Source organism: Amycolatopsis cynarae (genome assembly GCF_026802195.1).
GTDB lineage: Bacteria > Actinomycetota > Actinomycetes > Mycobacteriales > Pseudonocardiaceae > Amycolatopsis_E > Amycolatopsis_E rhizosphaerae.
Genome location: NZ_CP113836.1, coordinates 7,164,779 through 7,220,893 on the forward strand (window position 1 = coordinate 7,164,779; position 56,115 = coordinate 7,220,893).

General features: G+C 69.8%; 55 protein-coding genes and 1 other RNA gene (2 of these 56 only partly in view). 41 read left to right on the forward strand and 15 right to left on the reverse strand.

The window, feature by feature from the left end; genetic code table 11:
* Both ORV05_RS34840 and ORV05_RS34845 read right to left on the reverse strand, forming a co-directional pair.
* Positions 1-176 carry the 5' portion of a sensor histidine kinase gene (locus ORV05_RS34840; protein ID WP_268756118.1) on the reverse strand. Its footprint begins 973 nt before the window's first position, so the window shows 176 of its 1,149 coding nt (coding positions 1-176); it begins with the start codon at positions 174-176; its stop codon lies beyond the left edge, outside the window.
* Between the two features lie 256 nt (positions 177-432).
* Positions 433-3,693 carry a BTAD domain-containing putative transcriptional regulator gene (locus ORV05_RS34845; protein ID WP_268756119.1) on the reverse strand — a complete coding sequence of 1,087 codons (3,261 nt, stop codon included), beginning with the start codon at positions 3,691-3,693 and terminating at the stop codon, positions 433-435.
* Between the two features lie 114 nt (positions 3,694-3,807).
* Between ORV05_RS34845 and ORV05_RS34850 the strand changes: the two genes are divergently transcribed.
* From ORV05_RS34850 to ORV05_RS34865, 4 genes are all read left to right on the forward strand, one after another.
* The gene (locus ORV05_RS34850; protein ID WP_268756120.1) at positions 3,808-4,449 is read left to right on the forward strand and encodes a hemerythrin domain-containing protein; all 642 of its coding nucleotides are present in this window, start codon (positions 3,808-3,810) and stop codon (positions 4,447-4,449) included.
* 43 nt (positions 4,450-4,492) lie between these two features.
* Entirely contained in the window at positions 4,493-4,909 is a 417-nt protein-coding gene (locus ORV05_RS34855; RefSeq protein ID WP_268756121.1) for a DUF4267 domain-containing protein, read from the forward strand.
* Between the two features lie 60 nt (positions 4,910-4,969).
* Positions 4,970-5,326, forward strand: a complete 357-nt coding sequence (locus ORV05_RS34860; protein ID WP_268756122.1) for a DUF5959 family protein — start codon at positions 4,970-4,972, stop codon at positions 5,324-5,326.
* 76 nt (positions 5,327-5,402) lie between these two features.
* The gene (locus ORV05_RS34865) at positions 5,403-5,843 is read left to right on the forward strand and encodes a macro domain-containing protein (RefSeq protein ID WP_268756123.1); all 441 of its coding nucleotides are present in this window, start codon (positions 5,403-5,405) and stop codon (positions 5,841-5,843) included.
* A gap of 12 nt (positions 5,844-5,855) precedes the next feature.
* Here the strand turns inward: ORV05_RS34865 and ORV05_RS34870 are convergent, their stop codons facing one another.
* Positions 5,856-6,806: a GlxA family transcriptional regulator gene (locus tag ORV05_RS34870; RefSeq protein ID WP_268756124.1), complete on the reverse strand. Its 951-nt coding sequence runs from the start codon at positions 6,804-6,806 to the stop codon at positions 5,856-5,858.
* A 121-nt stretch (positions 6,807-6,927) separates the two neighbouring features.
* Here ORV05_RS34870 and ORV05_RS34875 point away from each other — a divergent pair, with 121 nt between their 5' ends.
* The 8 genes from ORV05_RS34875 to ORV05_RS34910 all read left to right on the forward strand — a co-directional run bounded on the left by ORV05_RS34875 (position 6,928) and on the right by ORV05_RS34910 (position 13,089).
* On the forward strand, positions 6,928-7,848 hold the full coding sequence (locus ORV05_RS34875) for an NAD-dependent epimerase/dehydratase family protein (protein WP_268756125.1): 921 nt from the start codon (positions 6,928-6,930) through the stop codon (positions 7,846-7,848).
* Between the two features lie 90 nt (positions 7,849-7,938).
* On the forward strand, positions 7,939-8,466 hold the full coding sequence (locus ORV05_RS34880; protein WP_268756126.1) for a dihydrofolate reductase family protein: 528 nt from the start codon (positions 7,939-7,941) through the stop codon (positions 8,464-8,466).
* 66 nt (positions 8,467-8,532) lie between these two features.
* Positions 8,533-9,045: an endonuclease V gene (locus ORV05_RS34885; RefSeq protein WP_268756127.1), complete on the forward strand. Its 513-nt coding sequence runs from the start codon at positions 8,533-8,535 to the stop codon at positions 9,043-9,045.
* A gap of 318 nt (positions 9,046-9,363) precedes the next feature.
* Positions 9,364-11,118 carry a sensor histidine kinase gene (locus ORV05_RS34890; RefSeq protein WP_268756128.1) on the forward strand — a complete coding sequence of 585 codons (1,755 nt, stop codon included), beginning with the start codon at positions 9,364-9,366 and terminating at the stop codon, positions 11,116-11,118.
* Positions 11,108-11,518, forward strand: coding sequence for a roadblock/LC7 domain-containing protein (locus ORV05_RS34895; RefSeq protein WP_268756129.1), 411 nt, complete (start codon positions 11,108-11,110; stop codon positions 11,516-11,518). The genes ORV05_RS34890 and ORV05_RS34895 overlap by 11 nt, the downstream gene beginning before the upstream one ends.
* A 2-nt stretch (positions 11,519-11,520) precedes the next feature.
* Entirely contained in the window at positions 11,521-11,889 is a 369-nt protein-coding gene (locus ORV05_RS34900; RefSeq protein ID WP_268760034.1) for a DUF742 domain-containing protein, read from the forward strand.
* Positions 11,870-12,484: a GTP-binding protein gene (locus ORV05_RS34905; protein WP_268756130.1), complete on the forward strand. Its 615-nt coding sequence runs from the start codon at positions 11,870-11,872 to the stop codon at positions 12,482-12,484. The genes ORV05_RS34900 and ORV05_RS34905 overlap by 20 nt, the downstream gene beginning before the upstream one ends.
* A 2-nt stretch (positions 12,485-12,486) precedes the next feature.
* Complete coding sequence (locus ORV05_RS34910; protein ID WP_268756131.1) at positions 12,487-13,089, forward strand: GAF domain-containing protein; 603 nt, start codon at positions 12,487-12,489, stop codon at positions 13,087-13,089.
* Here ORV05_RS34910 and ORV05_RS34915 read toward each other — a convergent pair.
* Positions 13,010-14,215, reverse strand: a complete 1,206-nt coding sequence (locus tag ORV05_RS34915; protein WP_268756132.1) for an acyl-CoA dehydrogenase family protein — start codon at positions 14,213-14,215, stop codon at positions 13,010-13,012. The genes ORV05_RS34910 and ORV05_RS34915 overlap by 80 nt on opposite strands.
* 403 nt (positions 14,216-14,618) lie before the next feature.
* Between ORV05_RS34915 and ORV05_RS34920 the strand changes: the two genes are divergently transcribed.
* Both ORV05_RS34920 and ORV05_RS34925 read left to right on the forward strand, forming a co-directional pair.
* Positions 14,619-15,590, forward strand: coding sequence for a zinc-binding dehydrogenase (locus tag ORV05_RS34920; protein ID WP_268756133.1), 972 nt, complete (start codon positions 14,619-14,621; stop codon positions 15,588-15,590).
* A 6-nt stretch (positions 15,591-15,596) separates the two neighbouring features.
* Positions 15,597-16,049, forward strand: a complete 453-nt coding sequence (locus tag ORV05_RS34925) for a MarR family winged helix-turn-helix transcriptional regulator (protein ID WP_268756134.1) — start codon at positions 15,597-15,599, stop codon at positions 16,047-16,049.
* 85 nt (positions 16,050-16,134) lie between these two features.
* Here ORV05_RS34925 and ORV05_RS34930 read toward each other — a convergent pair whose 3' ends face one another.
* Positions 16,135-18,867, reverse strand: coding sequence for a sensor domain-containing protein (locus ORV05_RS34930; protein WP_268760035.1), 2,733 nt, complete (start codon positions 18,865-18,867; stop codon positions 16,135-16,137).
* Between the two features lie 192 nt (positions 18,868-19,059).
* On the opposite strand from ORV05_RS34930, the gene ORV05_RS34935 reads away from it, so the two are divergent.
* Both ORV05_RS34935 and ORV05_RS34940 read left to right on the forward strand, forming a co-directional pair.
* Positions 19,060-20,220, forward strand: coding sequence for a beta-ketoacyl synthase N-terminal-like domain-containing protein (locus ORV05_RS34935; protein ID WP_268756135.1), 1,161 nt, complete (start codon positions 19,060-19,062; stop codon positions 20,218-20,220).
* A 110-nt stretch (positions 20,221-20,330) separates the two neighbouring features.
* Positions 20,331-22,265 (forward strand): APC family permease, encoded by a 1,935-nt coding sequence (locus ORV05_RS34940; RefSeq protein ID WP_268756136.1) that lies wholly within the window; start codon positions 20,331-20,333, stop codon positions 22,263-22,265.
* On the opposite strand, the gene ORV05_RS34945 is transcribed toward ORV05_RS34940, so the two are convergent.
* The 3 genes from ORV05_RS34945 to ORV05_RS34955 are packed head-to-tail and all read right to left on the reverse strand — an operon-like array spanning position 22,240 to position 25,519.
* Positions 22,240-23,241: an asparaginase gene (locus tag ORV05_RS34945; RefSeq protein ID WP_268756137.1), complete on the reverse strand. Its 1,002-nt coding sequence runs from the start codon at positions 23,239-23,241 to the stop codon at positions 22,240-22,242. The two genes, ORV05_RS34940 and ORV05_RS34945, sit on opposite strands and share 26 nt — an antisense overlap.
* Positions 23,238-24,107, reverse strand: coding sequence for a polysaccharide deacetylase family protein (locus tag ORV05_RS34950; RefSeq protein WP_268756138.1), 870 nt, complete (start codon positions 24,105-24,107; stop codon positions 23,238-23,240). The genes ORV05_RS34945 and ORV05_RS34950 overlap by 4 nt, the downstream gene beginning before the upstream one ends.
* Positions 24,104-25,519 carry a purine-cytosine permease family protein gene (locus ORV05_RS34955; RefSeq protein ID WP_268756139.1) on the reverse strand — a complete coding sequence of 472 codons (1,416 nt, stop codon included), beginning with the start codon at positions 25,517-25,519 and terminating at the stop codon, positions 24,104-24,106. The genes ORV05_RS34950 and ORV05_RS34955 overlap by 4 nt, the downstream gene beginning before the upstream one ends.
* Before the next feature lie 104 nt (positions 25,520-25,623).
* Here ORV05_RS34955 and ORV05_RS34960 point away from each other — a divergent pair, with 104 nt between their 5' ends.
* The 7 genes from ORV05_RS34960 (at position 25,624) to ORV05_RS34990 (ending at position 32,008) form a co-directional block, all read left to right on the forward strand.
* A complete protein-coding gene (locus ORV05_RS34960; RefSeq protein WP_268756140.1) occupies positions 25,624-26,736 on the forward strand; it encodes an NADH:flavin oxidoreductase in 1,113 nt (370 codons plus the stop codon).
* Positions 26,733-27,347 (forward strand): urea carboxylase-associated family protein, encoded by a 615-nt coding sequence (locus ORV05_RS34965; protein ID WP_268756141.1) that lies wholly within the window; start codon positions 26,733-26,735, stop codon positions 27,345-27,347. The genes ORV05_RS34960 and ORV05_RS34965 overlap by 4 nt, the downstream gene beginning before the upstream one ends.
* A gap of 18 nt (positions 27,348-27,365) precedes the next feature.
* Positions 27,366-27,926 carry a helix-turn-helix domain-containing protein gene (locus ORV05_RS34970; protein ID WP_268756142.1) on the forward strand — a complete coding sequence of 187 codons (561 nt, stop codon included), beginning with the start codon at positions 27,366-27,368 and terminating at the stop codon, positions 27,924-27,926.
* Between the two features lie 72 nt (positions 27,927-27,998).
* Entirely contained in the window at positions 27,999-29,120 is a 1,122-nt protein-coding gene (locus tag ORV05_RS34975) for a 5-methyltetrahydropteroyltriglutamate--homocysteine S-methyltransferase (protein ID WP_268756143.1), read from the forward strand.
* A gap of 55 nt (positions 29,121-29,175) precedes the next feature.
* On the forward strand, positions 29,176-29,955 hold the full coding sequence (locus ORV05_RS34980; protein ID WP_268756144.1) for an IclR family transcriptional regulator: 780 nt from the start codon (positions 29,176-29,178) through the stop codon (positions 29,953-29,955).
* 101 nt (positions 29,956-30,056) lie between these two features.
* A complete protein-coding gene (locus ORV05_RS34985) occupies positions 30,057-31,238 on the forward strand; it encodes a 4-hydroxybenzoate 3-monooxygenase (protein ID WP_268756145.1) in 1,182 nt (393 codons plus the stop codon).
* A 53-nt stretch (positions 31,239-31,291) separates the two neighbouring features.
* Positions 31,292-32,008, forward strand: coding sequence for a Clp protease N-terminal domain-containing protein (locus ORV05_RS34990; protein WP_268756146.1), 717 nt, complete (start codon positions 31,292-31,294; stop codon positions 32,006-32,008).
* A 283-nt stretch (positions 32,009-32,291) separates the two neighbouring features.
* Here ORV05_RS34990 and gndA read toward each other — a convergent pair whose 3' ends face one another.
* Positions 32,292-33,731 (reverse strand): NADP-dependent phosphogluconate dehydrogenase, encoded by a 1,440-nt coding sequence (gndA, locus tag ORV05_RS34995; RefSeq protein ID WP_268756147.1) that lies wholly within the window; start codon positions 33,729-33,731, stop codon positions 32,292-32,294.
* Positions 33,732-33,939: 208 nt separating this feature from the next.
* Between gndA and ORV05_RS35000 the strand changes: the two genes are divergently transcribed.
* Positions 33,940-34,797: a helix-turn-helix domain-containing protein gene (locus ORV05_RS35000; RefSeq protein ID WP_268756148.1), complete on the forward strand. Its 858-nt coding sequence runs from the start codon at positions 33,940-33,942 to the stop codon at positions 34,795-34,797.
* Between the two features lie 14 nt (positions 34,798-34,811).
* Here ORV05_RS35000 and ORV05_RS35005 read toward each other — a convergent pair whose 3' ends face one another.
* Both ORV05_RS35005 and ORV05_RS35010 read right to left on the reverse strand, forming a co-directional pair.
* The gene (locus tag ORV05_RS35005) at positions 34,812-34,979 is read right to left on the reverse strand and encodes a hypothetical protein (protein WP_268756149.1); all 168 of its coding nucleotides are present in this window, start codon (positions 34,977-34,979) and stop codon (positions 34,812-34,814) included.
* A 13-nt stretch (positions 34,980-34,992) separates the two neighbouring features.
* Complete coding sequence (locus ORV05_RS35010) at positions 34,993-35,448, reverse strand: hypothetical protein (protein ID WP_268756150.1); 456 nt, start codon at positions 35,446-35,448, stop codon at positions 34,993-34,995.
* A gap of 216 nt (positions 35,449-35,664) precedes the next feature.
* On the opposite strand from ORV05_RS35010, the gene ORV05_RS35015 reads away from it, so the two are divergent.
* Positions 35,665-35,919: a DUF397 domain-containing protein gene (locus ORV05_RS35015; protein WP_268756151.1), complete on the forward strand. Its 255-nt coding sequence runs from the start codon at positions 35,665-35,667 to the stop codon at positions 35,917-35,919.
* A 122-nt stretch (positions 35,920-36,041) separates the two neighbouring features.
* On the opposite strand, the gene ORV05_RS35020 is transcribed toward ORV05_RS35015, so the two are convergent.
* The gene (locus ORV05_RS35020) at positions 36,042-36,623 is read right to left on the reverse strand and encodes a hypothetical protein (RefSeq protein ID WP_268756152.1); all 582 of its coding nucleotides are present in this window, start codon (positions 36,621-36,623) and stop codon (positions 36,042-36,044) included.
* A 164-nt stretch (positions 36,624-36,787) separates the two neighbouring features.
* On the opposite strand from ORV05_RS35020, the gene ORV05_RS35025 reads away from it, so the two are divergent.
* The 6 genes from ORV05_RS35025 (at position 36,788) to ORV05_RS35050 (ending at position 44,736) form a co-directional block, all read left to right on the forward strand.
* Entirely contained in the window at positions 36,788-37,528 is a 741-nt protein-coding gene (locus ORV05_RS35025; protein ID WP_268756153.1) for a response regulator transcription factor, read from the forward strand.
* Positions 37,506-39,062 carry a sensor histidine kinase gene (locus ORV05_RS35030; protein WP_268756154.1) on the forward strand — a complete coding sequence of 519 codons (1,557 nt, stop codon included), beginning with the start codon at positions 37,506-37,508 and terminating at the stop codon, positions 39,060-39,062. Before ORV05_RS35025 ends, ORV05_RS35030 begins: the two co-directional genes overlap by 23 nt.
* Before the next feature lie 129 nt (positions 39,063-39,191).
* Positions 39,192-40,427 carry a bifunctional glycosyltransferase family 2/GtrA family protein gene (locus ORV05_RS35035; RefSeq protein ID WP_268756155.1) on the forward strand — a complete coding sequence of 412 codons (1,236 nt, stop codon included), beginning with the start codon at positions 39,192-39,194 and terminating at the stop codon, positions 40,425-40,427.
* Positions 40,428-40,440: 13 nt separating this feature from the next.
* A complete protein-coding gene (locus ORV05_RS35040; protein WP_268756156.1) occupies positions 40,441-42,339 on the forward strand; it encodes an ArnT family glycosyltransferase in 1,899 nt (632 codons plus the stop codon).
* A gap of 19 nt (positions 42,340-42,358) precedes the next feature.
* Positions 42,359-42,457, forward strand: an RNA gene (gene ffs / locus ORV05_RS35045) — signal recognition particle sRNA small type.
* 221 nt (positions 42,458-42,678) lie between these two features.
* Positions 42,679-44,736 (forward strand): DNA polymerase III subunit gamma and tau, encoded by a 2,058-nt coding sequence (locus tag ORV05_RS35050; protein ID WP_268756157.1) that lies wholly within the window; start codon positions 42,679-42,681, stop codon positions 44,734-44,736.
* Positions 44,737-44,780: 44 nt separating this feature from the next.
* On the opposite strand, the gene ORV05_RS35055 is transcribed toward ORV05_RS35050, so the two are convergent.
* Positions 44,781-45,581 carry an N-acetylmuramoyl-L-alanine amidase gene (locus ORV05_RS35055; RefSeq protein WP_407652816.1) on the reverse strand — a complete coding sequence of 267 codons (801 nt, stop codon included), beginning with the start codon at positions 45,579-45,581 and terminating at the stop codon, positions 44,781-44,783.
* 100 nt (positions 45,582-45,681) lie between these two features.
* Here ORV05_RS35055 and ORV05_RS35060 point away from each other — a divergent pair, with 100 nt between their 5' ends.
* The 9 genes from ORV05_RS35060 to ORV05_RS35100 all read left to right on the forward strand — a co-directional run bounded on the left by ORV05_RS35060 (position 45,682) and on the right by ORV05_RS35100 (position 54,038).
* The gene (locus ORV05_RS35060) at positions 45,682-46,035 is read left to right on the forward strand and encodes a YbaB/EbfC family nucleoid-associated protein (RefSeq protein ID WP_268756158.1); all 354 of its coding nucleotides are present in this window, start codon (positions 45,682-45,684) and stop codon (positions 46,033-46,035) included.
* A gap of 137 nt (positions 46,036-46,172) precedes the next feature.
* Complete coding sequence (recR, locus tag ORV05_RS35065) at positions 46,173-46,769, forward strand: recombination mediator RecR (protein ID WP_268756159.1); 597 nt, start codon at positions 46,173-46,175, stop codon at positions 46,767-46,769.
* A 46-nt stretch (positions 46,770-46,815) separates the two neighbouring features.
* A complete protein-coding gene (locus tag ORV05_RS35070; protein ID WP_268756160.1) occupies positions 46,816-47,406 on the forward strand; it encodes a uridine kinase family protein in 591 nt (196 codons plus the stop codon).
* A gap of 128 nt (positions 47,407-47,534) precedes the next feature.
* A complete protein-coding gene (locus tag ORV05_RS35075; protein ID WP_268756161.1) occupies positions 47,535-49,202 on the forward strand; it encodes an ABC transporter substrate-binding protein in 1,668 nt (555 codons plus the stop codon).
* Between the two features lie 97 nt (positions 49,203-49,299).
* A complete protein-coding gene (locus ORV05_RS35080; protein ID WP_268756162.1) occupies positions 49,300-50,304 on the forward strand; it encodes an ABC transporter permease in 1,005 nt (334 codons plus the stop codon).
* Positions 50,301-51,233, forward strand: a complete 933-nt coding sequence (locus tag ORV05_RS35085) for an ABC transporter permease (RefSeq protein ID WP_268756163.1) — start codon at positions 50,301-50,303, stop codon at positions 51,231-51,233. The genes ORV05_RS35080 and ORV05_RS35085 overlap by 4 nt, the downstream gene beginning before the upstream one ends.
* Before the next feature lie 6 nt (positions 51,234-51,239).
* Positions 51,240-52,241 carry an ABC transporter ATP-binding protein gene (locus tag ORV05_RS35090; protein ID WP_268756164.1) on the forward strand — a complete coding sequence of 334 codons (1,002 nt, stop codon included), beginning with the start codon at positions 51,240-51,242 and terminating at the stop codon, positions 52,239-52,241.
* Positions 52,241-53,347, forward strand: coding sequence for an ABC transporter ATP-binding protein (locus ORV05_RS35095; protein WP_268756165.1), 1,107 nt, complete (start codon positions 52,241-52,243; stop codon positions 53,345-53,347). Before ORV05_RS35090 ends, ORV05_RS35095 begins: the two co-directional genes overlap by 1 nt.
* Before the next feature lie 46 nt (positions 53,348-53,393).
* Positions 53,394-54,038, forward strand: coding sequence for a DedA family protein (locus ORV05_RS35100; protein WP_268760037.1), 645 nt, complete (start codon positions 53,394-53,396; stop codon positions 54,036-54,038).
* 4 nt (positions 54,039-54,042) lie between these two features.
* Here ORV05_RS35100 and ORV05_RS35105 read toward each other — a convergent pair whose 3' ends face one another.
* Complete coding sequence (locus ORV05_RS35105; protein ID WP_268756166.1) at positions 54,043-54,954, reverse strand: EamA family transporter; 912 nt, start codon at positions 54,952-54,954, stop codon at positions 54,043-54,045.
* A 77-nt stretch (positions 54,955-55,031) separates the two neighbouring features.
* Between ORV05_RS35105 and ORV05_RS35110 the strand changes: the two genes are divergently transcribed.
* Positions 55,032-55,946 carry a LysR family transcriptional regulator gene (locus ORV05_RS35110; protein ID WP_268756167.1) on the forward strand — a complete coding sequence of 305 codons (915 nt, stop codon included), beginning with the start codon at positions 55,032-55,034 and terminating at the stop codon, positions 55,944-55,946.
* A 44-nt stretch (positions 55,947-55,990) separates the two neighbouring features.
* On the opposite strand, the gene leuA is transcribed toward ORV05_RS35110, so the two are convergent.
* A protein-coding gene (leuA, locus tag ORV05_RS35115) for a 2-isopropylmalate synthase (protein ID WP_268756168.1) crosses the window boundary here: on the reverse strand, positions 55,991-56,115 show its end. The gene runs 1,654 nt beyond the window's last position; only the last 125 of its 1,779 coding nucleotides appear in the window; its start codon lies off the right edge, out of view — the gene reads right to left on this strand; the stop codon is at positions 55,991-55,993.

Below are 56,115 nucleotides of genomic sequence, written 5' to 3' on the forward strand. Positions count from 1 at the left end.
AGGGTCATGCCCAGCGTGAGGATCACCGCGAACACATCGGCCGGTCGTTTCGGCAGATCACCGAAGGTCGCACTAAGAATCGCCGTGAACGGCAGGAAACCGAGGACGGTGAACACGAGGGCGAGGACGGGACCGGACGCCAGCCTGGTGAACCAGCGCGCCGGACGCGTCGACATGAGGGCAGTCTAGACCAATCGATCGCCGACCAGGCCACTTCGCCCTCAAGGGCAGCGCCGTGAGGGCGAAGGTCGGCTTCGCCGAGGGGTTCAGTTCGGGTCTCATTGGGAGGTCGCCGGTTCGACCCGGCCCTGGCCACGTTCGGATGAGCCGCTCTGACAAAGGTCAGGGCGGTTTTTTCGTGTCCCGCGCGGCGGCCACTGCCGCGGCGCGCTCCCGGCTGGTCGACTTCCCGGCATAGCGCGACAAAGCGCCTCACAGAGGTCGCGGAGCGTTCCGGCTGAGACGCCCGTGTGTCCGGACTTCGGCGGCCCAGTGGGGGGCCTTCCACTGGTCGGCGATGGCGGCGGCTCGGGCGAAGTGGGCGACGGCCTCGTCGGCGCGGCCGAGGAGGAGGGCGAGTTCGCCGAGCGTGTGGGCGACCGGCCGCAGGGCCAGCGACAGGCTCACCGCCCCGGCCGGGGGACCGTCGCGGTGGGGGAGCAGGTCCGCGTAGATCTTCTCGGCGGCGCCGCGGTCGTTCAGCGCGACGATCGCCATCGCGCGCAGGCTTGTCAGGAAGGTGAAGAAGAAGTCGGGCCGGATCGGGCTCGGTGACGTGCGGGCCCGGCGTGCCTCGTCGCTGCGGCCGGTGGCGTGGAGGGCGAGCGCGAGCAGGTCGGCGACCATCGGGCCTAACGTTTCGTGAAGGGCGCGCACGTCGTCCAGATGGTCGCCGAGCGTGCCGTCGTTCAGCCAGATCGCCGCCAGCGCGAGGCGGAGGAAGCCGACGTGCACCGATCCGGCGCGTTCCATGCGTTCGGTGGCCTCGACGTAGAGGCGCTCGGCGTCGGCGAACCGGCCCTCGATGAGCACCAGGGTCGCCAGCGCGATCTCGGCGACGGCGATCGCCTCCGGCATCCGGTAGGCGCGGGCGAGCTCGAGCGCCTCCTCGGTCACGCGGCGCATGGTCGCCGGGTCGTTGGCCGCGGCGGCGTTCGTGGCCTGGTTGAGCAGCCCGGTCACACGGTAGACGGGCAGGTCGTGCTCGACGCCGATCTCCACCAGCTCGCGGGAGTACTCCTCCCGCCCGGGGTCGCGGCCGAGGACCAGGAGCGCCGCGGCCCGGAGGCGGGGATCGGTGGCGAGGTCGAGTGCTTCCCGCGCCGCCGCCATGACCGTCGGATCGTCCTCGCCCACCAGTTCATCGGCGTAGGCGGTGAGGAGGCGGGACCGCACGTCGGGGGCGAGGCCGGTCCGCTTGAGCAGGCGGCTGAGGCGGTCGACGATGGGACGGTCGACCGTGCCGTAGGTGCGGGCCTGCCAAGCGGTGGGTTCGGTCCAGGCGGTGAACGCGGCGATCATCAGGTCGTCGCGGCCGATCGACTCGGCGTACTCCACGGCCTGTTCGCGCGTGTCCCTCGCGCCAGCGACGGCCCCGGCCCTGATCTGCGCGCGCATCAGCCTGCCGAGCAGGCCGACGCGCTCGTCCGGTTCGCTGGAGTTGGTGACGGCGTCGGTGAGGAGCGCGACCGCCACGTCGTGGGCGTAGCGCGCCTCGGCCAGCTCGGCGGCCCGCACGCAATAGCGGACGGCCTTCGGTGATCCCGCCCGCGCATAGTGGTGGGCAAGGGCGGCGACGTCACCGGTGCCCTCCAGAGCGGCGGCGATCCGGGCGTGCATCCTGGTGGCCCGCAACCTGCTGACGTCGGCGACCAGGGTGTCCCTGACCAGCGCGTGAACGAACCGGACGCGCCCGGGCCCGGGCTCGTCGAGCAACCCGGCGATGACGCCCGCGTCCAGCGCGTCCAGCACGCCGTCCTCGTCGGAGTCGGCTGCCTGCATGAGCACGTCCACCGAGCTTTCCCTGCCGGCCACCGCCGCCAGCCGCAGGATGGACACGCTGCTCTCGGGGAGCCTTGCCAGCCGGCGCCGCAACACGTCCCGTACGCCCTCGGGGACCTCGGAAAGCGCGACCAGCGCGCCCTCGCCGCTCAGCAGCCGCGCACTCTCCCGCACATAGAACGGGTTGCCGCCGGTCCGTTCGGCGATCCCGGCCACGGTCGCGTCGTCGGCCTCGCACTCGGCGCGTACGAGCTCCCCGACGGCGTCGCCTTTCAGCCCGGGCAGGTCCAGCCGGAGGGGCGCGGTGCGGGCGAGGGACCCGAGCGCCTCGGTGAGGCGCTCGCTCTCGTCCGCGCGGTACGCCGCGACGACCAGGATCGGGGCCCGCGCGCCGACGCCGCCGCCGAGCAGTTCCAGTGTGGCGGCGTCCGCCCAGTGGAGGTCGTCGAGGACGATGGCGACCGGTCGGCGGGCGGCGGCCGCCGCGAGCCAGTTCCACATGGCCTGCCGCAGCCGGAACCGTCCGGCCACCGCGTCACCGTCCACCGGTGCGAAGTCGGAGAGCAGCGGCGCCAGGTCGTCCGCGAACTCACCCGGAGGAACGCTCACGGCCACCTTGCGCAGCGCCTCGACCCACGCCCACGCGGGCGGCGCGCTGTCCACCTCGGGACAGCGCCCGGTGGCCACGAGCCATCCTTCCTGTTCGAGTCGCGCGCAGAGGTGCTCCAGCAGCGTCGACTTGCCGAGCCCCGCCTCCCCGGTGACGAGCGCGACGCGCACCCCATCCGTGGCGGCCTCCCCGGCGGCTGCCACCAGCGCCGCAAGCTCGCCCTCCCGCCCCACGAACCTGGTCGCGCCGGGCCCGTTTTTCGGAGGCGCCGGCGCGGTTGCCTGGGGCCGGGGCGCGACTGCGGGGGGCGGAGGGGCTGCCGCACGGAGGACGTCCGTGCGCTGGGTGAGGATCGCCTCTTCCAGGGCCACCAGGTCCGGGCCGGGGTCGAGGCCCAGTTCGTCGGCGAGGGTGGTGCGGGCGCGGCGGAGCGCGGCCAGGGCGTCGGCCTGGCGGCCGCTGCTCCACAGCGCGAGGGCGTGCAGGCGCCAACCCTCCTCGCGCAGGGGATCGTCGCGGGTGAGGCCCTCCGCCTCGGGCACCACCGCCGCGGGGTCGCCGAGCCGCAGTCCCGCCGCGATGCGCAGTTCGCGGGCGGCCAGGCGCAACTCGTCCAGCCGGGCGATCTCGGCGGCGGCCCACGGCTCGTCGACGACCTCGGCGAACGCGGGTCCCCGCCACAGCGCCAACGCCTCGTCCAACCGGGCGCGGGCATCACGGGGATCAACGAGCGTACGGGCCTCGTCGAGCAGCTCCTCGAAGCGCCATGCGTCCACCGCCCCCGGTGGCAGCCGCAGCGCGTAGCCGGGCGATGCGCTTACCAGCAGGCGTGCCGGGGTTCGCGGCGGGCGGCCGGGTTCCAGCAGGCGGCGCAGGTTGGACACGTACGCCTGCAACGACGCCAGAGCGCGCGACGGCGGTTCGCCGCGCCACAGGTCCTCGACCATCCGGTCGACCGAGACGACCTGCCCGCGCGCAGCAACCAGCAGTGCCAGCACGCCGCGCTGCCGCGGCCCGCCGAGGGGAACGGGCTCACCGCCCGCCTCGGCCGCGAACGAGCCCAACACCCGGATCAAGACCATGACGTGGCACATCGTATGCGCGGCCGCTTCAAACGGTTCCAAGTCGACTCCAAGTGCCTTCCAAACCCCCGGAAGCAGTCTTGATCACGTCGAACTGATGAAGGGCAGGAACAGATGACCGTCAACACCCAGGACATGGAGATCGTCCACCGCGCCTTCCGCCGCGAGTCGCGACTGCTGATGGAACTCGTCGAGGCGGTCGCCCCGGGCGACACCGCTCGCGCCAAGGTGATCGCCGACCACTTCCGCGACTACCGGCTGGGACTGAAGAACCACCACGAGGGCGAGGACGAGCTGCTGTGGCCGCCGCTCCTCTCCCGGGTCGATCTGGAGGCGGACATCGTCCTGCGCATGGAGGCCCAGCACGAGCGCATCTCGGCCACCATGACCAGGCTGGACACCGTGGTCCCCGTGTGGGAGGCCACCGCCGGAGCCGCCGAGCGCGACACCCTCGTGGCGGTCCTCGCCGATCACCGGGCGGTTCTGCTCGAACACCTCGACGACGAGGAGACCACTCTTCTTCCGCTCGCGGCCAAGCACGTCACCGAAAAGGAATGGGCCTCCCTGGGCGAGCACCTGGTGGCCAACACGCCCAAGCTCACCCTGCTGACGCTCTTCGGCCTCGTCCTGGAGGACGCGAACCCGGCCGAGCGCGCCACGCTCCTGTCCGTCCTCCCCGCACCGGTACGCGGCATCTGGCACGTCATCGGCCGTCCCCGCCACACCCGCCACATGCGCCGCGTCCGCGCGGCCTGACCCTGCCCTCCCTCACACGAACGCGCCTCGCAAGGAGACGACAATGTCGCTGAAGAAGATCAACACCGTCCTGGCCGCCGCCGGCATCCTCTTCATCCTCTACATCGGGATGTCCTACGTCCTGACCCCCGAGACCACCGCTCCGGGCTTCGGCCTGCCGAGCTGGCCCTCCGGCGACGGTGGCGGTTTCCTGATCCTGAAGGGCATCCGCGACATCGTGTCCGGCCTGGTCCTGAGCGTCCTGCTGCTGACCGGTCACCGCCGCGCCCTGGGCTGGGTCCTGCTGGTCGAGGCCCTCACCCCGTTCGGCGACATGACCAACGTGCTCGCCCACGGCGGCTCCGCGACCGTCGCGTTCAGCGTCCACGGTCTGACCGCGGCGCTGGTCGTCGTCACCGGTCTACTGACCCTGCGCGAGACTCGCAGGGTCACCGCCGCCCCGGTCCCCGCCCTGCGTTAGCAGGGTCGCTACACCCGCGAGTGCCTCCAACTCCACGACCACCTCGTCGCCGAGGTGATCGTGGCGACCGAGTTCGTGGGCGGGAAGCTTGAGCTCGTGCTTATGCCATCGGATCTGCAGGACTGGGAGTCCTCTTTGGATTCGCTGTCCGCGGGGCGGAACATTCGGTGGCTGGACGATGGTCGTTCGCCGGAGATCGATGTGTCCGCGCCGGACTCGGACGGCTCCGTGAAGGTGACCGTCATCGACCGGCCTTCCTCGGGTGCGTCGGTCACCCTTGAGTTGCCTGTTCCTGACGGGTGGATCGACGACCACAGGGACCGGCTCAGGTCGGTTCGGGAGGCCTGGCCGAGTGAAGTGCTGGAGCCCTCGCCTGGCGTCTACGAATGGCGAGCCGGGTCCCCGCCTGCGCACTGATGCCGCACCGGAATTGTCGGTGGTGCCTGCGACGATGCGCCAAGCGTCGAACGGAGGTGGTGCGGTGGTTGTTCGTATGACGAGCGGTGACCTGCTCGAGTCGAAGGCGGATGCCCTGGTCAACGCGGTCAACACGGTGGGCGTCATGGGCAAGGGGATCGCACTGCAGTTCAAGCGGGCTTTCCCGGAGAATTTCCGGGAGTACGCGGTGGCGTGCGAGCAGGGGCAGGTAAGGCTCGGTGAGATGTTCGTGCACGCGACTGCCGCGGACGACAATCCCCGCTACGTCATCAACTTCCCGACCAAGAACCACTGGCGCTCGAAGTCTCGCCTTGCCGACATCCAGGCCGGGCTCGAAGACCTGCGCCGGGTTGTTCGGGAGCTCGGTCTTCGCTCGGTCGCGGTGCCACCGCTCGGCTGTGGAAACGGTGGTCTCGACTGGGATGTGGTCGGCCCCCTTGTCGAGCGGGAACTGGGGGGATTGGCGGGCGTCGAGGTGTTTGTTTACGTCCCGTGAAGCAACGCGTGGTCACGAGGCGGGTGTCTGCCGGAACGTGGCCCGATACGCGCTGGGGGTCAGCCCCACGCGACGCACCAGGTGCTGGCGCAGTGACTCGCTCGTGCCGATTCCGCTCAGGCGGGCGACCTGGTCCATCGGCAGGGTGGTCGTCTCCAGCAGTTCCCGTGCGCGGTCTATCCGTTGGTGCAGCAGCCATTGCAGCGGGCTGAGTCCCGTTTCCGAGTGGAACCGGCGGGTCAGGCTCCGGACGCTGATGTTCGCGTGTGCGGCGAGATCGGTGAGGGTCAGTTGCTCCTGGAGCCGTTGCCGGGCCCATTCCCGGGTGGCGGCCAGTGAGGTGCCGCGTTCCGGCGGCAGCGGCGACTCGATGAACTGGGCCTGGCCGCCGGGGCGTACCGGTGCGACGACCACGTACCGGGCGACGGTGTTCGCCACCGCGGCACCGTAGTCGGTCCTGACCATGTGCAGGCACAGGTCGATACCGGCGGCAAGCCCCGCCGAGGTCAGGATGTTCCCGTCCTGGACGTAGAGCACGTCGGGCTGGACGTTCACGGCGGGAAAACGGCGGGCCAGTTCGGCCGAGCGCGCCCAGTAGGTGGTGGCGTCCCTTCCGTCCAGCAAACCCGCCTCGGCGAGCACGAAAGCCCCCGTGCAGATCGCCGCGACCCGCTTGCCCGCCGCGGCGGCGAACCGGAGCGCGGTCAGGACCCGGACGTCGACCACCGCGGCACCGGTTCCGGTGACCATCACGGTGTCGGCGTCCTCCACCGCGTCGAGCCCGTGGCCGATCACGATGTCCATGCCGCCGGCGCCCGGGACCCTGCCGGGATCCGCCGTGCACAGCACCACCTCATAGCCCGGCGCGTCCTGAACCATCCCGACCACGCCGAACACGAGTTCGGGGATGGACAGGTCGAAGGTCGTGACGGGAGGTACCGCGATGACGGCGATCCGATGCATGGCCAGTTCCTTGGGGAATGTGGCATTCAGGCCACTACTGTAGCGCCGCGCTGCCGAGCACAGTGGATGGAGCGGTCCGGAGTGGGCCGCGAGTCCTCCGAAATCGTCTTGGGAGCAGCGGATGTCTTTGCAGGTAGTGGTCGGTGCCGGGGCGACGGGAGCGGCCACCGCGCGGCAGTTGGCCGACTCGGGGGAACGGGTCCGGCTGATCACCCGGAGCGGCAGCGGACCCGATCACCCGGGGATCGAACGCGTCGCCGCCGACGCGGCCGACGCGGAGCGGTTGGCCGCGCTGACCCAGGGGGCCGCCACCCTTTTCAACTGCGCCATGCCCGCCTACAACCTGTGGCCCACGGGCTGGCCGCCGCTGGCGGCCGCCCTGCTGACGGCCGCGGAACGCACCGGTGCGGACTACGTGATGCTGGGCAACGTCTACGGTTACGGGCCGGTCGACGGCCCCTTCACCGAGGAAATGCCGATGGCGCCGACCACCGTCAAGGGGCGGGTGCGCGCCAAGATGTGGCTGGATGCGCTGGACGCGCACCACGCGGGCCGGGTGCGGGTGACGGAAGTGCGCGCCAGCGACTTCTTCGGGCCGTCGGCGGCCTCGCTGTACACGCTGACCGTCGTGCCCGGAATCCTGGCCGGGTCACCGGCCCGGTACGCCGGTGACCCGGACGTGCCCCACAGCTGGACCTACCCCGGTGACGCCGCCCGTGCCCTGATCGCGGCGAGCCGGGACGACCGGGCGTGGGGACGCGGGTGGCATGTTCCCTCGACCAGCGAGGCTTCGGTGGCCGAGCTGAGCGCGAAACTGGCCGAGGCGGCCGGTGCGCCCACGGCCGAGGTGACGCGCTTGTCCGACGAAGAGTTCGACGCGTTCGCGCGTGCGGACGCGATCATGGCGGAGATCCGCGAGATGCGCTACCTGTTCGACCGGCCCGCGATCCTGGATTCGGCCGAGACCGAACGGATCCTCGGCCTGAAGGCAACCCCGCTGGACGACGTGGTGCGGGAACTGATCGACGACTCGGCGAAGTGAGGTCGGCCACATCGCTCGTGCGATGATTCCGGGGCCGGGCCCGAGTCGGTACGGGCGACCCTGATCGACAACACGGACGGTGGGATCGCCATGGAGATCAAGACGCACCTCTTCGCCAGCATCGACGGTTACCTCTCGACGCCGGAGGGATGGCCCGTTCAACTGGCGATGCCGACGTTCGACCCTCGCGGATCGCACGGGCTGCCGGAGTTCCTCGCCGGGTGCCGGGGCGCGGTGATGGGCCGGAACACCTTCCTCCCGGCGCTGGGGGCGCCGCAGTGGCCCTGGCCGGGGTTGCGGGTGTTCGTGCTGACCTCGACCCCGCTGCCCGAGGGTACGCCCGAGGACGTCGTCACCGCCTCCGATCCGGAGCGGTTGCTCGAACTGATGCGGGGGGCCGGGCTCGACGGCGACGTCCACCTCGTCGGCGGGCAGCGAACGCTCGACGCGTTCGTCGGGATCGGGGCGGTGGCGGAACTCGGGATCATCACCGTGCCGCGATTCATGGGCGGCGGCATGCGGCTGAGCATCGACGGCAGCGCGGTCCGGAGTTGGGAACTGCGGTCGACGCACCCGTTCCCGGACGGCTGCGTCAAGCACGTCTACACACCGGCCTGACCGCACCGCGGCGCGGCCCGCCTGTGATCATGCACCTATCGTTGTTGGTTTGCGGGGGAGGCGGGCATGGGCGGCCGGTACGGGGCAGTGGACGTGTACTACCCCGAGGCCGGGGGCGCCACGGCGGCGCTGGTGGTCGCCGCCGATCCCGCCTTCGCCGAGGTGGTCGGCACTCACGTGGTCACGCTGGCCGAGGTGGCGCCGTACCGGCCAGGTGCCTTCTACGAGCGGGAGCTGCCCGCGGTACGCGCCGTGCTGGCGGAGGCGGGGCCGCTCGATCTCCTGATCGTCGACGGCTACGTCGAACTCGACCCCGAGGGCAGGCCGGGGCTGGGGGCGCACGCGCACGCCGAGTTCGCGGTGCCGGTGATCGGCGTGGCGAAGAGCGCCTTCCATGGTGCCACGCACGCGATCGAGGTGCGCCGCGGCGGCGCGATGCGGCCGCTGTACGTCACGGCCGCCGGGATCGCGCCCGTCCAGGCGGCAGAACTGGTGCGGGGCATGGCGGGAGAGCACCGGATGCCGGACGCGCTCCGGTTGGTCGACCGGTTGTCGCGAACGGGAAAACACTCCCAATAACCAAGCATTGATTGTTTTATCGGTGTGACGCCGTGCCGCTTTATGTCGCGCCGGAACGTCTCTCGGAGGGTCCTGAAAGCGCTCTCAGAGAACGGGTGTGGGACCATGATCACGAAGCGTAGAAGTGCGGCTCTACCTGGGTAATTCACTCGATTAGGTGATCGTGCTGGTCAATGCGTATCTTCCCCCGGCTTAGCTCACAGCGTCCGATTGGCTTCCGCGGGTTGCGATAGCATCGCCGCGCGCCGAGGTTGCCAACGAGCGCCAACTTGCCGGGCGGCATCTGTTACTTGCTGTCCTCGCATACAGGAAGGGCCTATGTCCGATACGCCGTTAACCGCACCGCCCACGTCGCGGTGGGGCCACTCCCAGGGAGGCGCTCCCGCCGCACAGGACGTCGTCGAGCGTCTGCGATCCCGGCTCCTGCGCATCGCGCTGATTTCGGTGATCGCCGCGGCCGTCCTGGGGGTTGCGGGCGTGCTGACGATCGCCTTCGCGGCTTCGTGGGCCACGTTCTCCGCCGTCGCGGTCGTCGTCGGCTGTGTGCTGATCATCGTGATCGCCGCCGTCCAGGCCGCCGCCGCCACCCGCGAACTGGCCGAACCGGCATGGGCGGCCGCGCCGGTGCCCGCCGCCCCGGCCGCCGCCGCACCCGTGCCCGCCCCCGCGCCCGTGCCCGTGCCCGCGGTAACGGTGCCTGCCCGGTCCGAGCCCGCCGGGAACGAGCACGCATCCCTCGTCGACAACCCCGAGCAGCGCCGCGAGGTGTTCGGCAAGCTGGCCCGCCGCCTGCAGTCCCTGATCAACCGGGCGATCAAGAGGGTCGACACGCTGGAGCGCGAGATCGAGGACCCCGAACTGCTCCGCGGTCTCTACGAGATCGACCACCTCGCCACCCGCGTCCGTCGTCAGGCGGAAAACCTGGCCGTACTGGGCGGCGAGGCGCCGCAGCGCCGGTCGAACTCCCCGGTCAGCGCCTACGCGGTGCTGCGCTCCGCGGTCGCGGAAATCGAGCACTACAAGCAGATCAGCATCGTCGCGATCGAAGATGTCCACCTGCACGGGCATGCCGTCGCCGAGATCATCCACCTGCTCGCCGAACTGCTCGAGAACGCGACCACGTTCACCGCGCCGGACGCGGGCAAGGTCGTGGTGCGGGCGCAGAAGGTGACCGCGGGCCTGGCCGTCGAGGTGCAGGACCGCGGCCTCGGCATGACCACCGAGGACCTGCAGCGGATCAACCGCCTGCTGGACGGCACCACCCACATCGACATCGAGGAACTGCTGGAGGACGGCCGCATCGGCATGGCGGTGGTCAGGGAACTGGCACAGCGGCACGGCGCGCGCGTCCGCCTGCAGACCAACATCTTCGGCGGTATCGACGCCTTCGTCGTGCTTCCGCACCACCTGCTCGCCGAGCCGGTCAAGGAGAAGGAGCGGTCCGCGCCCGCGCCCGCGGTCGCGCAGACCACGGCCCCGGCCTTGGACACCACGCTCACCCCCGGTCAGCTCAGCCCGGTGCCCGCCGCCTCGCAGCCGTTGCCCACGCGCCGGCCGCGCCCGGCCGAATCGCGCCCCTCCCCGGTGCCGATCGAGCGACAGGTACCTGCCGTGCCCGAATACCCCACGGAATACCCCAGCGAATACCCCAGCGAATACCCCTCTGAATACCAGGCCGAATACCGCGCCGAATACCCCGCCGAGCGCGACTATCCGGCTGAGGCGCAGTCGGGGCCGTTGGCGAGCCAGGAGTTCGCGCCGCTGCCGAAGCGTGAAGCGGGCAGCGGTTTCGCCCAGTCCTCCGGACAGATCGAGGACGCGACCAGCTTCGGGCAGCTGGATCAGGACAACCCGCCGCCGCTGCCGCAGCGTCGAGGGCAGTCCCACCTCCGGCCGGAGCTGTACGAGCCGGTGGCGCCGACCCGGCCCATCCCGGGGCACAACACGAATCTGATGGCCGCTGTTCAGCGAGGTTTCGATCGCGGTCGCGAGGAACAGCAGAACAAGGCCGCGCAGTCTTCTCAACCGCAGCAGGGCACTACCCAAGGAGAGTCCGTTCCCCATGGCCGATGATCTGACCTGGTTGCTGAGCCGGCTGGCCGAGGCAGTCCCCCACACGCGCAGCGCGCTCCTGCTCTCGTCGGACGGCATCGCGAAGTTCTGGCATGGTTTGGACACCGACGGCGCCGACACGCTCGCGGCGTTGTCCAGCGGGCTCTGCTCGCTGGCGCAACAGGTGGGCACCAGGTTCGGTGGCGGGGAAGGGGTCCGTCAGGTCGTCTCCGAACTCGGGGACGTGATCCTCTTCGTCACGGCCGCGAGCGAGGGCACCGTGCTCGCGGTACTGGCCGATCGTGAGGTCGACGCGGGAATACTGAGCTACGAAATGGGCAAGTTGTGCACGCAGGTGCCCGCGTACCTGGCCACCCCGGCCCGCCAGGCCCTGGCTGAACCGACCAACGGGTACCGATGAGCATGACCGGTCCCGACGGCCATCCAGAGTCCGAATTGGACGGTGACTTCGGCGTCCGCCCCTATACCGTGACCAACGGGCGGACCAAGCCCAGCACTCCGCTGGACCTCGTGTCCCTTGTGCGTGCGACGGGGAAGAGTAAGGTGCCTCCCGAACGACTGGGGCTGGAGCACGCGCAGGCGCTGCAACTGTGTGCCGCCACCACCTCGGTCGCCGAGGTCGCGGCGCACCTGCGGCAGCCGGTGGTGGTCACCAAGGTGCTCCTGTCCGATCTCATCGAATCGGGAGCCGTCACCGCCCGGTTCCCGACCTTCGACTCCACCGACCCGTCACGACTGGAAGCGCTGCTCGATGGTCTCCGACGCCTTTGACCCCTATCCGACCCAGTTCAAACTCCTGATAGCCGGTGGTTTCGGCGTCGGCAAGACCACCTTCGTCGGTGCGGTCAGCGAGATCGAACCCCTGGTCACCGAGGAAACCCTGACCGCCGCGAGCATCGGCACCGACAGCCTCGAAGGCATCGAGCAGAAGGTGACCACGACCGTCGCGATGGACTTCGGGCGCATCACCTTCACCAGCCAGAACATGGTGCTGTACCTGTTCGGTACGCCGGGCCAGCAGCGTTTCTGGTTCATGTGGGACGAATTGTCCCGAGGGGCGCTCGGTGCCGTCGTGCTCGCCGACACGCGGCGCCTTCAGGACTGCTTCGCCTCGATCGAATTCTTCGAACGGCGCGGGATCCGGTTCCTCGTCGCGATCAACCAGTTCGACAACGCCTACCGGTACCGGGACGGGGACCTGAGGGCGGCGCTCGACCTCAAACCCCATGTGCCGCTTCTGCACTGCGATGCGCGCGATCACCGTTCGGCCCGGAACGTGCTGATCACCCTGGTCGAGCACATCGTCGAGGCGGCTCGCGGCCGGCAGGCCGACCACGTGAACAACTCCCACATGATACGGAGCTAGCGATGACCTTCGAAATAGACGACCGCCTGCTCACCGCGCCCCACGATCCCGAGGTGGGGCAGCGGATGGCGCGGCTGCGCGCGCTCGGGCTGGGTGACCGCCCCGACGCGCAGTTCGACGAGTTCGCCGCCCGGCTGGCGAGGATCACCGGCGCGCCCTACGCGATGGTCAACTTCATCGGCGACCGCGAGCAGTACTTCGCCGGTCTTTACACCCCGTCGAACGGGGCCGCAGGTGCCACGCTCGAGGCGATCCAGGCTTCCGCGCACAACGATCCGGGCCGTGAGATGGATCTGGACCACGGTTTCTGCCCGCACGTGGTGGTGCGGCGCAAGGCACTGGTGCTGGACGACGTGTGCGAGTACCCGCGGTTCGCGGGCAACCCGGTCGTCGACAAGATCGGTATCAGGTCCTACCTGGGGGCCCCGTTGATCGATGATCGAACGGGCACCGCACTCGGCACGGTCTGCGTGGTCGCCACCGAGCCGCGCCCGTGGGGCCGCCAGGGTCTGGAGACCATCAAGGCTATGGCCGGTGAGCTAATGCAACTGATTCACGAGCGAGAGGATCAAGCACCGTCCCCAGGGCAGCGCTACTACGCCTGAGCTGCTCGGAAAACCGCTGAGACCACTGGCCCTTGGCCCTGCCAAGGGCGGTCTCGGCCAACCGCAGCCGCTGGATGTCCGAGGTGCCCGCGGGCGCGTAGATGTGGTGCGCGTCGCGCACGTAGCGCTCGATCTGGTGGCTCGCGGAAAGCCCGCACGCGGCGTAGATCTCCATCGCCGTGCGGGCGGAGTCCAGCGACAGTTCGACGTTGACCAGCTTCGCGTTGATGAGTTCCGCATCGCAGGACAGGCCCTCGTCCAGCATGTGGGAAGCGTTGTAGGCGAGCACGCGCGCGGTCATCAGCTGGGACTGCATCTGCCCGAGTTTCTGCTTGACCGTGTCGAGGTCGCTCAGGGTCTTGCCGTAGCGCTGCTGGGTGGCTGCGAAGTTCACCGTCTCCTCGACGATCGCCTGGTGGATGCCCAGTGATACCGCGGCGAGGTTGAGCCTGCCGTAGAGGACGCTGGAGGAGTAGGCCACGGCCAGCCCGTCGCCTTCGGCGCCGAGCAGGTTCTCCGCGGGTACCCGGCAGTCCTCGAAAATGAGCTCCCCGAAGCTGAAGCCGTGCAGCCCCATGGTTTTTTCCTGTGGGGCGAGGGAAAATCCGGGGCTGGTCGATTCGACCAGCAAGGCGGACAGTCCCTTCGAGCCGGGCCCGGTGCGGACCACCACGCCGTGCAGGTCGCCGACGTGGCTGTTGCCGACGAAGACCTTGCGGCCGTTGAGAATGTAGTCCTCGCCGTCGCGGACGGCGGTGGTGTTCATGCCGAGCACGTGCCCACCGGATTCCGGTTCGGTCACCGCGATGGTGGGCAGGCAGCGTCCTTCCGCGACAGCGGGCAGCCACCGGTTCTTCTGGCGTTCGTTACCGAAGTGCAGGATCTTGGCCACCCCGAGCTGGGAGGCCTGGACCATGGCACCCATCGCGCCGCAGACCCTGGCCAGCTCTTCGATGATGATCGTCTTGGCCAGGTGGCCGAGTCCCATGCCGCCGTACTCGGTACCGACCGTAACGCCGATCCAGCCCTGTTCGGCGATCAGCCGTGACAGTTCGTGGTGGACGGTGCGGGATTCTTCCAGCTCCGGAATGCGGGGCCGGACCTCCTTCTCGGCGAAGGTCCGCACTTCGGTTCGCAGGCGATCATGCGATTTGGTCGTGAAGTAGCTGGATATATCGGGTGCCAAGTCCACCTGTGCTCCCAGATCGCTTCCGTTGCCGCCCATGGCGGAACCGGATCACTGTGCAATTCCAGTGGCCGAGCCTCCCAGAACGGTCGGCGCCCGGGGTACCGCCTATTTGGTGATCTTCGTGCGGTCTTGTTTGGTCCGTTGGCACCATTCATCACCGGCAGTGAGCACAACTACCGGTCGCATCCGAACGCGACTGTCCGCGATGTGAAACGTGTGGATCACGATCGCGTGAACCGGACGTTGCGGCGCCGTGTTCCTTGTCACCTCTGGCCATTCGGGACGCGAGCCTGCTAATCTGTGTCGCGACATACATGTCACGACACAGATTGGATGGATCATGGCTCGTTCTCGTGCCGCGGTGGTGCGGCGGTTCGGTGGCCCGGAGGCTCTGGAGATCACAGAGGTAGAGCCGCCCCGCCCCGGGCCAGGGCAGGTCGCGGTGCGGGTGCGCGCCATCGGGGTGGGGTTCACCGATCTCATGGCCCGTTCCGGCGACTACCTGCTCCAGCGCCGGCTCCCCTTCACGCCGGGGTACGAACTGGTCGGCGAACTGGACGACGGCCGTCCGGTGGCGATGTCGCTGCCGAAGATGGGCGCCTACCGCGACCACGTGGTCGTGCCGTCCTGGCTGCCCGTGCCGCTGCCCGACGGGCTGGATCCGGTGGCCGCGGCCACGATTCCCCTCGATTACCTGACGGCGTTGAGTTTGCTGGAGAAGCATGCCCGCGTCGAAACCGGTGATGCCGTGTTCATTCAGGGCGCAGGCGGCGGTGTTGGTGCGGCATTGAGTCGGCTCGGCAGGCTCAAAGGACTCAAAATGTACGGCACGGCGTCCAGTCCGGACCGGTTATCAGCGAACGGTGTTCGGTTTATCGACTACCGGTCTCAGGATTTCGAAACGGTACTCGCGGAAGAGGAACCGGGCGGCGTGCGGGCGGTTTTCGACCACCTCGGCGGCGCCATGGTCCGGAAGGGATACCGTGCCCTCGCACCCGGCGGGGTACTGGTCAGCTACGCGTTCTCCGGGCGTCCCGGTCACATGGTGGCCGACACCGTGAAGGGGGCGATCGGGGTGGGCCTTCGGGGCTTGCTGCCGGGAAAGCGCACCGCGCTCTGTATGGTGCCGAGGGAAGTGAAGTCCGACCACGCCTGGTACCGGGACAGCCTGCGACGGTTGCTCGACATGGCGGCCGAAGGGACGATCCGCGCGGAAGCGGGTGCGGTGTTCCCGCTGGCCGAGGCGGCCGAGGTGCACCGCGCACTTCAGCACCGGGAGATCACCGGCAAGGTCGTGCTCACCACGGAATGAGGGCGCGTGAAGCAAGTCGAGGAACTCCGCTACCTGATCCTGGCCGTGCAGCGCGAAGGCAACCGCCTGCTCGCGGCCAGGTTGCGTCCGCTGGGACTCACCCCGGCGCAGGCCGAGGCGCTCGGCCTGCTCGCCGCACGGGAACCGCTGAGCCTCACCGGTCTCGGCGAACTGCTGGTCTGCGAATCGGGCACCAATCCGAGCCGGATCGTCGATCGCCTGGTCGGCGCCGGGCTGGTCACCAGGGAAATCGATCCCGGCGACCGGCGTCACGTCCTGCTGCGACTCACTCCCGAGGGACGGGCACTGGCGCGCAAGGTCGCGGCGGTGGAGGACAAGCTCCACGAGACGTTGAAGAAACTCGCCGGTGACCGTCCGCTCGCCCCCGCGCTTGATCTGCTGCGCGCGCTCGCGGAGCACTTCCCCGCCGGTCAGGCTCTCGCCCGCCGAAAGGACTGAACCCACCGGAGGAGTACCTCGTCCAGGTCTATTGAGGACAGTCGCGCCGGGGGGGTTGCGCGACTGTCCTCGGAGGACGCCCGTTTCACGCCCACAGCTCGCGCGCGGGCAGAGGGCGGCCGAGGTAGTAGCCCTGGGCCTGGTCGCAGCCGAGCTCGCGGAGCAGTTCGAGCTGCTCGCCGTTCTCCACGCCTTCGGCCACCACGGTCAGTTCCACCGCGTGGGCCATGGCGATGATGCTGGTGACGATCGCCTCCGCGTCCCGCGACCGGCCGAGCCCGTTGACGAACGAACGGTCGATCTTGAGCGTGTCCAGGGTGAGGCGCTGCAACTGGGCCAGCGACGAGTAGCCGGTGCCGAAGTCGTCGATGGCGAGCCGCACGCCGAGCTCCCGCAGCGCGGTCAGTGTCTCGCTGGCGAGCACGAAGTCCCGCATCAGCGCGCTTTCGGTGATTTCCAGGCACAGTGCGGAGGGCGGCAGGCCCGCGGCGGCGAGCGCGTGCTCCACGGCGGTCACCAGCGCCGGGTCGTCGAGCTGACGCGTGGAAAGGTTGATCTTGAGGTCCACTTCGGTGCCCCGCTCGCGCCGGATCCCCAGTTCCCGCGTGGTTTCGCGGAGCATGTGCGCGCCCAGCAGGTTGATCAGGTCGCTCTCCTCGGCGAGCGGGATGAACTCCGTCGGCGAGACGGGGCCGTGGATCGGGTGGTTCCAGCGCAGCAGCGCTTCCACCGCGACGACCCGGTCCGTCGACAGGTCGACCACCGGCTGGTAGGCGGTCCAGAGCCGGCCGTGGCGCACCGCGTCACGCAGGTCCTGCTCCAGCCGGAGCCTGCGCTGCATCCGCCGCCGCAGGCCCACGTCGAAGAACTCGTAGCGGCTGCGGCCCCGGGTCTTGGCCTGGTACATCGCCACGTCCGCGTCGCGCAGCAGTTCCTCGGCGGTGCGCCGGTCCTCGGGACCGGCCAGCACGATGCCGATGCTCGCGTCCACGTGCAACCGCCTCGAGTCCACCCAGATCGGCTGGGTCAGCGAGTCGCGCAGGTGCTCGGTCAGCGCCCGCGTCGCGGCCTCGCCGTCGATACCGTGGGCGATGACCACGAACTCGTCGCCGCCGAGCCTGCCCACCACGTCGGTGGACCGCACGGTCCGGCGCAACCGCTCACCGGCGATCTTGAGCACCCGGTCGCCCACCGAGTGGCCGAGTGAATCGTTGATGACCTTGAACTTGTCCAGGTCGATGAACAGCACCGCGGTGGGAGCGTGCTCACGGGGGCGCAGCATGGCGCCGAGCTTGTCGAGCACCAGCGCGCGGTTGGCCAGTCCGGTGAGGGGGTCGTGGGTGGCCTCGTGCGCGAGCCGTTCCCCGATGGCCCGCCGTTCCGTGATGTCGGCGAAGGACATCACGAAGGAGCTGAAGTCGCAGTCGTCCGGCGTCATCGCACGGCACGACACCGACAGCCACACGTCGCGTCCGTCGGGCCGGGGCACGCGCAGCACCCGGCCCTGCAGTGCCTTGCCGCCGCGTCGCACCACCGCGGAGGGGAACTCGTCGGGCGACAGGCGGTTGCCGCGCTCGTCGTACACCGGCCACTCCCGCGGTGACGAGCGGAGCAGGTCCGCTTCGGGCAGGCCGAGGATGCGTTCGGCGGCGGGATTGGCCGACAGCAGCCGCCCGGAGGGCCCGATCACCAGCACGCCCTCGTCCAGGGAAGCGACCACCGTCCGGTACTGCTGCTCGGCCCGGCGGCGCGCGGTTTCGTCGGCGCAGACGAGCACGTAGCCGCCGTTCATTTCGGCCGCCGAAACCCGCATGACGAGCGCGCTGCCGTCGGCCGCCCGGTGCGTCTGCTGGCCGACCCCGCCGCCCGCGACCACGGCGGCGGGATCGAGCGCGGCGCCGACGAGTTCGGAGACCGGGCAGCCCAGCGCCTTGGCCGATGGCAGCCCGTAGATGTCTTCGGCCGCCGGGTTCCAGCTGGTCACCTGGCCCTCGGCGTCGGTTGCGATGATCGCGTCGCTGACGTGCTCCACGAGGGCGGCCTGGTACCGCAGCGCCGCTTCGGCGGCTCGCTGGGCGCTCACGTCCCGCATGATCACCTGGTAGGCCGGGTGGCCCGCCCAGGTGGTGCGGACCGAGACGACCTCCATCGGGAAGCGTGTCCCGTCGGAACGGACGAAGAACGCCTCGGCGGGATAAGTGGTCGCGCCGGGTTCGGTGAGCTGCCGGAGCCGCTCGGCCATGTCCGGCACGGATTCGACGGCCACGAAATCGGTGACCGGCCTGCCGAGCAGTTCGGCGGGTGAGCCGGCACCGGCGAACCGGGCCGCGGCGGGGTTGGCGTAGGTGACCAGGCCGTCCTGGTGCACCGCGATGGCGTCCGGGCTGAGTTCGACCAGCAGGCGGTACCGGTCGGCCAGGTCGGCCAGTTCGCGCCGGTCCTCGTGGCGGTCGGTGACGTTGTTGGCGATGCCGAGCAGATGCCCGTCGAAGTTGCGGGCGCGGAACCGCAGCCACAGGGCCCGCCCGTCGGGGGCTTCGTAGGGCTGTTCGAGTTCGAGGTCCTGCCACAGCGACGCGGTGCGTGCGGCGATGACGAGGGGCTCGACCAGTTCGGCCAGGCGGGATCTGACCTCGGCCTCCCCGGCTCCTTCGATGCCCAGCAGCCGGTCGAGCCCCGGCCGCCAGCTCAGGCGGTCCGTGGCGAAGTCCAGCGACCAGACGACGGCCCGCTCGGCCGACAGGGCGAGGTCGACCACCTGCTCGTGATCCACCGAGACCGGGCTGGGGCGATCCGAGCGGTTGGCGTTTGCCTCCATCATCCGTCCGATCCGCCGAGTGAGTTCTGTGCAGACAATACTCCTTTCGGAGTACCCCGCTAGAGCGAAAGAACCCTTCCTGCCGTTACCCCGCGGACCTCGCGCAAGGCGGTAACCCGCTGGTCGTTGGCCCTATAGGTCCATTCCATTCCGGATGGATCGTAGAGGGAGCGACAAGGAGGGGCGAGTGTTATGGGCTCGCGAGAAATAGGCATCTGCGGAATCGGGGCCGTCACCGGCTACGGCTGGGGCCGGGAACCGTTTTGGGAAGGACTCGCCTCGGGCAAGCCCGCGGCCGTGCTGACCGGGGGCTACGGGCTGCACCGCGATGAATCGGCGTGGGTGGCCAGGGTGCCCGACGGCGGAGACCCCGCCGACGGTCCGAGCAGGTTTTCCCGCGCGATGCGGGCCGCGGCCCGGGAGGCCATCGCCGACGCCGGTGAGCGGGGCTGGGCTCCCGGTGGGCGCGTTGGCCTGCTGCACGCGGTCGTCCTGGGCGAGGTGGACCTCTGGCGCGAGTTCTACCTGACGCGGGAGACCGATCTGAAGCCGCGCGAGTACCTCGCGCTGATGCCCTCGACCCCGATGTCGACGTTGATGCAGGAGTACGGATTCCACGGTCCGGCGATGAACGTCTCGGCGATGTGTGCTTCCGGCAACGCGGGCCTGCTCACCGCGAAGGCCTGGCTCGACGCCGGGATCGTCGACGACGTCGTGTTCGTCGCGACCGACCTGTCGGCGACCCCGGAAAACGTGCTGCACTTCGCCCGGCTCGGGGTGGCCGTGGTGGACGACGAACCGCTGGAGGTGTGCCGTCCGTTCCAGGAGGGCAGCCGCGGCTTCCCCGCTGGGGAGGCGTCGGTGGCGTTCGTGCTGTCGAGGAATGCGACGAGTCCCTACGCCTTCACGCTCGGCGGTGCGATGTCGCACGACGCACACCACGTGACCTCCGTCGACCCCGGCCTGGACCAGGTGCGCGGCTGCTTCCAGGACGCGCTGGCCAACGCGAAGGTGCCCGCGTCGGCGGTCCGGTTCCTCAACGCCCACGGTCCGGGCACGGCGCAGTGCGACCGCGCCGAGGCGGCCATGCTCGAGGAGTTCTTTCCGCCGGAAACCGGGATCTACTCGGTCAAACCGCTCGTCGGGCACTGTCAGGGCGCCGCTTCGGCGGTCGAACTCGCGGTGGCCGCGCTGGGCTACGACCGGGGTTGTCTCCCGGCGCCTCCGGCGGTGGCCGCCGGGCACCCGCAACTGCTCAGCGGCCACACGCCGGTCGGCGGCGGGCTGACCGTCAAGTCCTCGCTCGGGATGGGCGGCCACAACTCGGTCGTCGTCCTCGCACCCCCCGCGTGAGGCAGCCTTGCCGTGAAGGACCTCACAGCCGGACCGCGGTGTGACGAGGTCCTCCACGGCGGGTCGGCGCGCCACACAGCGGCTTCAAGTCCGGCCGTGATGATGCTCCTGTGCGAAAACAGGGGGACGCGAGCCGCGTCCGCAGGTGGTTGTTCGAAGACGAACACAAACGGGCCGCGCAGCTCAGCGGGAACGCCCGTGAGCAGGTCAAGGCGCACGACCACCCGTGGTGGAAGGTCATGTGCCTGACCGGCGTCGACTATTTCTCCACATTGGGGTACCAACCGGGCATCGCGGCACTCGCCGCCGGTCTGCTGTCCCCGCTCGCCACGGTCGTCCTGATCGTGCTGACGCTGCTGGGGGCCCTGCCGATCTACCGGAGAGTGGCCGCGGAGAGCCCGCACGGCCAGGGTTCGCTGGCCATGCTGGAGAAGCTGCTGTCGAAGTGGAAGGGCAAGCTGCTCATCCTCGCGCTGCTCGGCTTCGCCGCGACGGACTTCGTCATCACCATCACCCTGTCCGCGGCCGACGCGGCCGCGCACGCGGTGGAAAACCCGTACCTGCCGGGCTTCCTCCACGGCGAGAACATGCTCATCACGCTGGTGCTGATCGCGTTGCTGGGTGCGGTGTTCCTCAAGGGGTTCGCCGAGGCGATCGGGATGGCGGTCGCGCTGGTCGGCGTCTACCTCGCGCTGAACCTCGTGGTGGTGGCCACCGCGCTGGTGCACGTGGCCCACAGCGCGCACCTGGTCGTGGACTGGCAGAACCTGCTGGTGCGGCAGCACGGCAGCATCTGGGCGATGGTCGGCGTCTCGCTGCTCGTGTTCCCGAAGCTGGCCCTCGGCCTGTCCGGCTTCGAAACGGGTGTTTCGGTCATGCCGCTGGTGCGGGGCGGCGACGGTGATGCCGCCGCGGACGGCCGCGTCCGCAACACCCGGCGCCTGCTCACCATCGCCGCGCTGATCATGAGCGTCTTCCTCATCACCAGCAGCTTCGCCACCACCGTGCTCATCCCGCAGGAGGAGTTCCAGCCGGGCGGGCAGGCGAGCGGGCGGGCGCTGGCCTATCTCGCGCACGCCTACCTCGGCGGCGCCTTCGGCACGGTCTACGACCTCAGCACGATCGCGATCCTGTGGTTCGCCGGTGCTTCGGCCATGGCGGGACTGCTCAACCTGGTGCCGCGGTACCTGCCCCGCTACGGCATGGCGCCGAACTGGGCGGGAGCCACCCGGCCGCTGGTGATCGTGATCTCGGTGATCGCCTTCGTCATCACCTGGATCTTCGACGCGAGTGTCGACGCGCAGGGCGGGGCCTACGCGACCGGCGTACTGGTGCTGATCTCCTCGGCGGCCCTGGCGGTGACGTTGTCCGCGGTGAAACGGCGGCAGCGGATCGCCGCGGTCGCGTACTCGCTCATCACGGTCGTGTTCGCCTACACCACGGTCGCCAACATCGTGGAGCGGCCGGACGGCGTGAAGATCGCCGCGTTCTTCATCGCGGCGATCATCGGCACCTCACTCGTCTCGCGCGCCACCCGCTCGCTGGAACTGCGGGTCGAGCGGGTCGAATTCGACACCGCCGCGCGCCGCATTCTGGACAAGTCCGTCCGCAGCGGGCAGATCCGGCTCATCGCGAACGAACCGCACGGCAGGACCGAGGCGGAATACCGGGAAAAGGAGCAGGAGGCCAGGGAGAACAGCCACCTGCCCCAGGATTCGGCACCGGTTTTCGTCGAGGTCACCATCACCGACGCCTCGGACTTCCAATCGACGCTCCACGTGCACGGCGAAAAACGGCACGGCTACCGCATCCTGCGCGTGAAGAGCCCGTCGATCGCCAACGCCATCGCGGCGATCCTGCTGCAGATCCGCGACGAGACCGGCATCCGGCCGCACGTCTACTTCGCCTGGACCGAGGGGAACCCGTTCAAGTTCCTGCTGCGGTACCTGTTCTCCGGCGACGGGGACGTACCGCCGGTGACCCGCGAGGTACTGCGCCGGGCCGAGCCGGAACCCGCACTCAGACCATTGGTCCACGTCGGGTAGTCGCGGCAGTGCCGGCCGTCAGGTCGCGCAGGTGCGCTGCCACCCACTTCGGCCCCCGGCCGACGGCCAGCAACGCGGCCAGCAGTACCCGCACCTGCGCCGCACGCAGCAGACCGGTCGGGATCGCGCCCGCCGCGACCAGGTCCGCGCCGCCGCCCCCGCCGTACCGGGCGGTGATCGGGCCGCGGGGCACCCGACTGGTCAACGCGACCACCACACCGGCCGCGGTCAACCGGGCGACCTCGGCACACACCTCGGCACTGGCATTGCCGGCACCGACGGCGTCCAGCACCACGCCACTCGCCCCGGCCGCGACCACCGCCCGCAGCGCGGTCAGGTCCGAGCCCGGGTAGTACGGCACGATGTCCACCCTGACCGAACCCAGATCGGCCCGGTCCAGGTCGACCACGCCCGTCCACCTGCCCACCGGATCCGGCCACGTCACCGCATCCATCCCGAACCGGTCGGGCGAGAAGAACGCATCCAGGGCAACGGTGTCCACCTTCCGGGTGCCCGCCGCCGGGTGGACGGTGCCGTGGAACACGATCAGCGCGCCCCGGCCCCGGGCCCGGCCGTCGGCCGCCACGCTGATCGCGTTCGCCAGGTTCGCCGGACCATCCGGGGCAGGCTCGTCCATGGTCCGCTGTGCCCCGGTGAACACCACCGGTCGGGCATCGCGGTGGCACAACTCGGCGAGGAACGCGGTCTCCTCCATGGTGTCCGTGCCATGGGTGACCACCACCCCGCGCACGGCCGGATCCGAAAGACTGTCCCGCACCGCGCGCACGATCCCGTGCATGTCCACCAGGTTCAGCAGAAAGCTGTTGCGGCACAACAAATCTCGCACTACGACCGGAACCTGGGGCGGCCGCGGCAACGTGCCGAGCAGTGCCGCGCCACGGAGTGTGGCCACCGGGGCCGCGTCGCCGTCCGGCCGAGACGCGATGGTGCCGCCGGTACTGAGCACCACGATCACGGTTCCGGCACCTCGATCCGGCGCGGCGCGAGGCGGAGTCCTGCCACGTGGTCGGCGATCTCCGCCATGGTGGTCAGCCAGACCCCCTCGGTCGCCGTCATGGTGTCGATCAGGCCCGCCAGCGCCCGCGCCCGACTCGGACGGCCGCTCAGGAACGGATGGCAGGTGAGCACGAAACACCCGCCTTCCTCGTGCATGGCCGTGAACTCGTCGGTCCACATTTCCCGCACCTTGCCCGGGCTCTCGATGACCCCGCTGCCGGTGATGCCGGGCAGGTAGGCGTACTGCTCCCAGTCGTCCAGCCCCCAGTGCACCGGGACCTCCACCAGGCCGGGAGTGAGCGGATAGGGCACGTCCGCGTCCATCAGGCTGCTGTCGTAACGGAATCCGCGCTCGGCCAGCAGCCCGGGCGTGTGGTAGTTCAGCTCCCACAGCGGGGCCCGGTAGCCGGCAGGCCGGGCCAGCCCGATCCGGTCGAACGCCGCCAGCCCCCGGTCGATGATCGCCGCCTCCTCTTCCGCCGACCGGCCGAGCATGGACTCGTGCCGGTAGCCGTGATGAGCGATCTCGTGCCCGGCGTCGGCGATGGCGTGTACCACGGACGGATAGCGTTCCGCCGTGTAACCCGGCACGAAGAACGTGGCTCGCACGGACCGTGCGGCCAGGATGCGCAGCAGCCGGGGCACCCCGACCAGCGGGCCGTACGCCTGGTGGCTCATCACCGACATTCGTCCCGCGCTCGCCGGATCCATGGACAGCACGGCGGCCTCCGCGTCCAGATCGAACGTGAGCACCGCGGCGGACCGGAACTTTCCCGGCCAGGCGACGGGTTGCGCCGGGGTGACCGCATCGGATGGTCGGCTCATCGCGGGCTCCTCACCGGAAACAGCGTGTGCAGCAGAAGGTAGCTCAGGCCGGCGACCAGCGATCCGGCCAACCAGGACAGGTCCAGTCCGCCTGCCGCGGTGGCGAACGGCCCCTGCAGCCAGCGGGGGATGCCGTACTCGAAACTCCAGGTGGCCGCCGCGCCGAGCAGGAACGCGATCACCGCCGGCCAGGACACTGCCGCCAGGCGGCCCCGGTCGAACAGGGCGGCCACGTCGACGCGCTGTCGCCGGATGCCGTAGAAGTGGATCAGCATGATGGTCGCCCACGGTGCCACCCAGGTCACCAGGCCGGACAGCCAGCCGTCCAGGGACTCGGCGAACCCGTTGCGCGCGATGAGAAAACAGGTGAAGGCCAGCGCGAACACGCCGACCGCGACGCTCAGCACCCGCCGGTCGACTCGCCAGCCCAGGGTCTGCGCGCACAGTCCGCACGAGTAGATGTTGAGGATGTTGGTGGCGATCGGCCCGTGGATCACCAGCAGAATGACCGGTACCGCGAGCCCGCCGAACGCCTGCACCACCAACTGTCCCGGGTCGACGGCCTGGGACACGGTGGCCAGGGTGGCGCCCAGGACGCCCAGCCACACGGTGGGGAGGAACTGGCCGAGCACGCTGGCGGCGTACAGCCGCCGCGGTGGCACGGTGCGCGGCACGAACCGGGAGTAGTCGGCGGCGTAGGCGAACCAGGTGATGCCCCAGCCGATGCCGATCGCGGTCATCAGGCTGCTCAGCGCGCTCCAGAGTGCGGCGCCGTGCAGTCCGCCGCCTTGGTAGCCCCAGTGCACGCCGGATCTGGTCCAGGCCACGGCGGTCATCGCGGTCAGCACAAGCAGGGTGACCGGCACGGTCCACTTCTCGAACCGGGCGATGGCCCGGAAGCCGACCGCGGCCAGGCTGACCTGGATGAGCATGATCAAGGCCGCCAGCCCGATCTTCATGCCGAATCCGCTGGGCAACCCGAGCCGCGCACACAGCGAGACCACCAGATCGAGGATGATCCAGGTGTTGATCGCGCACCAGCCGACCGCGAGCACGCCCTGCAGTGCGGCGGGCAGGAACGCGCCGACCCGGCCGAATGCGCTGCGGGACAGCACCATCTGGCTGACCGAGGTGCGCTGACCCATCAGCACGAAGAACCCGAAGATCAGCATGCCGGCGAGGTTTCCGGCGACCAGCACGCCAATGGTCTGGACCAGACTCAGGCCGAGATTGATGCCGAGGGCGCCGAGCACCCAGTTGATCGGCGCGATGTTGGCTCCCATCCAGATCCAGAACTGATGTGCGGCGCTGGATGTGCGCAGGTGGTCGGGGATCGGCGTGAGCGTGTGTTCGATGGAGTTGTCCGTCGGCTGCTCGTCGCGTTCGTCGCGGCGGTGGTCGAGTTGTGTCATGTGGACTCCCGGAGCTGAGGTCGACACAGCATGCGGTACGTTGTAATATCAGTCAAGCTCGCGTGCTCTATTAATCAATTCGATCGCTTCGTCGGAGGAGTGCCATGACTGTCAGTGTCACCAGCCGCCTCGTGCTGGGGTCGGCCGAACTCGGCCCGCACGAACTGGCCAACCGTGCCGTGGTGGCGCCGATGTCCCGGGTCAGCGCCGGGCCCGGCGGGGTGCCGACCCGCCAGATGGCGGACTACTACGCCTCGTTCGCGGCCGGTGGCTTCGGCCTGGTGCTCACCGAAGGCACCTATCCGGACGCCGCCTTCGGGCAGGCGTACCAGCGCCAGCCCGGGCTGGTCGACGACGGCCAGCAGCAGGGCTGGCAGCTGGTCACGGAAGCGGTGCATGCGCACGGGGCGGTCGTGATCGCGCAGCTGATGCATGCCGGTGCGCTGTCCCAGTACCTCACCGAAACCCTTGCTCCATCGGCGATCCAGCCGCTGGGCCGGAAGCTGTCCGCCTACGGCGGCGATGGCCCGTTTCCGCTGCCCAGCGCCATGACGGCGGCGCAGATCGACAGCGCGGTCAACGGGTTCGTCGACGCCGCCAAGCGCGCACACCGGGCGGGATTCGACGGGGTGGAGATCCACGCGGCCAACGGTTACCTGCTCGACCAGTTCATCACCCGCTACACCAACACCCGCACCGACGAGTACGGCGGCGACAGCGCCGGCCGGATCCGGCTGACCGGACGGGTGCTGGCCGCGATCCGGTCCGCACTGCCCGCCGAGTTCGTGGTCGGAGTGCGGTTGTCCCAGACGAAGGTCAACGACATGCGGTACCGGTGGTCGGGCAGGGCGGAGGCGGCGGTGTACTTCGCCGCGGTCGCCGAGGCCGGTGCGGACTTCATCCACATCGCCAGCGAGGGCCGGAACTGGCACGAGACCGCCATGCTGGACGCGGAAACCAGCGTTACCGCGCTGGCGCGGGCGGTGACCGGGCTGCCGGTGATCGCCAATGGCGGCATGCACCGGCCCGAACTGGCCGAGGAGCTGTTGCGCACCGGCCAGGCGGACCTGGTGTCGCTGGGCGGTGGCGCGCTGGCCAACCCGGACTGGCCGCACCGGCTGCGGGACGGCCGGCCGATCGAGGAGTTCGACCACCACGTGCTGAACCCGTCCGCCGACCTGGACAGCGTGCGCGCGGCCATGGCGGCCCGGTCATGACCACCGCGCCCGCACGGTCGCACGTACTGGCCGCAGGCACCGGTGCCGCCTACCACCTGCCCGCCGGTGCGACCGCGGTGATCGTGAACCGGCACGGCGCCCAGGTGGTCGACACCTGGGCGGTGGCCGCGGCCGATCCGGCCGAGCACCTGTCCATGACGCACACCAGGGGGGTGCTCAACCGGTTGTCGCCATCGGCCGGGGACACCCTGTACAGCAATCGGCGCCGTCCGATGCTGCGGCTGGACCGGGATACCAGTCCCGGCGTGCACGACACGCTCATTCCGGCCTGCGATCGCGAGCGCTACCGGCTGCTCGGCCACCAGGGGTTCCACCGCAACTGCCGGGACAACTTCGCCGCAGCGGTCGAGCCGTTCGGCCTGCCCGGCGAGGCGCCCGCACCGCTGAACCTGTTCATGAACATCCCGGTCGACTCGGACGGCGGGCTCAGTTACCAGCCCTCCGTGGCCCGGCCCGGTGACCTGGTTGAGCTGGTGGCGTTGGTGGAACTGTATTTGGTGCTGTCGGCCTGCCCTCAGGACCTGGTCCCGATCAACGGCAGCCGCCTCAACCCGGCCGACGTCGATATCCTGCTGCGAAACCCCGCCTGACCTGCTTTGGGAGACATCGTGACCACGCCTGCGGATCCTGACCTGATCGGGCCGCGCCTGCGCACCATCCGCATGGCCAAAGGTATTTCCGCCCGGGACCTCGCGGAGCGCGCCGGGGTGGCGCCCGCGTACATCAGCAGGCTGGAGACGGGCAAGATCAGCCCGACCGTGGCCAGCCTGAGCCGGGTGATGCAGGCGATGGGCGAATCGGTCGGCGCCCTGTTCGGCCAGGACACGGCCGGGGACAGTCCGGTGGTGCGCCGAGCCGACCGGCAACTGGTGCGCAGCCACGGAGTGGAGGACTACCGGCTCACCCCGGCCTCGGCCGACCGCCTCGAGGTGCTGGAGACCGTTGTCGCGCCGGGGCGGGGCAGCGGGGACAGCCCCTACACCCACCCCGGCGACCAGGAATGCGTGCTGGTGCTGGCCGGGTCGCTCACCATCTGGCTGGCCGAACAGGAGTACGTGCTCGACGCCGGTGACACGATCACGTTCACCTGCCGCACCCCGCACCGCTGGTCCAACGTGGGCAGCGTGCCGACCAGGGCACTCTGGATCATCACCCCGGCGACGTACTGATCGGAGTGGGTCTTGCGCGCGGCGGCACCACCGGGACTTGCGTGAGCGGGACCGCCTCGCGAGGATCGTGCCATGACCCCGCGCATGAGCCCGCCGTTCCGTGCCGACCACGTAGGCAGTCTGCTGCGCCCCGCGGCCCTTCACCGTGCCCGCGAACGGTTCGCGAGGGGGGAGATCGGTGCGGACGAACTGGGGGCGGCCGAGGACGAGGCGATCCGCGGCGCCGTCGAGATGCAGCGCGCGGCCGGTCTGCGGTCGGCCACCGACGGGGAGTTCCGCCGCTCCTCGTGGCATATGGATTTCATCTACCAACTGCGCGGCATCACGAAGAGCGACGAAAAGCTGCACGTGCAGTTCCACAATCCCGCCGGGGACATCGAATTCTCCCCGTCGGGGCTGAGAGTGGTCGACCGGATCGGGCTCGACGGCGTCGTCTTCGGCACCCATTTCGAGTTCCTGAAGTCCGTTGTGGACGCTCGGATCACGCCGAAGCAGACGATCCCCTCGCCGAGCATGGTCTACTACCGGGGAGGCCGGGCCGCGATCGACGAGTCGGTGTACCCGGACCTCGAACAGTTCTACGCCGATCTCGCCGCCGCCTACGCCAAGGAGATCGCCGGACTGGCCCGGCTCGGGTGCACCTACCTGCAACTCGACGACACCAGCCTCGCGTACCTCAACGATCCCGCGCAGCGCGAGCTGGTGGCGAAGATGGGTGGCGATCCGGGCCGGCAGCACCTGCGCAACATCAGCACCATGAACGCCGCCCTCGCCGGGCGGCCGCCGGGACTGACCGTGACGACCCACCTCTGCCGCGGGAACTACCGGTCGTCCTGGGTCGCCAGCGGCGGGTACGACTTCGTCGCCGACGCACTGTTCAACGAGCTCGACGTGGACGGCTACTTCCTCGAGTTCGACGACGAGCGCTCGGGCGGGTTCGAACCGCTGCGGTTCGTCCCCGAGGGCAAATTCGTGGTGCTCGGACTGGTCACCACCAAGCGGGGCGAACTGGAGAGCGTGGACTCGCTGCGGCGGCGCATCGACGCGGCGGCCCGGTACGTCGATCCCGACCAGCTGTGCCTGTCGCCCCAGTGCGGTTTCTCCTCCACGGAAGAGGGCAACGAGCTCACCGAGGACGAGCAGCGTGCGAAGCTGGAACGGATCGTGGAGACCGCCGCACTGGTCTGGGGCTGACCACCCGCTACCGGCACCGCAACGCAAGCCTCCGGCAACCATTTAACCTGGGCTGGTGCGGCACACCTCGGCGAAGGCGCCTTCGGTCGTCGACCGGGTTCTCGACGTCCTCGGCGCGTTCACCCCGGAGCGCCCGGCACTGAACCTGTCCGAGCTGAGCCGCCGAGCGGGCCTCCCGCTGTCCACCACCCACCGCATCGTCGGCGAACTCGCCCGCCGCGGCGCGCTGGAACGGCAGGAGGACGGCCAGTACCGGATCGGGCTGTGGCTGTGGGAAGTGGCGTCGCTGTCGCCCCAGGGCATGGGCCTGCGGGAGAGCGCGATGCCGTACCTGGAGGACCTATACGAGGCCACGCACGAAAACGTGCAGCTCGCCGTGCTCGACGCGCCCGACGTCGTGTATGTCGAGCGGATCTCGGGGCGCCAGTCGGTGAGTGTGGTGTCCCGTGCCGGCGGGCGGCTCGCGGCGCATGCCACCGGGGTCGGCCTGGTCCTCCTGGCTCACGCGCCGGTCGAGGTGCAGGAGAAGGTGCTGTCGCGGCCGCTGCGGCGGTACACGCCCAGGACGATCACTTCGCCCGAAGAACTGCGGCGCGTGCTGGCCGCGATCCGCCGGGACGGTTTCGTGATCAGCGACCGGCAGGTCGAACTGGTGTCGCTGTCGGTGGCGGCGCCCGTGTACGGCCCGGGGGACAGCGTCGTCGCGGCGATCTCGATCGTCGTCCCGGTGGAGGGCGCGGAACCCCGCACGCTGGTGCCCGCGGTCCGTGCGGCCGCCCGCGGCATCTCCCGTGCCCTCGGCGCACCGCGTGCCTCGCGGCAGTCCACGCACTGAAGCCATCGAAGCCGTCCTTCCGTCCAGTGGAAGGAAGCATGGCGATCCGGTGGGCGTGCCCGTGATGCTGAAAGCCGGACAACGAGGTTGGGAGGACGCGCGTGGCACGGACGCAGGCCGGAATCATCGGTGCGGGACCGGCGGGACTGCTGCTGTCGTACCTGTTGCACGCCGAGGGCATCGACGCGGTCGTGATCGAGGCGCGCAGCCGTGAATACGTCGAACGGCGAGTGCGTGCCGGGGTGTGCGAACACCCCACCGTGGAGCTGTTGCGGGAGATCGGGGTCGGGACCCGGTTGGACGCGGAGGGCCTGCCGCATCACGGGTTCTCCCTGCGCTTCGACGGCGAGGACCACCGCATCGCGCTGACCGAGCTGACCGGCAAGGCGATCACCGTGTACGGCCAGCAGGAGATCGTCAAGGACCTGATCGCGGCACACGAGGTGAAGGGGTATCCGGTCGAATTCGAGGTGTCGGACGTGGCCCTGCACGATCTGGACACCGAGAATCCGCGCGTCACCTACCGGGACTCGGCCGGGAACCGGCGCGAACTGGTGTGCGACGTCATCGCCGGCTGTGACGGCTTCCACGGGATCAGCCGGCCGTCCATCCCCGCCGGGGCGATCAGGACCTTCGAACGGGAGTACCCGTTCGCCTGGCTGGGCGTGCTCGCCCGCACCGCGCCCTCCCACGAGGAGTTGATCTACACCTACCACGAGCGCGGATTCGCCCTGCACAGCATGCGGTCGCCCGAGATCACGCGGCTGTACCTGCAGGTGCCGCACGACGAGAAGATCGATGCCTGGCCGGACGAGGAGATCTGGTCGGAGCTCGCGCTGCGCCTGGAAACCGGCGACGAACGTTTCTCGCTGCGGGAAGGCCCGATACTGGACAAGGGCATCACGCCGATGCGCAGTTTCGTCACGGAGCCGATGCGGTACGGGCGGTTGTTCCTCGCCGGGGACGCCGCCCACATCGTGCCGCCGACCGGCGCCAAGGGGATGAACCTGGCCGTCGCCGACGTCACCGTGCTGTCTCGGGCGCTCGTGGAGTTGTTGCGGCACAACCGAACCGAGCTCGCTGAGTCCTATTCGGACATCTGCCTGAAGCGGGTGTGGCGAGCCGAGCACTTCTCCTGGTACATGACCTCGATGCTGCACGTGGATCCGGCCGCGGACGACTTCGGCCGCCGGCTGCAGCTGTCGCAACTGCGCTATACCGCGTCCTCGCGGGCGGCGGCCACCAGCCTCGCCGAGAACTACGTCGGCCTGCCCTTCGCCTGACTGATCGTCAACCTCGAGTTGACGATTGAGAAGCGTCAACCTAAGGTTGACGCATGGATATTCCCGTTCGGCTCGACGACCTCATCGACACCGTCAAGCGCCAGCATCCGGACGAACCACTCGAGCAACTAGCCGACGCCGTGCTCGTCGCGGACCAGGTCGGCGAAGTGGCCGACCACCTGATCGGTCATTTCGTCGACCAGGCCCGGCGGTCGGGCGCATCCTGGACGGACATCGGCGCCAGCATGGGTGTTTCGAAACAGGCCGCGCAGAAACGCTTCGTACCCAAAGAGTTCTTCGCGACCGGCGAAGGGGAGATCACCTTCAACCGGTTCACCGAACGTGCCCGGCACGTGCTCACCCAGGCCGAGCGGTCCGCTCGCGGGGTGGGCAACGACCAGATCGACACCGAGCACATCCTGCTCGGCCTGGTCGGCGAGCGGGAGGGGCTGGCCGCCAAGGCACTGGAGAAGCTGGGGGCCACTCCCTCGGAGCTCGGTGAACGGATCACCGCCGCGCTGCCGCCCGCCGTGGAGCGGGTGCCGGAGCGGATCCCGTTCACCGGCCGCAGTCGCAAGGCGCTCGAACTGACCGTCCGCGAAGCCCTGCGCCTCGGGCACAACTACGTCGGCACCGAGCACATCCTGCTGGCCCTGCTCGAACAGGGCGAAGGGCCGGCACACGAGATCCTCGCCGGTCTCGGCGTCACCAAGGACGCCGTGGACCGCGAGATCCGCGCGTTCCTCAAGCACATGTTCCCCAACGCGTGACGCGCCCTGCGCCGATTCCAACGGCGCGCCGTGAGGGGTCCCCTCACAGCCCTATCGACCAGGGCCCCGGCAAAGTCGGGTCGGGTCGGCGGTGCGCGGCGCCCCTTCCGCCGGGCGAGTCCCACCCTCCGGCGCTTATGCCCCACGCCGGGGCCGGGGCGGGATGCCCTGAAGGTCGCCTTCAGGGTCATCAACGCCCTCAAGGCCACCTTGAGGGCACGCCCCTGGTCCCGGGAGTGCCGTTCCCCTGTCACTGCCGTGAGGGGGTCCCTCACGAACGCGATCAGGCGGGGCTTTCGGTGCGGTCCTCGGTGGCCCAGGCGGTGTGGAACGAGCCCTCCCGGTCGACCCGCCGGTAGGTGTGCGCGCCGAAGAAGTCGCGCTGTCCCTGTACCAGTGCGGCGGGCAGGCGCTCCGCGCGCAGGCCGTCGTAGTACGCCAGCGCGGTGGAGAACCCGGGCGTCGGGATGCCCAGCCGGGCCGCAGTGGACACCACCGAACGCCAGGAGTCCTGCGCCTCCTCCACGGCCTTGCGGAAGTCGCCCGAGGTAAGCAGCGTGGGCAAGCCGGGCTCGGCGGCGTAGGCGGCGCGGATGTCGTCGAGGAACTTCGCCCGGATGATGCAGCCGCCGCGCCAGATCGAGGCGAGCGCGCCCAGGTCGATGTCCCAGCCGTACTCGGCGCCGCCTGCCTGGATCTGGTTGAAGCCCTGCGCGTAGGCGACGATCTTCGACGCGTACAGCGCGTGCTCGACGTCGTCGGCGAAGCGCTCGGCCTCGGCACCCGTCAGCGGGGTCCGGACCGGACCCGGCAGCCCCCGGCTCGCGGCCCGCAGGCCCGCACTGCCGGACAGGGACCGCGCGAACACGGCCTCGGCGATACCGCTGATCGGCACCCCGAGGTCGAGGCCGATCTGCACGGTCCAGCGGCCGGTGCCCTTCTGCTCGGCCTGATCGGCCACGATGTCCACGAACGGCTTGCCGGTGGCGGCGTCCACGTGCGCGAGGACCTCCGCGGTGATCTCGATCAGGTACGAGTCCAGGCGCCCGGTGTTCCAGGTGCGGAACACGTCCGCGATCTGGGCCGGCTCGTAGCCGAGTGCGCCGCGCAACAGGTCGAAGGACTCCGCGATGAGCTGCATGTCGGCGTACTCGATGCCGTTGTGCACCATCTTCACGAAGTGCCCGGCCCCGTCGGGGCCGATGTGGGTGCAGCACGGTGCGCCGTCCACTTTGGCCGAAATGTCCTCGAACAGCGGGCCGAGGGACTGGTAGGACTCCACGGACCCGCCCGGCATGATGCTCGGCCCGTGCAGGGCGCCCTCTTCACCACCGGAAACGCCCGTCCCGACGAAGTGCAGTCCGCGTTCGCGCAGCGCGGCCTCCCGGCGGCGCGTGTCCGCGAAGTGCGCGTTGCCGGCGTCGACGATGACGTCGCCCTTCTCCAGCAGCGGCGCGAACTCCTCGATCACCGCGTCGGTCGCGGCCCCGGCCTTCACCATGATCACGATCTGGCGCGGGCGTTCGAGCGCGTCGACGAACTCCTGTGCGGAGTAGGTCGGAATGAAGTCACCCTCGTCGCCGAACTCGGCCACGAGGTCGCGCGTCCGCTGCTCGGACCGGTTGTGCAGCGCGACCGTGTGCCCGTGCCGTGCCAGGTTCCGGGCCAGGTTGCGGCCCATCACCGCCAGGCCGGTCACGCCGATGCTCGCCTTCTTGCTCATAGCCTGCCTTCCGTCTTGGCCTATCCGCACACTAGCGCGTTGTGGGGTTCGTCCTGGTGCACGCCGTAACTGGCGTTCCGGCCGGTTTCTTGGGATCATTCCGCTGGCGGTGTGCGCGATCGGGTGGAAAACGGGTACGGACTTCGGTACGGTCGGCGACTTACGATCATGGACGACAGCGGAATGGGATGGCACCGGGAAGTGAGCAATGGCTAGTACCGTCACCTCCCGACGCAAGGCACTCGGCAACGAACTCCGGCACGCCCGTATCGCGGCCAAGATGACCCAGCAACAGGTCGCCGAGGTGCTCGGCTGCACCCAGGGCAAGGTCAACAAGATCGAATCCGGTGCGGTGGGCGTCAAACTCGGCGACGTGCGGGCGATGCTCGACGCCTTCGGCATCAACGGCGACGAGTCCGAGACGTTGATGAACCTGGCTCGCGCCGCCGCGGGCCAGCGCGGGCACTGGTCCGGTTACCGCTCGGTGGTGCCGCACTGGTTCCGCACCTTCACCGACCTGGAACCGGCCGCCGTCGAGATCATGACCTGGACCGGTGAGCGCATCCCGGGCCCGCTGCAGTCCGAGCACTACATGCTCAAGCAGTTCACCGAGTTCGGCGCCACCGACGTCACATCGCTGGTGCGCAACCGGTTGGACCGCAAGGCGGTCTTCGACCAGCCGCAGCCCCCGTACTACCGGTTCATCCTCAGCGAGGCCGCCCTGCGGCGCGCGCCGGGCGGGCACGCACCGGCCGTGATGCTGGACCAGATCGAGCACCTGATGGAACTCGACAAGCGTCAGCGGGTCTACATCCACGTGCTGGAGTTCGACGCCCGCCTGGCCGCGGTGCCGAACGACTTCACGATCATGCGTTTCGCCGACCGGACGCGGGATTTCGTCTACATCGAGCATTCCGCGGGCGGCATCTACCTCGACGACCAGAAGGACTTCCAGCTCTTCGTGGACGCGTGGGACAGGCTGCGCGGTGCGGCACTGGAACGCCAGGAGACGCGAGAGTTCCTCAGGAAGACGGCCGAGCGCTACCGGGCCGACATGTCACGCTGAGCCGTCCGGCTCATCTACCGGGACCTGAGCAGGGCGAATTCGAGGTGGTACCACCAGCCGCTGCGCTGCCTGCGGTAGGCGCTGATCAGGTTGGCACGTCGGCGTTCCACGGCCTGCTCGCCGTCTTCGCCGTGCGGGTGGCGGCGGCCGTGGGTTTCGGTGTTGCCGATGCGGACGGTCATCTGGGAAATCCCTTCAGTCGCCGGTTCCGTTCAACACGAGGCAGCATTCGCAGGGCATTCCGGCGCCCACGGGGAGCCATTCGATCTCCGGCAGGCCGAGCTCGGCCCCGCAGCAGGCGGTGATCGAGCCGTAGAGCACCGCGCCGGGTTCCAGGCGGAACAGGTGCGCCTGACGGCGGGCTTCGCCGACGACGCCGCGAGCGGGACGGCCCACCATGGTGAGCGCGGTCGGCCAGTCCTCCCGCAGGTACCAGACGGCCGTGGCGTCGTCGTCGGCGAGCAACCAGGTGAGCATCCGTTCGAGTGCGTCGTGGGGCGAGGCCGCCCGGGCCGCCTCTTCCTGGCCGTGCACCCGCCCGACGACCATGAACGGCAAGAGCGTGGCGAACGGTGCGAAGGCGCGGCGCGGTGGTGCTTCTTCGCGCGGCAGCGCAACGGCAACGGCGCCGCCCGCGTCTACTCCGGGCAAGGTGCACCTCCGCGACGAGGTCGGCTGGGGTTCCAACGGCGGTCGGTCCAGCGCTGGCCCCGACCGACGTGATTAATCCTACTACTGGAATAATCCTGCTGTCGAGTGGTCAAGGATTAGATCACTCGGCCGGACCCTGGCCGGGCCGGAAAAGTCGGGGGCTCGCTCGTTTCAGCAGATCACGGGCATGGCCGGAAGAGCACGGAGGTAGCACCTATGGCGGAACACCCGCGCCGGCTGGATTACGATCCGGCGACGGCGGGCGCGCTGTTCGACGAGGAAAAGTGGGAAAAATCCTTCGCCAGCGAACCGAACGGCGGCAACTGTGTCGAAGTCAACACGGGGACCGCGGGGGTTATCGGCGTGCGCGACACGAAGCTGGCGGACAGTCCGGTCTTCGTCTTCGACGCCGGTGAGTGGGAAGCGTTCCTGGTGGGGGTCAAGGCCGGTCAGTTCGATCTGACCCGCTGACGCGATTACTCCGTATCGTGTGTTATTGACCACAGGTGTGCTGTGTGCGTGAACGGCCGTGAGGGGATCCCCTCACGGCCGTTTTCCTTCCCATCCTCGAGAAAGTGGCCCGGGCCGGTTGTTCAGTTGCTGCCGGGACCGCCGGGCCCACCGCCGGGGAAACCGCCCTGGTTGCCGCCCTGCCGCGACAGGGTGGAGTCGGCGATGGTCAGCGCCGTCGCGGTGCTGCCCGAAACCTTCGCGATCACCGTCACCGAGGAGCCGGTGGCGAGGTTGTTCGCCTTCTCGGTACTGGAGTCGATCGTGTAGGTCTGGGTGTAGTCGTCCTTGCTCTTCACCGTGATCGAAGTGGCGCTGAGCGCGCTCACCTCACCGGTCTGCAGCCGTTCGGTGACGTAGCCGCCGTTCTGCGAGATGGTGAAATCGCCGTGCAGCGCCGAAAGCAGGGTGGACGCCGCGCCACCGTTTCGGCCGCCCATCGGACCGCCGAAACCGCCGGGACCGCCCGTCCTGCCCATGCCGCCCTGCCCGTTGGCGCTGTTCGCCGAGGCACCCGCGTAGATCGCCACCCCGCCGACGGCGACGATGGCCACCGCGACGCCCGCCGCGATCGCGGTCTTCTTGCCGGACCACTTCGGCGTGGGGGGTTGCGGGTCGCCCCACGCCGGGGGAGCCTGCGGTGTGGTCGTCGGCTCGCTGCTCATGGTTTCCTCTCCAGAAGTGTTCGGCGCCCTGCCACGACCAGGTTGTTGACGCTGCCTGTGTACAGGCTGTGCGCTCGATGGGCGCGGCCTGTGCACCGGCGCCGCACAGGAAACGCACAGCGTTCTTTCAGGCGGTGCCTACCCGCCTGACCGAGGATGGCACCATGACCAGCATGAACGCCGGCCAGAACAAGGCCGATCTGCAGCACGCCGACGGTTCCCCGGTCCGCGTCCTCGTCGTCGACGACGAGGTGACCCTCGCCGAACTGGTGTCCATGGCGCTGCGCATGGAAGGCTGGGACATCCGCAGCGCGGGAACCGGGAGCGAAGCCGTCCGGATCGCGCGCGACTTCCGCCCCGACGCGGTCGTGCTGGACGTGATGCTGCCCGACTTCAGCGGGCTCGAAGTGCTCGGCAAGATGCGGGCCGAGGCGCCGCAATTGCCCGTGCTGTTCCTCACCGCACGCGATGCGGTGGAGGACCGCATCGCCGGCCTCACCGCCGGCGGCGACGACTACGTCACCAAGCCGTTCAGCCTCGAAGAGGTGGTGCTGCGGCTCCGGGCGCTGCTCCGGCGCTCGCGCGTGGTCTCGGCGAACGAGGGTTCGTCGCTGGTGGTGGGCGATCTGACTCTCGACGAGGACAGTCGCGAGGTGTTCCGCGGCAGTGAGCCCATCTCCCTCACCGCGACGGAGTTCGAGTTGCTGCGGTTCCTGATGCGCAATCCGAAGCGGGTCCTGTCGAAGGCGCAGATCCTGGACCGGGTGTGGAGCTACGACTTCGGTGGTCAGGCGAACATCGTCGAGCTCTATATTTCGTACCTGCGGAAGAAAATAGACGCGGGCAGGGAACCGATGATCCACACCATGCGCGGCGCGGGGTATGTCCTCAAACCAGCAACCTAGCCGCCGGCGCTCCACCCGTTTCCTGCCCTCCTCCCTGCGCGGGAAGCTGATCGCGCAGGTCATCGTGCTGCTCGCGGTGGTCTGCCTGGTGGTCGGTGCGGTCACCGAACTGGCCCTGCACGGCTTTCTGCTCCACCAGCTCGACAACCGGCTTTCAGCGGCGAGCGAGCGCGGTATCCGCCCGCCGCCCAGCGGCGCGACCTCCCAGCCGGGAAAGGAACATCCGCCGGAAGCCCTCCGCGTGCCCGGTCAGGGCATCGGCACGCTGAACGTGGCCGTGGATCCTGCCGGTGGCGTGCACGCCGGCGTCTTGAAGGGCGCTCCGGCCCAGGGGGAGCACGAGGCCGAAGGCGAGGGTGACCGGTTCCCGAGCGAAGCGGTGCCCCAAGCGCAGCTGCACCTCCTGGTGAACCTGCCCACCGACGGCCGCAGCCGCAGTGTCGACCTCGGTCCGCTCGGCGAGTACCGCGTCATGTCCGTCCACGCCCGCGACGGCGGGATCCTGATCACCGGGCTGCCACTGGCCGACGTCACCGCGACGCTGTGGCAGCTGGGGCTGATCTTCGGCGGGGTCGCGCTCGGCGGGCTGCTGCTCGCGGGCGCGGTCGGCGCGGCGACCATCCGGCGCACCATGCGCCCGCTGGACCGCCTCGCGCGGACCGCCGCGCAGGTTTCGGAGCTGCCGCTGGACCGGGGCGAAGTCGCACTGTCGGTGCGGGTGGCCGAAGTGGACACCGATCCCGGCACCGAGGTCGGCAAGGTCGGCGCCGCGCTCAACCGCATGCTCGAACACGTCGCGAGCGCGTTGAAGGCACGGCAGGAAAGCGAGAGCCGGGTCCGGCAGTTCGTCGCGGACGCCAGTCATGAGCTGCGCACGCCGCTGGCGGCCATCCGGGGCTACGCCGAACTCACCCGCCGCAGCGGCGAGCAGGTGCCGTCCGACATCGAGTTCGCGATGAGCCGCGTGGAGTCCGAATCCACCCGGATGACCACTCTCGTCGAGGAGTTGCTGCTGCTGGCGCGCCTGGATTCCGGGCGGCAGCGGGTGCACGAGCCGGTGGACCTGACCCGGCTGGTGATGGACGCGGTCGCCGACGCGCAGGCCACGGGCCCCGGACACCGCTGGCTCCTTGAGGTGCCGCCGGAGCCGATCACCGTGATCGGGGACGCCGACCAGCTGCACCAGGTCGTGATCAACCTGCTGAACAACGCCAGGACACACACCCCGGCGGGCACCGGGGTCACCACCGCGTTGTCCATTGTGGACGACCGGGTTCGGCTGACCGTGGTGGACAACGGCCCCGGCATCCCCCGGGAAGTGCTGCCCGAGGTGTTCGAACGCTTCGCCCGCGGCGACACCTCGCGCTCCCGCGCGGCCGGGAGCACCGGGCTCGGGCTGGCCATCGTGGCCGCCGTCGTGGCGGCGCACCATGGCGAGGTGAGCGTCCGCAGCCGCCCCGGTGCCACCGAGTTCGTGGTCCGGCTGCCGCGGGCGAAGGACGCGGACGAACCCGCGCGCGCCACCGCGCCCTAGCCGGTTTTCGCTGTTCGCCGCCCCGATGAGCGGTGCGTCACCAAATCTTCCGCTCCGTGGTGAAGGGCTCACAGCGTGCGCACAGCTTCACCACATCACTGACACAACGCGTGCCGCGACGGTAGTGGCATGACGACCTCCGCAGACGCTTCCCCCGCAGCGCCGCGGGCCCGCTCCGCCGATGGCACGGCACCCCCCGTACTGGACGTGGTCATCCCCGTGTACAACGAGGAAAAGGATCTCGCTCAATGTGTAGACCGGTTGCACCGCTACCTTCGTGAGTCGCTTCCCTATCCCTTTCGCATCACGGTCGCGGACAACGCCAGCACCGACGAAACCCTGGCCATCGCGAACCGCCTCGCCGCCGAACGGGACGAGGTCGAGGTCGTCCACCTGGCCGAGAAGGGCCGGGGCCGGGCGCTGAAGGCGGTGTGGTCCGCCTCCGACGCGCAGGTGCTGGCCTACATGGACGTGGACCTGTCCACCGATCTCGCCGCGTTGCTGCCGCTGATCGCCCCGCTCATCTCCGGGCACTCGGACCTGGCCATCGGGTCGCGGCTGGCCCGCGGCGCCCGCGTGGTGCGCGGACCCAAGCGCGAGTTCATCTCCCGCTGCTACAACCTGATCCTTCGCGGCACGCTCGCCGCGAAGTTCTCCGACGCGCAGTGCGGGTTCAAGGCGATCCGCGCCGACGTCGCCCGGCGGCTGCTGCCGCTGGTGGAGGACACCGGCTGGTTCTTCGACACGGAACTGCTCGTGCTCGCCCAGCGTGCCGGGCTGCGGACCCACGAGGTGCCGGTGGACTGGGTCGACGACCCGAACTCCTCGGTGCACATCGTGTCCACGGCCACCGCGGACCTCAAGGGGGTGGCGCGCATGATCCGGGCCTTCGCCAAGGGAACACTGCCGATCAGCGAGATCCGCGCCCAGCTCGGCCGCGCGCCGATCGGGGTGTCCACCCCCGGAGTCCCGCCCAGGCTGGCCACCCAGTTGGTGCGTTTCGCCGCCATCGGCGTGGGCAGCACGCTGGCGTACCTGGTCCTGTTCCTGCTGCTGCGCCTCGGCATGGGGGCGCAGGCGGCCAACCTGATCTCGCTGCTGCTCACCGCCGTGGCCAACACCGCGGCCAACCGCCGGTTCACCTTCGGCGTGCGCGGTACGGCCGGGGCCGGTCGGCATCAGTTCGAGGGGCTGATCGTGTTCGGTCTCGGGCTGGCACTGACCAGCGGATCCCTCGCCCTGCTGCATTCCGCCGCGGAACCGGGCAGGCTCTCCGAACTCGTGGTGCTGGTGCTGGCCAACCTGGCCGCGACCGTGCTGCGCTTCCTGCTGTTCCGCAACTGGGTCTTCCGAAAGAACCGATAGGAGAATCACGCAGATGACGACTGCGTCCGCCGCACCGCCCCGTACCGCTGGGGCTGGCCCCGTCGCAGCCGCCTGGCAGGCGGACCGGCCACGGTGGGTCCGCCCCGCCGTAAGCGTCCTGCTGCTCGCGACGGCTGCGCTGTACCTGTGGAACCTGAGCGCATCCGGCTACGCCAACGACTTCTACGCCATGGCCGTGCAGGCCGGCACGAAGAACTGGGTTTCGCTGTTCTTCGGATCGCTGGACCCGGGCAACACCATCACCGTCGACAAGCCCCCGGCTTCCCTGTGGCTGATGGCGCTCTCGGGCCGCATCTTCGGGTTCTCCAGCTGGAGCATGCTCATGCCGGACGCGCTGTGCGGGGTGGGATCGGTCGCCCTGGTGTACGCCACCGTGCGGCGGCTGTCCGGCCCGGCGGCCGGCCTGCTGGCGGGCGCCGTGCTGGCGCTGACCCCGGTCGCGGCCCTGATGTTCAAGTTCAACAACCCCGACGCCCTGCTCGTGCTCCTCATGGTCGTCGGGGCCTACTGCACCGTGCGTGCGCTGGAGGGCGCGAGCACCGGCTGGCTGTTGCTGGCCGGGGTGGCGATCGGCTTCGGCTTCCTGACCAAGATGCTGCAGGCCTTCCTGGTGCTGCCCGCGTTCGCGCTGGTGTACCTGGTGGCCGCGCCCGCGTCGCTGGGCAAGCGGCTGTGGCAGCTGCTCGGGGCGGCGGTGGCCGTCGTGGTCTCCGCGGGGTGGTGGCTCGCCGCGGTGGCACTGTGGCCCGCGTCGAGCCGCCCGTACATCGGCGGTTCGACGAACAACAGCGCGCTCGAACTGGCCCTGGGCTACAACGGCCTCGGCCGGATCTTCGGCGGTGACGGCAACCACGCGGGTGGTGGCGGCATGGGCGGCGGGAACGCCATGTTCGGTGGCGCCTCCGGGCTCGGCCGGATGTTCGGCCAGTCCTTCGGAACCGAGATCTCCTGGCTGCTGCCCGCCGCGCTGATCGCGCTCGTCGCGGGACTGTGGTTCACGCGCTACGCACCGCGCACGCACCCGGGCCGGGCGTCGCTCCTGCTCTGGGGCGGCTGGACCGTGGTCACCGGCCTGGTGTTCAGCTTCATGAACGGGATCATCCACCCGTACTACTCGGTCGCGCTGGCGCCCGGGATCGCCGGGCTGATCGGGGTCGGCTCGGTGGAACTGTGGCGGGGCAGGCACAACTTCCCGGCCAGGATCGTGCTCGCCCTGATGGTCGCGGCCACCGGGATCTGGGACTTCATCCTGCTGGACCGTGACTCCTCGTGGCTGCCATGGCTGCGGTACCTGGTGCTGGTGCTGGCCGCGCTCGTGACCGGCGCGCTGCTCTTCGGCGCCGACCGGCTGCGCCGGGCCGGTGTGGTGCTCGCCGCCGCCGCCGTCGTCTCCGGGATGCTCGGTTCGACCGCTTACGCGATCACCACCGCGAGCACGGGCCACACCGGGTCGACCCCGGCCTCCGGTCCCGGAACCCGAGGCGGATTCGGCGGGATGGGCGGTGGACCCGGCGGCGCCGGTGCCGGTCGCGGCGACGGCCAGGGGCAGACCAGCAGCGCGGTGATCGCCTTGTTGAAGGCCACCACGACCAAGTGGGCCGCCGCGACCAACGGATCGCAGGAGGCCGCGGGCCTGGCGCTGAACTCCGACAAGTCCGTGATGGCCATCGGCGGGTTCAACGGCGGCGACCCGGCGCCCACCCTGGAGCAGTTCAAGCAGTACGTCGCCAAGGGGGAGATCACCTACTACGTCTCCGGCGGCATGGGCGGCTTCGGCGGCGACCGCGGCGGCACCGGCTCGATCGCGAGCTGGGTCCAGGACAACTACACCTCGACCACCGTCGGTGGCACGACCGTGTACGACCTGACGAAGCCACTGTCCGGCTCGTGACACGGCCCTTGATACACTGAACTCGGACCCCCGCGGCGTCCATCCTGTGAACCTCCCCAGGGCCGGAAGGCAGCAAGGATAAGCAGGCTCTGACGGGTGCGGGGGTCCCCTTGTCTCCCCTGTTCGCCGCTTCGCGGCTTCCCGGGGAAGGGGCCCCCGATATCACCCGGGGGCCGAGCCCCCGGACCCCCGCGGTGCGAGCTCCTCGCCTTGGGCGAGCGCTGGTGACGTTCCACCCGAACCAGCACTGGCGGGGGCGTTGCCGGGGGGCGGAGCCCCCGGCTCGCCCTGGTGGGCGTGGTTGGGGGGTGGGGGGTGTGGGGCCGGTAGTCTCGGGGGGTGGCTCTGGCTCTTTACCGCAAGTACCGTCCGGCGACCTTCGCCGAGGTCGTCGGACAGGAGCATGTCACCGAACCGCTGCGCACCGCGCTCGCGTCCGGCCGCATCAACCACGCCTACCTGTTCTCCGGTCCCCGCGGCTGCGGGAAGACGTCGAGCGCCCGCATCATGGCCCGCTCCCTCAACTGCGTCGAGGGCCCCACCCCGGACCCCTGCGGCACGTGCAGCTCCTGCCGCGCACTGGCGCCCGAGGGCTCGGGCAGCATCGACGTGACCGAACTCGACGCGGCCAGCCACGGCGGTGTGGACGACGCCCGTGAACTGCGGGACAAGGCGTTCTACGCACCCGCCGAATCACGCTATCGGGTGTTCATCATCGACGAGGCCCACATGGTCACCACGCAGGGATTCAACGCCCTGCTCAAGATCGTGGAAGAGCCGCCGGAACACCTGATCTTCATCTTCGCCACCACCGAACCGGACAAGGTGCTGCCGACGATCCGGTCGCGCACCCACCACTACCCGTTCCGGCTGATCCCGCCGACCGCGATGCGCGAGCTGCTCGAACGCAACGTGGCGGCAGAGGGCGTCCGCGTCGACCCGGCGGTGTACCCGCTGGTGATCCGGGCCGGGGGCGGTTCGGCGCGTGACACGCAGTCCGTGCTGGACCAGCTGCTGGCCGGGGCCGGTCCGGAGGGCGTGGACTACCAGCGGGCCGTGGCGCTGCTCGGCGTCACCGACTCCGCACTGATCAACGAGATGATCGACGGGCTCGCGAAGGACGACGCGGCCGCGGTCTTCGGCACCGTGGAGCGGGTCGCGGAGGCCGGACACGACCCGCGTCGCTTCGCCTCCGACCTGCTGGACCGGCTGCGCGACCTGGTGCTGGTGCGCTCGGTGCCGGACGCGGTGACGCGCGGCCTCGTCTCGGCCCCCGAGGACGAGCTGAACCGGATGGTCGAACAGGCGCAGGGGATCGGGCTCGCCACCCTCACCCGCTACGCCGAGATCGTCCACAATGGACTTGCCGAGATGCGTGGGGCGACCGCGCCTCGCCTGCTGCTCGAACTGCTGTGCGCCCGCATGATGCTGCCCGCGGCCTCGGACGGCGAGGCAGCCCTGCTGCAGCGACTCGAACGGCTGGAGCGCCGGGCCGTCACGGGAGCGCCGATAGCCGAGGCCCCGCGCGCGGCGGAAGTGCCGCGGGCGACCGCCCCCGCCGCACCGAGCGCACCTGCCCCGGCCGCACCGAGCGCACCCGCCGCCTCCGAACGGTTCCAGCGGCCGTCCCAGCGCAGAGCACCGGAACCGGCCGCGCCGGTCGCGTCGGCGGCCGAACCCGTCCGCCCGGCACCGGAACCCGCGCGCCCGGCACCGGCACCGGCCCCGGTCCCCGAGCCGGTCCCGGAGGCACCCCAGCCCACTCAGACCCCGCAGGCCCCGTCCGGCGGCATCGACGCCGCCGCGGTCCGCAAGGCGTGGCCGGGCCTGCTCGCCGCGATCCGCAAGATCAGCCGCAGTACGGAGGCGATGCTGACCAACGCCACCGTGCAGAGCGTCGAAGGCTCGCTGGTGGTACTGGCGCACACCGCGGAGCCGCTGGCACGCCGCCTCTCCGAGCCGCGCAACGCGGACTTCATCGCCGCGGCCCTGCACGAGGTGCTCGGCGGCTCGTGGCAGGTGCGCTGCGTGCACGGCGGCGGGGGCGGCGGCGGTTCGGCGCGCCCGGCCGGACCGGGACCCCGCCCCCAGCCGAGTTCCCCATCGCGGGAAACCCCGGCGCAGCCGCAACGCACCTACCAGCGGCCGACACAGTCCGCGCAGCCCGCACAGCCGACGCAGTCCGCACAAACGGCACCGCCCGCACCGTCGGCGCAACCGGCTCGCCGTCAGCCACCGTCCGAGCCGGACATCCCGCTGCCGCCGGAGCCCGACGACGAGGAGAGCATGCTCGCCGAGTCGGACGTGATGGATCTGCCGCCCGAGGTGGAGACCGATCCCGAAATCATCGCGCACCGGTTGCTCGCCGAGCATCTCGGTGCCCGGCCGCTGGACTGATCACCCGGCCCGCGCTCAATCGGGAACGAGGCCGTGCTCGAAGCTCAGTCGCCCAGGTAGGACAGGATCGCGGCGGTGATCGCGTCCGCGTAGCGCTGCCTGCCGTCCGCGGTGGACATGAGGGCGGCCTCACCGGCGTCGCGCATGTTGCCGCATTCGACCAGTGCGGCCGGCCGCGTGGACAGGTTGAGCCCGGCGAGGTCACTGCGGGGTGCGAGGCCGTCGCTGCCCAGGTAGTTCGAGACGCCGAAACCGGCCTTTCGCAGCCCGTCACGCAGTGCTTGGGCGAGCATGTAGGAGGGCTGTCCCTGCGCGGAGTTGAGCGGCGGGTCCGAATAGGTCACGTGGAAGCCGTGGGCTCCCGCGGCTTCCGAACCGTCGGCGTGGATCGAAACCACCGCGTCGGCGTGGGCCTCGTTGCCGAGGGCCGCCCGCCGGTCCACGCAGGGGCCGACCCCGGTGTCGCTGTCCCGGGTGAACACGACCCGGACGCCTTTCGCGGACAGTTCGCCGCCGACCCGGCGCGCCACGTCCCAGTTGAAGGCGTGCTCGCCGTATCCGGCGTTGGTCGCGGTTCCCGTCGTGTTGCAAGGTTTGGTGGCCCCGCGCCCCGCCGGTACCGGCTTGTTGATCACGCTCGGGTTGGCCGCGTTCCCGCCGTTGTGCCCCGGGTCGAGCACGACCACCATGGCCTTCCCGGCAGGAGTGGCCGAAGTCGCCGGGGCGCTCGTGGCGGGCGCCGGTGAGGAGGTTGTCCGGGACGGCGGAGAGGACGTTTCCGGCTGCTGCGGCACCGCCGCCGCGCCGCCGTCACACGCCGTCAGCAGCGTCGCGCCCGTCAAGATCACCGGAATCACCCGCCATCGCACGGTGCCCACAGTGTCACAGCCCGGCGGGCTAGGCTGGGCGGGAGTGCACATCCCTCAAGGATCGGAAGCGGCAATCATGGTGCAACCCGGTGGAATGCCCGACATGCAGGCCATCCTCCAGCAGGCGCAGCAGATGCAGCAGCAGCTCGTCGCCGCCCAGGAGGAACTGGCGCGTACCGAGGTCACCGGCAGCGCGGGTGGCGGGCTGGTCACCGCGACCGTGACCGGCGGCATGGAGCTCAAGAGCCTCACCATCGACCCCAAGGTGGTCGACCCCGAGGACACCGAAACCCTGGCCGACCTGGTGGTGGCCGCGGTACGGGACGCGAGCAACAACGCCCAGAAGCTCACCGAGCAGAAGCTCGGGCCGGTCGCCGGTGCGCTCGGGGGCGGGGGCCTCGGCGGGCTGGGCCTGCCCGGCCTCGGCTGACCCCGCACACCGCGATCCCCGGGGCCGGTGCCCCGGGGCCTTCGGCGTGGGCGGGTAGGCTGGCCAGGTAGCCGCGCCCCGTCGCCACCGGCGGCGCCCGCGCGCAGGATCGTGACAACCACAGAAGGCGCGCCCAGGTGTACGAAGGTGTAGTCCAGGATCTGATCGACGAGCTCGGCCATCTGCCCGGTATCGGCCCGAAGAGCGCTCAGCGCATCGCTTTTCACCTGCTCGCCGCGGATCCCGCCGATATCGCGCGCCTGCAGGACGTGCTCGGCAAGGTCCGCGAGGGCGTGCAGTTCTGCACGATCTGCGGCAACGTCTCCGAGCAGGAGCAGTGCCGGATCTGCCGGGACACCCGCCGTGACACCTCGATGATCTGCGTGGTCGAGGAGCCGAAGGACGTGCTCGCGGTGGAGCGGACCCGGGAGTTCCGGGGCCGCTACCACGTGCTGGGCGGCGCACTCGACCCGTTGTCCGGGATCGGCCCCGACCAGCTGCGCATCCGCGAACTGATGGCCAGGATCGGCGGCGAGGAAGTCACCGAGGTGATCATCGCGACCGATCCGAACACCGAGGGCGAGGCCACCGCCACCTATCTGGTGCGCATGCTGCGGGACTTCCCCGGTCTCGCCGTCACCCGGCTGGCCTCCGGCCTGCCGATGGGCGGCGATCTCGAGTTCGCGGACGAGTTGACGCTCGGTCGCGCGCTGTCCGGTCGCCGCGCTCTTTGACCGCCGCTTCCCCTGGCGGGTCCCCTCACGGCTCCCCCCGGTTCCGATGACCGTCGCCCGACTCGCGAACGCCGTGCTCGCGGCCCCGCCGCGGCTGGGCCGGGTGCGGGTGGTCGCCGTCGACGGGCCGTCCGGCGCCGGTAAGTCGACACTGGCCGGGTTGCTGGTCGCGGAGCTTCGGCACCGGGGCCGCCGCGTCGCGCTGATCAGCACGGACCACTTCGCCACCTGGGACGATCCCGTGTCGTGGTGGCCGCGGCTGGCCGAGGGCGTGCTCGACCCACTGGGTCGGGGGGAGGCGGGCGCCTACCGGAAGCTGGACTGGACCACCGGCGTGCCGGAGCCGGGCGAGCTGGTTTCCGTCGCGCCGCCCGAGGTGCTCGTCCTGGAGGGCGTTTCGTCGGGCCGGAGGTCGTTCCGGCCGTCGCTTTCGGTGCTGTGCTGGGTGCCCGGCCCGGCCGAGCCGGTACGCCTCGAGCGTGCCGTTCAGCGGGACGGCGAGGCGTCGAGAGAGCGTTTGCGCGAATGGCAGGTGTTCGAGCGGGGTTGGTTTGCCGTTGACCGTCCGGCAACCGACCTTACGCCGAATGGTCTAGTTCTGTCGGCACAAAACGGACATGAAATCGACGTTCCGTAATCGGTTCATACCAACGCGTGGTCATTTCGTGGCCGACGTAGCGCGATCGTAACCTGGCGTGCTTAAGCATCGGCCCGAATGAGGCTAGGGTCGTCGATCACCAACAGGATCCTCAACAAGGAGTTGACATGCTCCCTCGGCGAGTGGCTCGTCTGCGACGACTGGCCCTGATCGGGCTGGCCGGCGCGCTCGCGGTGTCCATGTCGGCCTGTGCCTCGCAGCGCGATTCGGGCGGTAGCGGAGCCAACGACACCCTCGTGTTCGGCGCGGCCGGTCAGCCGAAGAACTTCGACCCGATCTTCAACGACGACGGCGAAAGCTTCCGTCCCGCGCGGCAGATGTTCGACACGCTGATCACCTACAAGCCGGGCACCACGGAGCTTCAGGGCGCGCTGGCGACCGCGTGGACTCCGAGCGCCGACGGCAAGAGCTGGACCTTCACCCTCCGGCAGGGGGTCAAGTTCCACGACGGCACCCCGTTCAACGCCGCCGCGGTCTGCTTCAACTTCGACCGCTGGTACAACATGAAGGGCGCCGCCGCGCAGAGCCAGATGATCTACTACGGCGACGTCTTCGAGGGCTTCGCCCACAACGAGGGCGATGCCAGCGGGAGCCCGGTCTACAAGTCCTGTGAAGCCAAGGACGACCACACCGCGGTCCTCAACCTCAACAAGGCCAAGGGTGCCTTCCCGGACGCGTTCGGCCTGACCTCGCTGTCCATCTCCAGCCCGGACGCGCTGAAGAAGTACAACGCGGACGCGGTGACCCAGAGCGGTGACTCGTTCAGCTACCCGGCCTACGCGACGGACCACCCCACCGGAACCGGTCCGTACAAGTTCCAGAGCTTCGACAAGACCAACAACACCATCACCCTGGTCCGCAACGACGACTACTGGGGCGAGAAGGCCAAGATCGGCAAGCTGATCTTCAAGATCATCCCCGACGAGAACGCGCGGAAGCAGGAGCTGGCGGCCGGCACCATCGACGGCTACGACTACCCGAGCCCCGCCGACTACAACTCGCTGAAGAGCGCCGGTGACCAGGTGCTGATCCGGCCCGCGTTCAACGTCCTTTACCTGGGCATCAACCAGAAGAACAACCCGAAGCTGACCGACGTCCGGGTCCGCAAGGCGATCGAGTACGCGATCAACAAGGACCAGCTGGTCAAGAACAAGCTGCCCACCGGGGCCTACGCGCAGAACCAGCTCCTGCCGAACAACGTGCCCGGCTACACCGACGCCGTCGAGAAGCACAACTTCGACCAGGCGATGGCCAAGCAGCTGCTCAACGAAGCCGGCGCGACCGGCATGACGCTCAACTTCTACGTGCCCACCGAGGTCACGCGGCCCTACATGCCGAATCCGGTGGAGATCGCCTCGGCGATCACCGACGACCTCAAGGCGGTCGGGCTGAACGTCAACGTCGTGCAGGAACCGTGGAACGGCGGTTACAAGGACGACGTGCAGAAGGCGGGCAAGCAGGACCTCCACCTGCTCGGCTGGACCGGTGACTACGCCGACGCGGGCAACTTCATCGGCACCTTCTTCGGACGGCAGAAGGCCGAGTTCGGCTTCAACAACCCGCAGATCTTCTCCGCACTGTCCACTGCGGACGCCCAGGTCACGGCGGACGCCAAGAAGGCGGCCTACGAGCAGGCCAGCGTGCTGATCTCGCAGTACGTGCCCGCGGTGCCACTGGCGTCTTCGCCCCCGGGAATCGTGGTCCGCGCCAACGTGCACAACCTGATCCCGACGCCGCTGACCGACGAGCGCTTCTACACGGTCACCAAGGGGTAAGAACCATTTCGCACGGAGGTGCCCGACTCGCCCGCCTGCCACGAGCATCGGGCGAGGAGGGCACTTCCGCGCGAAGACGCCGTGAGGGCACAACCATATGCTGCGATTCATCGTCCGTCGGCTGCTACAAGCGATTCCGACGCTTCTTGTCCTGTCCATCCTGGTGTTCGCCTGGCTCCGGCTGCTTCCCGGCGGCCCGGCGGGCGCGCTGCTCGGCGACAAGGCGACCGCCGAAAGCGTGGCTTCGCTGAACCACATCCTCGGCCTCGACCAGCCGGTCTTCGTGCAGTACTTCAAGTTCCTCGGCCGGGTGGTCACCGGCGACTTCGGCAGTTCGCTGACCAGCGGTGACCCGGTGCTCGCGGAGGTCGGCCGCCGGTTCCCCGCGACGATCGAGCTTTCGATCTGCGCACTGTTCCTCGCGGTGGTCTTCGGCATTCCGATCGGCTATCTCGCCGCGCGCTACAAGGGCCGCGTGCTGGACAACGCCGCGGTGATCACCACGCTGGTCGGGGTCGCCGTGCCGGTGTTCTTCCTCGGCGTGCTGCTGAAGTACGTCTTCGCGCAGAAGCTGGGCATCCTGCCGCCGTCCGGCCGCCAGGACGTCACCATCGACGCCACCCACGTGACCGGCTTCTTCGTGCTCGACGGGCTGCTCACCGGGGAACTCGACGCGTCATGGGACGCGATCAGGCATCTGATCCTGCCGTCGATCGCGCTGGCCAGCATCCCGTTCGCGGTGATCGTGCGGATCACCCGCGCCTCGGTGCTGGACGTGCAGGGCGAGGACTTCGTGCGGACCGCGGAATCCAAGGGGCTGACCACCGGGGTGATCCGGCGCCGGCACGTGCTGCGCAACGCGCTGCTGCCGGTGTCCACCACCATCGGTCTCCAGACCGGCCTGCTGCTCGCCGGTGCCGTACTGACGGAGAAGGTGTTCAACTGGCAGGGGCTCGGTTCCCTGCTGGCCGACGGCATCGCGCGCCGGGACTATCCCCGGCTGCAGGCGCTGCTGTTGCTCGCGGCGCTGGTGTACGTCGTGGTGAACCTGCTGGTCGACATCTCCTACGCGATCATCGATCCGAGGGTGCGCGTGCGATGACTGCTCCCAATCTGTTGAAACGCAAGGCCGAACGGATCGACGAACTCGCCGATTCCGGCGGGACGAGCCTCGCCGCGGACGCACTGCGGCGGATGCGCAGCAGCCCCACGGCGATCATCGGCGCGGTGATCACCGTGCTGTTCGTCCTGCTGGCGATCCTTTCGCCGTTCCTGGCGCCGAAGAATCCCTACATCCCCTACGACGAGCTCAAGAAGGACCTGACGCCGAGCTCGATTCCCGGTCCGATGCCGGGATTCCTGCTCGGTGGTGACCAGAACGGCTACGACTTCTTTTCGCGGCTGCTGGTCGGCGCGCAGCAGACGTTGATCGTCGGTGTGGTCGCCACGCTGATCGGGGTGCTGCTCGGCATGATCATCGGCGGGCTCGCCGGGGCGTTCGGTGGCTGGGTGGACACCCTGCTGATGCGCTTTACCGACATCCTGCTCGCGATTCCCTCGCTGCTGCTGGCCATCTCGATCGCCGCGCTGTTCTCGCACGGTACACAGTGGACGGTCATCATCGCGGTGGCGGTGGTCAGTGTGCCGGTCTTCGCCCGGTTGCTGCGCGGCGCGATGCTGTCCCAGCGTTCCTCCGACCACGTACTGGCGGCGACCGCGCTGGGCGTGCGCCGCGGCACGATCGTGTTCCGGCACATGCTGCCCAACTCGCTCGGCCCGGTGATCGTGCAGGCCACGCTGACCCTGGCAACCTCCATCATCGACGCGGCGGCGCTGTCGTTCCTCGGCCTCGGCGATTCCGACCCGAGCCGGGCGGAATGGGGCCTGATGCTGGGCAACTCGCAGGGCCTGCTCGACGTCAAGCCGGAACTGGCGTTCTACCCCGCCATCGCGATCATCGTGGTGGCGCTCGGGTTCACGCTGCTCGGTGAGTCGCTGCGCGAAGCGCTCGACCCGAAAAACAGGCGGTAAGGCTTCATGGCACTTCTGGAAGTCCGCGATCTGTCCGTGGTGTTCCGCCGCAAGCGTGCGCGGCCGTTCACCGCGGTGGACGCGGTGAGTTTCGATGTGGAACCGGGCCGCACGGTCGGCCTGGTGGGCGAGTCCGGCAGCGGCAAGTCGGTGACCGCGCTGGCGATCATGGGGCTGCTGCCCCGGCGCGGGGCCGAGGTCAGCGGCTCCGTGCGCTTCGAGGACACCGATCTGCTGACCCTGTCCGACAGGCAGTTGCGCGATCGGCGCGGCCGCGATCTGGGCATGGTGTTCCAGGACCCGCTGTCCTCGCTGAACCCGGTGATCTCCGTCGGGCTGCAGATCGCCGAGGTGCTGGAGCGGCACCGCGGGATGAGCCGCAAGCAGGCGATGGACGAAGCGACCGACCTGCTGAACCGGGTCGGCATCCCCGACCCGAACCGCCGTCTGTCGGAATACCCGCACCAGCTCTCGGGCGGGATGCGCCAGCGGGCACTGATCGCCATCGCGCTGGCCTGCCGTCCCCGGCTGCTCATCGCCGACGAGCCGACCACCGCGCTGGACGTGACGATCCAGGCGCAGATCCTCGCGCTGCTCGCCGAGTTGGTGCGCGACACCGGCACCGCGCTGATCATGATCACGCACGATCTCGGTGTGGTCGCCGGCCTGTGCGACGAGGTGAACGTCATGTACGGCGGCCGGATCGTGGAGCGGGCCGAGCGGCACGCGCTGTTCGCCGCCGCGCGGCATCCGTACACCCACGGGCTGCTCGCCTCGATCCCGCGCCTCGACGCGCCGCGCGGCGAGAAGCTGGTGCCGATCAAGGGTTCGGTGGCCGACAACCTCCCGTGGACGAACGCCTGCGCCTTCGCGCCGCGCTGCCCGAACGCGCTGGACCGCTGCCGCGAGGTGGCCCCGGCGCTGGAACCGGACAACGGCGGGATGCTGCGTTGCCACAATCCCGTCGGGCCGATGACTGCCGTCAACCAGGCGGAGGGGGTGCGGTGATGGCGGACGAGAAGCCGCTGGTGTCCGTGGAGGGCATCCAGGTGCACTTCCCGATCAAACGCGGGCTGGTGCTGGACAAGACGGTCGGCCACGTCTACGCCGTCGACGGAGTGGATCTCCAGATCCGGCGCGGGGAGACCTACGGCCTGGTGGGCGAGTCGGGCTGCGGCAAGACCACCCTCGGGCGCGGCCTGCTGCGCCTGGTGGAGCCGACCGGCGGCCGGGTGGTGTTCGACGGGGTGGACCTGTCCACCCTCAAGGGTGAGTCGCTGCGGCGGATGCGGCGGCGGATGCAGATGGTCTTCCAGGACCCGCTGTCCAGTCTCGACCCCCGCCAGTCCGTCGAGTCGATCCTGGTCGAGGGCATGCGGGCGCACGGGCTCGACCGGGACAAGGAGAGCACGCGCAAACGGTTGCGTGAACTGCTGTCCGCGGTCGGGCTGCCGGAGGGCGCGCTGCGCAAGTACCCGCACGAGTTCTCGGGCGGACAACGGCAGCGGATCGGCATCGCCAGGGCGCTGGCCGTCGAGCCCGACCTGATCGTGGCCGACGAACCGGTGTCCGCGCTGGACGTGTCCGTGCAGGCGCAGGTGATCAACCTGCTCGAAGAGCTGCAGGACACCCTCGGGCTGACCTATCTGGTGATCGCCCACGACCTGGCCGTCGTGCGCCACATCTCCGACCGCATCGGCGTGATGTACCTGGGTTCGATGGTGGAGGAGACCGACTCCGAGACCCTCTACACCGAGCCGCTGCACCCGTACACCCGGGCGCTGCTGTCCGCGATCCCGGTGCCGGACCCCGACGTGGAGGACCGGCGCGAGCAGATCCTGCTCGCCGGCGACCTGCCCTCCCCGGCCGCGCCGCCGTCCGGCTGCCGGTTCCACACGCGTTGCCCCTGGCGGCAGGAGACGCGATGTGACACCGAACGGCCGGTTTTGCGGGAACTCGGGACGGGCCACCGGGTGGCGTGTCACTATGCGGAGGACATCCAGGCCGGGCGTATCACGCCGCACGAGGTGAAGGCGGAACTGGTCGAAACGGATCCCGGGGCGCTGCCGGTCGTGCCGCACGCCGGGTCCGTGGCCGAGTTGCTGGAACCGTGACGCGGGTACCCTGGCGCCAAGCGACACCGGTGAGAGGGGCTTGACTGTGCACATCGACCAGTGGCTGGAGACCATTCCGCCACTTCTCGTGTACATCACGGTCGGCGCGGTGATCGGTTTCGAAAGCCTCGGCATTCCCCTTCCCGGGGAAATCGTGCTGGTCAGCGCGGCCCTGCTGGCTTCGCAGCACTCCGCGCTGAACCCGTGGATCGTCGGCATCGTGGGCAGTGCGGGCGCCATCGTCGGCGACAGCCTCGGGTACCTGATCGGCCGCAAGGGCGGCCGCAGGCTGTTCGACTGGGCGGGGCGGAAGTTCCCGAAGCACTTCGGCCCCGACCACGTCGCCAACGCCGAACGCATCTTCGCGAGACGGGGTGTGTGGGCGGTGTTCTTCGGCCGGTTCGTGGCCATCCTGCGCATCCTGTGCGGTCCGCTCGCCGGTTCGCTGCACATGAACTACGCCAAGTTCCTCGCCGCGAACGCGCTCGGCGGCATCGCCTGGGCCGGGGGCACCACCGCGCTGGTGTACTCGCTGGGCGTGGTGGCGGAGAAGTGGCTGTCCCGCTTCTCGTACCTGGCGCTGGGCCTGGCCGTCGTGGCCGGCGTGATCATCAGCCTCGTGGTGAAGAAGCGCATGGGCCGCCGCCATCACGAGGAGCCCGCCGAGGAGACCGCGGCCGCCGAGCGCTGAGCGCTCAGCGTTCGGCGGCGACCAGCGGTACGGCCGGTTCCGGCCTCGAGGCACGCCGGGGCAGCGAGCCCAGCAGCACCCCGGCGACCACGACCACCCCGGCGAGCAGTTCCACCACCGCCGGGCGTTCGCCGAGCAGCAGGAACGAAGCCGACATCCCCACGACCGGCACCAGCAGGGAGAACGGGGCCACCACCCCGGCGGGGTTGCGGCGCATGAGCGTCGTCCACACCCCGGAGCCGACCACGGTGCCGATGAGCACCACGTAGGCCAAACCGGCCAGGCCGGTCAACCCGGTCGCGCTGCCCAGCGTGCTCAGCGAGCGCCACTCGGCGCCGGGGCCCTCGAAGACCAGGGACAGCAGGAACATCGGAACCGGCGGGACCACCGACATCCACAGGGTCAGGTGCAGCGGGTTGTCCGGGCGGGCCTGGCGGGAGCACACGTTGCCCACGGCCCAGCTGGCCGCGCCGAGCAGGGTGAGCAGTACCGGCAGCAGCGCCGCGTTCTCCGCGCGGTGCCAGGCGATCGCGGCCATGCCCGCGACCGCGAGCGCGACCCCGGCCAGCTGCCGGGGCGAGTGGCGTTCTCTCAGGAAGAACCCGCCCAGCAGCACGGTGAACGGGGCGGCGGCCTGAAGCACGAGCGAGGCGAGCCCGGTGGGCATGCCGAGTTTGAGCGCGAGGAACAGGAACGCGAACTGCCCGGTGCCGAAACCGAGGCCGTAGCCGATCAGCCAGCGCAGCGGCACCTTCGGCCGCGGCACGAGCAGCACGGTCGGCACCGCGATCAGCAGGAAACGCAGCCCGCCTGCGAACAGCGGCGGGAACTGGCCGAGCATGGCGTGGATGGCGAGGAAGTTCAGTCCCCACACCGCGGCGACGAACAGGGCTAGAAGGCGATCACGGGCTGGCATGCCTTCAGCTTGCGAGGGACGACTGTGAAGAACAAGCGAGATTATTTTCAATAACTCTTAAGTTATACTTCACGATCGTGGAGGTGGCGAGACTGCGGGTGCTCCGAGAGTTCGCCGACCGGGGCAGCGTGACCGCCACGGCCGCGGCGCTGCACTGCACCCCGTCCGCGGTGTCGCAGCAGCTCAGGGCGCTGCAGGACGAGGTCGGCGTGCCGCTCACCGAACCGGCCGGGCGTGGACTGCGGCTCACCGACGCGGGCCGGTCGCTGGTGAACCGGGCGGACGAAGTGCTCGCCGCGATCGAACGGGCCGAGGCGGAGCTGGACACCTACCGCAGCGCACCCCGCGGCCGGGTGCGGCTCGCGATCTTCCCGTCCGCCGCGCTGATGCTGCTGCCCGGACTGCTGAAGCGGATCGACGAATGCGAGGGCCTCGAGGTCGATGTGCGGGACATCGACATGACCCCGCCCGAGGTGCCGGCGCTGGTGGCGGACTTCGACATCGTGGTCGCCCACCGCGACGAGCACGCGGAACCGTTCTCCTCCAGCAGGCTGGAAGTCGACCACCTGCTGCGGGAACCCCTCGACGTGGCGTTGCCGCCGGGGCACCGGCTGGCCTCGCGGCGCAAGGTCGAACTGACCGAACTCGCGGGCGAACGCTGGATCGGGGTGGACGTGGGTTTCCCGGTGGACGACGTGCTGCGGTCGCTCGCCGTGCGCACGGGGGTGCGGCCGAGGGTGGTTCAGCGCATCAACGACTTCCGCATCACCGAGGCGCTGGTGGCCGCCGGGCACGGCATCGCCCTGCTCCCGCGGTACACGATCGACACGGCACGGGGACGGCGGCTGCTCCGCCGTCCGCTCGCCGGGATCCGCGCCGCCCGGCACATCGAGGCCGTGCTGCGGGCCGGAGCGTCGAGCAGGCCCGCGGTGGCCGCCGTGCTCGCCGTCCTCCACGCCGAGGTTGCCTCCGCCACCGCCGCCCGCACGTGATCAGGGGCGGCACCGAGCGGTGCCGCCCCCTTCAAGCGAACCGGTCAGCGGTGGCTGCGGTTGACCGCCGAGACGACGGCGCGCAGCGAAGCGGTCACGATCGACGGGTCGATGCCCACACCCCAGTAGACCTTGTCGCCTACGGCGCACTCGATGTACGAGGCCGCCC

Bases quoted from the DNA above. Each gene is read 5' to 3' on its own strand.
- ORV05_RS35080 (WP_268756162.1), top strand. From the start codon at position 49,300: ATGCTGCGATTCATCGTCCGTCGGCTGCTACAAGCGATTCCGACGCTT.
- ORV05_RS34990 (WP_268756146.1), top strand. From the start codon at position 31,292: ATGGATATTCCCGTTCGGCTCGACGACCTCATCGACACCGTCAAGCGC.
- ORV05_RS34865 (WP_268756123.1), top strand. From the start codon at position 5,403: ATGACGAGCGGTGACCTGCTCGAGTCGAAGGCGGATGCCCTGGTCAAC.
- ORV05_RS35095 (WP_268756165.1), top strand. From the start codon at position 52,241: ATGGCGGACGAGAAGCCGCTGGTGTCCGTGGAGGGCATCCAGGTGCAC.
- ORV05_RS35105 (WP_268756166.1), bottom strand. From the start codon at position 54,954: ATGCCAGCCCGTGATCGCCTTCTAGCCCTGTTCGTCGCCGCGGTGTGG.
- ORV05_RS34900 (WP_268760034.1), top strand. From the start codon at position 11,521: ATGACCGGTCCCGACGGCCATCCAGAGTCCGAATTGGACGGTGACTTC.
- ORV05_RS34975 (WP_268756143.1), top strand. From the start codon at position 27,999: ATGACCCCGCGCATGAGCCCGCCGTTCCGTGCCGACCACGTAGGCAGT.
- ORV05_RS34930 (WP_268760035.1), bottom strand. From the start codon at position 18,867: ATGGAGGCAAACGCCAACCGCTCGGATCGCCCCAGCCCGGTCTCGGTG.
- ORV05_RS34905 (WP_268756130.1), top strand. From the start codon at position 11,870: ATGGTCTCCGACGCCTTTGACCCCTATCCGACCCAGTTCAAACTCCTG.
- ORV05_RS34910 (WP_268756131.1), top strand. From the start codon at position 12,487: ATGACCTTCGAAATAGACGACCGCCTGCTCACCGCGCCCCACGATCCC.
- ORV05_RS34845 (WP_268756119.1), bottom strand. From the start codon at position 3,693: ATGGTCTTGATCCGGGTGTTGGGCTCGTTCGCGGCCGAGGCGGGCGGT.
- ORV05_RS34920 (WP_268756133.1), top strand. From the start codon at position 14,619: ATGGCTCGTTCTCGTGCCGCGGTGGTGCGGCGGTTCGGTGGCCCGGAG.
- ORV05_RS34890 (WP_268756128.1), top strand. From the start codon at position 9,364: ATGTCCGATACGCCGTTAACCGCACCGCCCACGTCGCGGTGGGGCCAC.
- ORV05_RS34935 (WP_268756135.1), top strand. From the start codon at position 19,060: ATGGGCTCGCGAGAAATAGGCATCTGCGGAATCGGGGCCGTCACCGGC.
- ORV05_RS34885 (WP_268756127.1), top strand. From the start codon at position 8,533: ATGGGCGGCCGGTACGGGGCAGTGGACGTGTACTACCCCGAGGCCGGG.
- ORV05_RS34965 (WP_268756141.1), top strand. From the start codon at position 26,733: ATGACCACCGCGCCCGCACGGTCGCACGTACTGGCCGCAGGCACCGGT.
- ORV05_RS35070 (WP_268756160.1), top strand. From the start codon at position 46,816: ATGACCGTCGCCCGACTCGCGAACGCCGTGCTCGCGGCCCCGCCGCGG.
- ORV05_RS35000 (WP_268756148.1), top strand. From the start codon at position 33,940: ATGGCTAGTACCGTCACCTCCCGACGCAAGGCACTCGGCAACGAACTC.
- ORV05_RS35005 (WP_268756149.1), bottom strand. From the start codon at position 34,979: ATGACCGTCCGCATCGGCAACACCGAAACCCACGGCCGCCGCCACCCG.
- ORV05_RS35075 (WP_268756161.1), top strand. From the start codon at position 47,535: ATGCTCCCTCGGCGAGTGGCTCGTCTGCGACGACTGGCCCTGATCGGG.
- ORV05_RS35020 (WP_268756152.1), bottom strand. From the start codon at position 36,623: ATGAGCAGCGAGCCGACGACCACACCGCAGGCTCCCCCGGCGTGGGGC.
- ORV05_RS35035 (WP_268756155.1), top strand. From the start codon at position 39,192: ATGACGACCTCCGCAGACGCTTCCCCCGCAGCGCCGCGGGCCCGCTCC.
- ORV05_RS35025 (WP_268756153.1), top strand. From the start codon at position 36,788: ATGACCAGCATGAACGCCGGCCAGAACAAGGCCGATCTGCAGCACGCC.
- ORV05_RS35090 (WP_268756164.1), top strand. From the start codon at position 51,240: ATGGCACTTCTGGAAGTCCGCGATCTGTCCGTGGTGTTCCGCCGCAAG.
- ORV05_RS35085 (WP_268756163.1), top strand. From the start codon at position 50,301: ATGACTGCTCCCAATCTGTTGAAACGCAAGGCCGAACGGATCGACGAA.
- ORV05_RS34955 (WP_268756139.1), bottom strand. From the start codon at position 25,519: ATGACACAACTCGACCACCGCCGCGACGAACGCGACGAGCAGCCGACG.
- ORV05_RS34960 (WP_268756140.1), top strand. From the start codon at position 25,624: ATGACTGTCAGTGTCACCAGCCGCCTCGTGCTGGGGTCGGCCGAACTC.
- ORV05_RS34875 (WP_268756125.1), top strand. From the start codon at position 6,928: ATGTCTTTGCAGGTAGTGGTCGGTGCCGGGGCGACGGGAGCGGCCACC.
- ORV05_RS34880 (WP_268756126.1), top strand. From the start codon at position 7,939: ATGGAGATCAAGACGCACCTCTTCGCCAGCATCGACGGTTACCTCTCG.
- ORV05_RS34850 (WP_268756120.1), top strand. From the start codon at position 3,808: ATGACCGTCAACACCCAGGACATGGAGATCGTCCACCGCGCCTTCCGC.
- ORV05_RS35015 (WP_268756151.1), top strand. From the start codon at position 35,665: ATGGCGGAACACCCGCGCCGGCTGGATTACGATCCGGCGACGGCGGGC.
- ORV05_RS35060 (WP_268756158.1), top strand. From the start codon at position 45,682: ATGGTGCAACCCGGTGGAATGCCCGACATGCAGGCCATCCTCCAGCAG.
- ORV05_RS34855 (WP_268756121.1), top strand. From the start codon at position 4,493: ATGTCGCTGAAGAAGATCAACACCGTCCTGGCCGCCGCCGGCATCCTC.
- ORV05_RS34950 (WP_268756138.1), bottom strand. From the start codon at position 24,107: ATGAGCCGACCATCCGATGCGGTCACCCCGGCGCAACCCGTCGCCTGG.
- ORV05_RS34870 (WP_268756124.1), bottom strand. From the start codon at position 6,806: ATGCATCGGATCGCCGTCATCGCGGTACCTCCCGTCACGACCTTCGAC.
- ORV05_RS35030 (WP_268756154.1), top strand. From the start codon at position 37,506: ATGTCCTCAAACCAGCAACCTAGCCGCCGGCGCTCCACCCGTTTCCTG.
- ORV05_RS34895 (WP_268756129.1), top strand. From the start codon at position 11,108: ATGGCCGATGATCTGACCTGGTTGCTGAGCCGGCTGGCCGAGGCAGTC.
- gndA (WP_268756147.1), bottom strand. From the start codon at position 33,731: ATGAGCAAGAAGGCGAGCATCGGCGTGACCGGCCTGGCGGTGATGGGC.
- ORV05_RS35040 (WP_268756156.1), top strand. From the start codon at position 40,441: ATGACGACTGCGTCCGCCGCACCGCCCCGTACCGCTGGGGCTGGCCCC.